Here is a 57,671-nt window from a genome sequence, read left to right as displayed (position 1 = left end):
CCTCCTGGTCAACGGTGCCTCGGGCATCGCGGTCGGCATGGCCACGAACATGGCGCCGCACAACCTGCGCGAGGTCATCGCCGCAGCCCGCCACCTGATCAGGTTCCCGAACGCGGATCTCGACGCGCTGATGAAGCACGTCCCGGGCCCCGACCTGCCCACCGGCGGCCGGATCGTCGGCCTGTCCGGCATCCGGGACGCCTACGAGTCCGGCCGCGGCACGTTCAAGATCCGGGCGACGGTGTCGGTGGAGCCCGTGACGGCCCGCCGCAAGGGTCTCGTCGTCACGGAGCTGCCCTTCACGGTCGGCCCCGAGAAGGTCATCGCCAAGATCAAGGACCTGGTCGGCTCGAAGAAGATCCAGGGCATCGCCGACGTCAAGGACCTCACCGACCGCGCGCACGGCCTGCGCCTGGTCATCGAGATCAAGAACGGCTTCGTGCCGGAGGCGGTCCTGGAGCAGCTGTACAAGCTGACGCCGATGGAGGAGTCCTTCGGCATCAACAACGTGGCCCTGGTCGACGGCCAGCCGCTCACACTGGGCCTGAAGGAGCTCTTGGAGGTCTACCTCGACCATCGCTTCAACGTCGTACGGCGGCGCTCGGAGTTCCGCCGCAGCAAGAAGCGCGACCGGCTGCACCTGGTCGAGGGCCTGCTGACGGCCCTGCTGGACATCGACGAGGTCATCCGCCTGATCCGCTCCAGCGAGAACTCCGCGCAGGCCAAGCAGCGTCTGATGGAGCAGTTCTCGCTCAGCGAGGTGCAGACGCAGTACATCCTCGACACGCCGCTGCGCCGTCTGACCAAGTTCGACCGCATCGAGCTGGAGTCCGAGAAGGACCGGCTCAACGCGGAGATCGAGGAGCTGACGCGGATCCTCGACTCGGACACCGAGCTGCGCAAGCTGGTCTCCTCCGAACTGGCCACGGTCGCCAAGAAGTTCGGCACCGACCGGCGTACGGTCCTGCTGGAGTCGGGCGGTGCCCCGGTCGCGACCGTGCCGCTCCAGGTGGCCGACGACCCGTGCCGGGTGCTGCTGTCCTCCACGGGTCTGCTGGCCCGTACGGCCAACGGCGAGCCGTTCGCGGAGGATGCCGGTGCCAAGCGCGTGAAGCACGACGTGATCGTCTCGGCGGTGCCGGCCACCGCCCGCGGCGAGGTGGGCGCGGTCACCTCCGCGGGCCGGCTGCTGCGGCTGAACGTGATCGACCTGCCCCAGCTCCCGGAGACGCCGGCGGCGCCGAACCTCGCGGGGGGCGCGCCGCTCGCGGAGTTCGTCTCCCTGGAGGACGACGAGACGGTGGTCTGCCTGACCACGCTCGACGAGTCGTCGCCGGGCCTGGCGCTCGGCACGGCACAGGGCATCGTCAAGCGCGTGGTGCCGGACTATCCGGCCAACAAGGAAGAGCTCGAGGTGATCACCCTCAAGGAGGGCGACCGGATCGTCGGCGCGGTCGAGCTGCGCACGGGCGAGGAGGACCTGGTCTTCGTCACCGACGACGCGCAGCTGCTGCGCTTCCAGGCGTCCCAGGTCCGCCCGCAGGGCCGCCCGGCCGGCGGTGTGGCCGGCATCAAGCTCACCGAGGGCGCGAAGGTCATCTGCTTCACCGCGGTGGACCCGGCCGTGGACGCCGTCGTCTTCACCGTCGCGGGCTCGCGGGGCACGCTGGACGACTCCGTCCAGACGACGGCCAAACTGACCCCGTTCGACCAGTACCCGCGCAAGGGCCGCGCCACCGGCGGCGTCCGCTGCCAGCGGTTCCTGAAGGGCGAGGACTGTCTGTCCCTGGCCTGGGCGGGTCCCGTCCCGGCCCTGGCGGCCCAGAAGAACGGCACCCCGGCCGACCTCCCGGACATCGACCCGCGCCGCGACGGTTCGGGTGTGTCCCTGGCGAAGACGGTGGCGGTGGTGGCCGGGCCGGTCTAGGTCGGGTCCGCGAGGTCCTCCGCGGGATCGCGTACGTACCGCAGGACGCCCCACATGCCGTGCTCGTCGGCGTGTGGGGCCTCGCTCCTGCACGCCTCCAGCTCCTTGTCGAGGGCAGGGGCGTCGATTCCGGAGCCGATGAGGACCAGCTGGGTGAGGCGTTCACCGCCGCCGGGCCAGGGCTCCGGGTAGAAGCGCAGGAACCGCCCGACGGCATGGACGGCATAGCGGTTGCGGACGTCGTACGGCCCGAAGTCGACGTAGCCCTTGATCCGGTACAGCCCCTCGGGCCGGCTGTCGAGGAACGTCATCAGGCGGCGCGGGTGGAGGGGTTCCCGGGAGACGAACGACAGGCTGTCGTAGGCGGCGTGCAGGTGGCCGGCGTGGTCGTCCGTGCCGTGCTGGTGCGGGTCGCCGTCGTGCGGGTCGTGGTCGTGGGGGGCGTCCTCGTGCGGGTTGTCTTCGCGCGGGTTGTCTTCGCGCGGGTCGGCTGTGTGCGGGTCGGCTGTGTGCAGGTCGTCGAAGGAGAGCTGCCCGATGCGCTCCTCGCTGGGCCGGCAGTCGAAGAGGAACTCGGGGTCGATCCGGCCGTAGGTGGCCGGGACGACGGCAGCGCCGTCGACGAGGGACCGGACCAGCCGGAGGACACGTTCGCCGTCCGCCGCCCGGTCGAGCTTGTTGACCACGACGAGGTCGGCCAGGGCGAGGTGCCGGTCGATCTCGGGGTGCCTGGCCCGGGTGTCGTCGAACTCGGCGGCGTCGACGACCTCGACGAGCCCGCCGTACACGACCCCGGGATGCTCGCTGGCGAGCAGCATCCGCACGAGTTCCTGCGGCTCGGCGAGACCGCTGGCCTCGATGACGATGACGTCGATGCCGAGGGAGGGCTCCGCGAGCCGCTCCAGGTACTGGTCCAGTTCGCTCGCGTCGACGGCACAGCACAGACAGCCGTTGCCGAGGGAGACCGTCGAGTCGCCGAGCGCTCCCGCCACGGCCATCGCGTCGATCTCGATCGCCCCGAAGTCGTTGACGATCGCGCCGATACGGCTGCCGCCGCTGCGGTGCAGGAGGTGGTTGAGCAGGGTGGTCTTTCCCGAGCCGAGGAATCCGGCCAGGACGACGACCGGGATCTGCTGCGGTTTCGGGCTCGACTGGCTCACCGTGCGACCTCTCTCGCGCCGACGCGTGCACCGGCTCGCGTTCCCGGCACACAGGGTAAATGGGGATGCCGCCACAGGATACGAGCCGTGGGATCCACGCCGAAGTGAACGATTGTTAGCAGCACTCGCGGGGCAGACGTTGGGCATGGCGCCGGTTTGTGCGACCCTCGCTTCCCTCCGTGCGCCTCCTCTCCGCCTCCCCGCCGATCAGAGCCGCTCGGCACTCTGGGAGACGGCAAGCGCCGCCCACCGCTCGCCGGTCCCCTCCAGTCGACCCGCACCCCGACGACCGGCGGACGGCCGCCTGAACCGGGGGTTGACATGACCACACAGAAATACGGTTTCCGAGGGCTGAGGGCCACCGCCTCGGCAGGGATGGGCCTGGCGGCGGGTGCCGCCGTCGCCCTGGCCCTGCAGTGGCCCGCGTTCCACGCACTGCGTGCCCGGATCGAGCACCTGGAGGAGAGCGCGCAGTCGCAGCGCCGGACCAACTTCGCGCACCAGCAGCGTCTGCACTGGGAGTTGCTGAGCAAGGCGATGGACGATCCGGAACTGGCCGAGGTGCTCGACGCCTACGACGGGACCGTCTCCCCCAGGAAGCAGCGCCAGTTCCTCTTCGCCAACGCCCTCTACACCAATGCCCTGTGCTACTACCGCATGGGCAACGTGACCAGAGAGGAGTTCTTCGGCTTCGCCCGGAGCATGCTGCAGAACCCTCTCTTCAGGGAGTACTGGTACGCCACCCGCCCGCACCGGGCGACCCTCGTCGACAGCTCCGACGAGGCCGGACTGGGGCGCATGGTCGACGACCTTCTGGCGCAGCTGGAGGAGGCGGACATCGACGAGTGGTGGGTGGTCGGGGATCCGCCGGGCGAGTAGCTCCACACCTCGGCCGTAAGCGCCGCACCCCGCGGATCACTCTCCGGAACGCATCACACGGCTGGGCGGTAACGAACCCGTAAACCGGCGCGTTTCCCCAGATGCCAACAAGGTTGACTACTGCGCATCCCGCGAACCGGGTCGACCACCGCCGAACCGCCGCTCCACGCCGCCCGGTTGTCGAGGCCGCGGCCCCACAGGGCCGCATCGCACCGCAGGCGAGTGCGCACCACGCCTCGAGATCAAGGAACGCCAGAACAGTGAGCCACATCATCCGTCGGATTGGCACCCCTCCCAGCGCCCGGGGCAGTGCGACTGGTGCCAATTGCCCCGATATCTTCGAGCTGTCCGACGGCAGGTTCGCTGTGATCGGCACGGACCTCACCGAAGAACTCGACGGGAAGCTCCCCGCCGACGCGTCCAGGGCGGACTACGAGCGCATCGTCGTGGTCTCCCGCAGGACACTCATCGACGCCAAGAACGACATTCCTGACGCCTGACCCCGTCGGCCACTCATCGGCCGGACAGCGGTGGCCCGGCACCTTCCGGTGCCGGGCCACCGTAACGCCGGCTCGCCGCCGCCGGCACACTCCCGCGACGCGTTCGCTCAGGCGGGCACAGGCGCCGGCGCCTCCGGCCCCACGTACCGTGCCACCGGCCTGATGATCTTCGGGTCCTCCGCCTGCTCCAGGATGTTGGCACTCCAGCCCACCGCCCGAGCGGCGGCGAAGGTCGGGGTGAACATCTCGCGGGGCAGGCCGCAGAGTTCCATGACCACGCCCGCGTAGTACTCGACGTTGGTGTGGAGCTCCCGGCCGGGCTTCAGCTCCGCCAGGATCTCCTCGATGCGCCGTTCGACCTCGACGGCGAAGTCCACTCGCGGACCGCCGAACCCCTGGGCGACCTCTCGCAGCATCCGGGATCGCGGGTCCTCCGTGCGGTAGATCGCGTGCCCGAACCCCATGATGCGCTCACCGGCGAGCACCCGCTGACGCACCCAGGGGCCGATGCGGTCCGGGGTGCCGATCGCGTCCAGGGTGTCCAGCGCCCGGCTGGGCGCACCCCCGTGCAACGGGCCCGACAGCGCCGCCACGGCCCCGGCGAGGCATGCCGCCACATCCGCGCCCGTCGACGCGATGACCCGGGCTGTGAAGGTTGATGCATTGAATCCGTGATCAATGGTTGAGATCAGGTATTGCTCGATGGCTCGTGCGTGCTGCTCGGCCGGCACCGAATCGGTCAACATGTACAGGTAGTTCGCCGCATAGGTCAGATCCTCGCGCGGCTCCACCGGTTCGAGCCCCCGCCCAAGCCGGTGCAGGGCGGTGAGCAGCGTGGGTACGGCCGCGGCCGCCTCGATCGTGTCCTGCCGGCGCCGGTCGGCGTCGATGTCGTACACGGGGCGGAACCCCTTGGCCGCGCCCAGGAGGGACAGCGCGGTACGCATCCCGGCGAGCGGCCCGGAGTGCCCGCCGGCCGCAGCGATGGCCGGCAGCGCCGCTCGCACCTCGTCGGGCAGCCTCCGCAGTGCGGCGGTCTCGGCGGCGAAGGCCGCGCTCTGCTCGGCATCCGGCAGTTCACCGCGCACCAGCAGATGCCAGACGTCCTCGAAGCCGCGGGTCCGCGCGAGGTCGACGGCCGAGTACTGCCGATAGTGGTAGAAGCCCTCCAGACCGCGGACGTCACCGATCCGGGTGTCGGTGACGACGACGCCGGCGAGCCCCCGGGGCGCTTCGACAAGAGTGACTGCTGACCTGTTGACGGACATGACTTCCTCCCTGGACTTGATTCGACTGTCCATGATTGACTGAAGTCGTGTCAATATTGATTGAATCAATACATCAGTCAATGGTCCGCTAGACGGATACGGTGACCCCCATGCGCGATCAAGAACCCGCTCCCCCGGACACGGAACGGCGGCTGAGCACCAAGGAAGCGGCCGAGCTGCTCGGCGTGAAGCCGGAGACCGTGTACGCGTACGTGAGTCGGGGCCAGCTCAGCAGTCGGCGGGTGAGCGGCCGCCGGGGCAGCACCTTCGACGCCGGGGAGGTGCAGGCCCTCGCCCGGCGCAACAGGCGGGAGGGCGCGGGCACTTCCGGCTCCGGCGGCGAGCTGTCCGTCCGCACCCGCATCACGCTCATCGAGAGCGACCGCTACTTCTTCCGCGGTGTCGACGCGGTCGACCTGGCCGCCGGCCACACCTACGAGGAGGTCGCCGAGTGGCTGTGGACGGGCCGGATGCTCCCGGGCAGCACGTTCACCGCGCCCGCCGCTTCCGTCGCCGTCGCCCGCCGTGCCGTCGACGCACTGCCCGAACACGCGGCTCCGACCGACCTGTTGAGGGTCGCGACGATCGCCGCCGCCACCGCCGACCCGCTGCGGTTCGACCTGTCCGAGGACGCCGTGCTCGGCACCGCGCGCACTCTCATCCCCACCCTCGTGGCCGCTCTGCCTCCGGCGGGCCACCAGCGCCGAGACGAGGGCCCCCTGGCCCACCGCCTGTGGTCCCGGCTGTCGGTGCACAAGGACCCCGACGAGGCGTCCCTGCGCGCCCTGGACACCGCCCTCGCCCTCCTCGTCGACCACGACCTGGCCGCCTCCACCCTCGCGGTGCGCGTCGCCGCGTCGGCCCGTGCCCATGCCTACGCGGCGGTCTCCGCCGGGTTGGGCGTGATCGAGGGCCCGCTGCACGGCGCGGCCAGCGGGCTCGCCCACCGGCTGCTGCAGGACGTGCTCGACCAGGGCGACGCGGCACCCGTGATCACGGACGAACTGCGCGCCGGCCGCCGCATCCCGGGCCTGGGACACCGGCTCTACCCCGGCGAGGACCCACGCGCGCGTGCCCTGTTCGCGCTCCTGGAGCAGATCCCGCGCGCTGAGCCCGCTCTCCTCGCGGCCCGCGACATCGTCGAGACCACCGCCCGCCACGCCCCTCTGCACGCCAACGTGGACCTGGCCCTGGCCGTGCTCACCGCTTCCTGCGGCATGGCACCGACCGCGGGCGAGACGATCTTCGCCGTGGCCCGGACGGCGGGCTGGATCGCCCACGCGCTCGAGGAGTACGGCGAACGCCCGCTGCGGATGCGCCCGAGCGGTCTCTACGCGGGTCCGAAGCCTCCGCAGCCCCTGCCGGAGTAGCGCAGGACGGGGCCGAAGGTCACCGCGGCCGAAGTCAGGTTAGGCTCACCTCTGTGAGTACGTGCTCAAGCGTCTCCCGGGACTTCGACGAACCCGTTTCGGGAACCGCGGCCACCGCGACGACCTGGCTGTTGCTGGAACAGCCCGGTCCGTGGGGTGCCAAGGCGCTCACTTCGAGCCACCTGGACCCCGCCCTGGGGCGTGCCCTGGAGGCGGCCGCGAAGGACACGGGCGTACGCATCGCGCTCATCCGCCGCCCCGGGCGCCACGCGGACCGCCGCATGCCCGCAGCACGCCGGGTGTACGCGGCGCACGTCGTCCCGGGAAACGTGTGGCTGCACAGCGCCTCGACCTCGGACCCCGGGCAGCTGCTCGCTCTCGACTTCGCCGCACTGGGCCGGGGCGACCACCGCGCCTTCGACGCGCTGCTCGGCGGCCGGCCTCACGACGGCGACCCGCTCGCCCTTGTCTGCACCAACGGCAAGCGCGACCGCTGCTGCGCGCTCCTGGGCCGGCCCCTCGCGGCCGAGCTGGCGACGTCCGGGGTCGAGGGCGTCTGGGAGGTCACCCATCTGGGTGGTCACCGCTTCTCCCCCACGGTGCTCGTGCTGCCGTACGGATACGCGTACGGCCGGGCCGAGGCTCACTCCCTCAAAGAGGTCCTGCAGGGCGCCCGGGAGGGGCGGATCGTCGTGGAGGGGTGCCGGGGCAGCTCGGCCTGGGAACGGCCGGGCCAGGCCGCCGAGCTCGCCGTGCGCACCAGGACCGGCGAATACGACGCCCAGGCGCTGAGTGTCGTCCGCACGTCCGGCGCGGCCCCGCGCTGGGAGGTGACCGTCGTCCACACCGACGGACGCCGCTGGCAGGTCGACGTGGCCCAGGGCGCGGCCCTGCCGCCCCGCCCGGAGAGCTGCGGGGCGTCCGTCCTCGGCTCACCCGCGCGGACGGACGTGGTGGCGGTGCGCGAGGTGAGGCCGTCGACGGCGCCGACCTGGCCGGCTGACCGTCCGGCTCGCGTTCGGTCTGTGGCGGCCCGTCCAGCACGGACACGTCGCGTCAACCATTGATGCCGCCCGTCAAGCATGGATGCCGCCTTTCATGCACTGACACTGCCTCCGCACACATTGATCTGGAGATCCACGCCACACCCGTCTAGGGCAGGTGGCCGGCCGCACGTACGGTCTTGGGTATGAGCCCCACTCCCCCCGCACGCCGCCTGCGCCTCGGCCTGCCCCGGCGGGTGTTCTCGCAGGTCCTGCTGATGCAGGTGGCGATCGCCGCAGGAGTCGCGGTGCTCGCGACCGGATTGTTCCTCGCGCCCCTCAGCAACCAGCTGGACGACCAGGCGATGCGCCGCGCGCTCGCGATCGCGCAGACGACCGCGCAGCAGCCCGGGCTCGCGGCAGAGGTGAGGGACACGCCTCCATCGCCGAACGGTCCGGTGCAGAAAGAGGCGGAGCGGATCCGGAAGGCCACCCAGGCCGAGTACATCGTGGTGATGGACTGGCGGGGCGTGCGCTGGTCGCACACGGACCCGAAGCAGATCGGCGGCATCGTCTCGACCGACCCCGGCCAGGCCTTGGCCGGCAAGGAGATCATGGAGATCGACAGCGGCACCCTGGGCCGCTCCGCCCGGGGCAAGGTGCCGCTGCGCGACAGCGACGGCACCGTCGTCGGCGCCGTCTCGGTCGGCATCGCCTACGACAGCGTCCGTGCCCGCCTGATCCACGCGATCCCGGGGCTGCTCGCGTACGCCGGCGGTGCCCTGGCCGTGGGCGCGCTGGCCGCGTGGCTCATCTCCCGGCGGGTCCATCGGCAGACGAGGGACCTGGCCTTCTCGGACATCGCGGCGCTTCTGTCGGAACGCGAGGCGATGCTGCACGGCATCCGGGAGGGCGTCGTCGCCCTGGACCGCACCGGCCGCATCCGCCTCGTGAACGACGAAGCACAGCGCCTGCTGGGCCTGAGGGAAACGGTGGTAGGCCGTACGCCCGACGAGGCGCTCGGCGCGGGCCGTACGGCCGATGTTCTCGCCGGACGCGTCACCGGCACGGATCTGCTCACCGTGCGCGGCCAGCGGGTACTGGTCGCCAACCGTATGCCCACAGACGACGGCGGTGCCGTGGCCACCCTGCGCGACCGCACCGAGCTGGAGCAGCTGGGCCGCGAACTGGACTCCACCCACGGTCTGATCGACGCCCTGCGCGCCCAGGACCACGAGCACGCCAACCGGATGCACACGCTTCTGGGACTGCTCGAACTGGAGATGTACGACGACGCCGTCGAGTTCGTCGGCGAGGTGGTCGGCGATCACCGGGCCACCGCGGAACAGGTCACCGAGCGGATCGAGGACCCGCTGCTCGCCGCCCTCCTGGTCGGCAAGGCGACCGTCGCGGCCGAGCGGGGCGTCGTCCTGTGGGTGTCGGACCGGACCCGGCTGCCCGACCGGCTGGTCGACCCGCAGGGGCTCGTCACCGTCGTGGGGAACCTGGTGGACAACGCCCTCGACGCCGTCGCCGGCAAGCCGCACGCGCGCGTGGAGGTCGAACTGCGCGCCAAGGGGCGTACGGCGATCCTCAGGGTGCGCGACACCGGGCCGGGGATCCCGCCGCAGCACAGGGAGTTGATCTTCACGACGGGATGGTCTACGAAGAAGCCGCCGGCTCACCGCGAGCGGGGTATCGGACTTTCCCTGGTGCGCAGGCTGGCGGAGCGGCAGGGTGGCAGCGCGACCGTCGGCGAGGCGCACGGCGGGGGCGCGGAGTTCACCGTCGTCCTGCCCGAGGCGCTGGCCGAGCCGGATCCCCAACCGGCCGCACTGACCGTGCCGTCAGCTCCGCAGACCGTCGAGGAGGAGTCGAGATGATCGAGGTCCTGGTCGTGGACGACGACATGAGGGTCGCGCGGGTCAACGCCGCCTACGTCGAGAAGGTGCCGGGCTTCCATGTCGCCGGAGAGGCCCACAGCGCCACGGAGGCGCTGCACCGACTGGAGACGCTGCCCCGGCTGGACCTCGTGCTCCTGGACCACTACCTCCCGGACGCGACGGGGCTCGCGGTCGTCCAGGAGATGCGGCGGCGCGGTGACCAGACCGACGTGATCATGGTGACGGCGGCCCGGGACGTCTCCACCGTGCAGGCGGCGATGCGGCACGGCGCGCTGCAGTACCTGGTCAAACCGTTCGCCTTCGCCGGCCTGCGCGCCAAGCTGGAGGCCTACGCGGAGCTGCGCCGCACCCTGGACGGTGGCGGAGAGGCGGAACAGGCCGAGGTGGACCGCATCTTCGGGGCCCTGTCGGCGCCGTCCGAGCCCGACCTGCCCAAAGGGCACTCCCCCACCACCGCGGAGCTGGTCCGCCAGTCCCTGATGCACGCGGACGGGCCCCTGTCCGCCCAGGAGATCGCCGAGCGCACCGGGGTGAGCCGCCAGACCGCCCAGCGCTATCTGAAGCTCCTGGAGCGCACGGGACGGGCAAGACTGACCCTCAAGTACGGCGACGCGGGCCGCCCGGAACACCGTTACGTGTGGGCGACCCGCGGCTAGGACGTCCGCCTGCCGTGCTTCCGCGCGAACTCGGTGATGACTGCCACGGCAACGAAGGCAGCAGCCCTACGCCGCTCCCGCCCCGGTCAGCGACCGCACCTCGGTCTCCGCGTGCTTGGCCTCGTCAGGGACCTCCGTCGAGGTGAGCGTGCCCAGCCAACCCGCGAGGAAGCCCAGAGGGATCGAGACCAGACCCGGGTTCTGCAGGGGGAAGTACTGGAAGTCGATGCCCGGGAACAGCGAGTCCGGGCTGCCCGAGACGACCGGTGACAGCACCACGAGCACCACGGCCGGGGCCAGGCCGCCGTAGACGGCCCACACGGCGCCCCGAGTGGTGAAGCCGCGCCAGAACAGGGAGTAGAGCAGCACCGGCAGGTTCGCCGACGCGGCGACGGCGAAGGCCAGGCCCACCAGGAACGCCACGTTGAGGTCCCGCGCCAGCAGACCGAGGGCGATCGCCACCACGCCGACGCCGACGGCCGCGACACGGGCCACCGCCACCTCGCTGCGCGGCCTCCTGCCCCGGCGCCGCACAGACGCGTACAGGTCGTGGGCCACGGACGCCGAGGACGCGAGCGTGATGCCGGCGACCACGGCGAGGATCGTGGCGAAGGCGACCGCGGCGACGATCGCGAAGAGGACCGTCCCGCCGGTGGATCCCGCCCCACCGCCCAGATCGAGCGCCAGCAGCGGAACCGCCGTGTTCCCCGCCGCGTTCGACCCGCGCACCGCCTCCGGGCCCAGGACGGCGGCCGCACCGAATCCGAGCACGATCGTCATGAGGTAGAAGCCACCGATGAGCCCGACGGCCCAGACGACCGAGCGGCGGGCGGCGCGCGCGGTGGGCACGGTGTAGAAGCGCGACAGGATGTGCGGCAGCCCCGCCGTGCCCAGCACCAGAGCCAGCCCCAGACTGATGAAGTCGAAGCGGGCGGTCCAGTCCCCGCCGTACTTCAGCCCCGGCGCCAGAAACGCCTCCCCGTGCCCGCTGCGCTCGGCCGCCGTGAGCAGCAGCCGGTTCAGGTCGCCGTGAAAGCGCATCAGGACGAGCACCGTCAGCGCGATGGTGCCGCCGAGAAGCAGAACGGCCTTGACGATCTGGATCCACGTGGTCGCGCGCATCCCTCCCAACGACACATAGACCACCATGAGTGCGCCCACGCCGATGACGGTCCAGGCCCGCGCGGCGTCGCTCGTGCCCCCGAGCAGCAGCGCCACCAGGCTGCCCGCGCCGACCATCTGTGCCACCAGGTACAGAACAGACACCGTGACCGAGGAGGTTCCCGCCGCGATCCGTACCGGCCGTTCCCTCATCCGGGCCGCCACGACGTCGGCGAGCGTGAACCGGCCGCAGTTGCGAACCAGTTCGGCGACCAGGAACAGCACCACCAGCCACGCCACGAGGAACCCGACGACGTACAGCAGCCCGTCGTAGCCGAACAGCGCGATGAGCCCGGTGACGCCCAGGAAGGAGGCGGCCGACATGTAGTCACCCGCGATGGCAAAACCATTCTCCATGGGTGAGAAGAGCCGCCCGCCCGCGTAGAACTCCTCCGCCGAGCCACGCCGGTTGCGGCCGACCCATGTGGTGATCCCCAGCGTGACCGCGACGAACGCGCTGAAGAGCAGCAGCGCCAGCGTCTGGTGTTCCCCCGTCACGACGTACCACCGCTCACGCCACGCGTCAGTTCCTGTGTGTCCCACCGCAGTTCGAGCGCGGCTCGGTCCCTGCGCAGCCGTGCGTGCCGTGCGTACGCCCAGGTGAGCAGGAACGTGGACAGGAACTGCCCGAGACCTGCCACCATCGCGACGTTCACCGCTCCCGCCACGGGCCGCGCCATCAGCTCCGGCGCGGTCGTGGCAGCCACGACGTAGCCCACGTACCAGGCGAAGAAGGCGGCGAACGCCGGCACCACGAACCTCCGGTATCGCCTCCTCACCTCCTGAAAGGCCGCGCTGCGCTGCACTTCCAGGTACACGTCGGCCGCCGCGGCCCCCGTCCCGTCCTCCGTCCGTGCCGACGGGACCATCGGTGGGCCCTGAGCCCCGTCGGCGGCCGACTCGCCCCAGCCGGATGCGAGGGCGTCGTACCAAGGATCGTCGTACCTGAGCTGTCCGGCCTCCTCGGCCGGGACCGGGTCATGACCGTCGAGAGGCCCGACCCGGTTCTCCTGGCCGGCCCCGCCGCCACGGGGACGGCCCTTGCTTGGCTGCATGCCCAAGGATGGACAGAACGGGAAGATCCCCGACTCTTCTTCCCCTCGCTCTTCACCCCATCAGGTGACTAGCGGAACCGCCCAGCAGCTCGGCACGCTCCCGCATGCCCAGCAGACCGTACCCGGCACCCGTCCCGGTCAGTTCGCCCGGCGAGCCGCCAGAGTCCCGCACGTCCAGGGTCACTTCGTCCGGACGGTAGTCGAGCCTGATGCGGACCTTGGCGCCTGGTGCATGCTTGCGGACGTTCGTCAGAGCCTCCTGAGCCGCTCTGCGCACGGCCTGGGAAGCCTCGGCGGGCAGCGCCCTCCGTTCACCCGTGATGGTGATCTCGGCGCCCCCTACCGTGCCCACCAGCCCGCTCAGGAAATCCTCCAGCGGCGTCAGCTCCCCGCGCAGGGCGGAGAGCGCCTGCCGGGTCTCGGCGAGGCCGCCCCGCGCCATCTCCCGCGCTGCCACCACGCGTCCGTGGATCTGCTCCCGTTCCCCTCCCCGCTCGATCAGCAGCCGGGCCGCCTCCAGGTGCACGAGCTGGGCCGAGAGGCTGTGGGCCAGCACGTCGTGGATCTCACGCGCTGCGCGGGCCCGCTCTGCCAGCGCCGCCGTCTCCGCCTCCGCCGCACGCGCGGCCCGCTCCTGGGCGAGCAGCCGCTGGGCGCTGCCACGGGCCTCGGCATCGAGGCGCAGGGTGTATCCGGCAAGGCCGAGGCCGACTCCGTTGACGAGGGCCGTCAGCAGGTCGGCGTCGAGGACGGACCCGTACGAACCGAAGGCCACACCCGCTGCGATGAAGGCGGCTGTCGGGGGCAGCCGCTCCAGTGCCGCGACAGCACACCCGCACCACATCACCAGGGCCGCCACCGAGAACCCCGACACATGGGCCGCGACGACGATGCCCTGAAGCAGCGCGAACGACGCCAGCGACGGCCACAGCCGGTGCTGGAGCGTGGTGCGGAAGAACTCTCTGGCGAGAAGCGCGGCGAGAAGCACGCCCGCGACACCGGCCGTCGTCTTCCAGCCGAGCCCATGGCTGTCGACGAAGGCGCCCCACAACAGCATGCCAAGGACCAGGCCCCGCACCGACCAGGCCAGCACGCACCGGGAGATCGAGCGTCCCTCTCGGCTGAGCGCTTCCCGGGACGGCCAGCGTGTCCAGGCGTTCTCCTTCACACGCGCTCCCTCCCCACGGGCCGGGTCGTGCCGTCACCGCACGCCCCGCTCAACGGCACGGCAGGGCGCAGGGACTGTCCGCGCCAGGCCAGCATTCCGGACCGGACGAGGAGGGTGCCGGCGAGCCCCAGCAGCAGGGCGGAGCTGTCCTGGTGAACGCCTGCCACTGTGCCGAGCGCGAAGAGGCCGACGCGCAGACCGATGCCGACGGCCCAGACGGCGCCGCTCGCCGTGCTGCTCCTGCTCCAGACGGTGCCGTCCGGTTCCGCCCAGACGCGGGTGGTCCAGGCCCAGCCGACTCCGGTGGCCAGGCCGACGAGCAGCTCGGCGCCGAGCAGGAGCGCCGAGGCCGTGTGGTGGTGGGCGTCGAGCATGCCGGGCTCGCGCAGCGCGACGAGCACCAGGATCACGGGCAGCAGCCACCAGCGGCGCTCACCGCCGATCCTTCACGCACGGAACTGCCGGGCTATCACCACGACGGCAACGGCCACGATCACCAACGCGTCGACGAGCCCGGACATCACAGCCTCCGTGAGCGAGAAAGGAGATACCGGCAGCGACTGCCGCCGACGCCTTCGACGCTACGGAATTCGCCAGGCCACGGGATCGGAGCCTGGGTGGATCACGGGTGGATTCCCGGCCGTTCGTCTCTCCACCCGGGGGTGGAGAGACCTCTCGGCACGGCCGGGACGGCAGCCCGGCGCCGTGCATGCCGGACCGCCGCAGCACCGAGCGGGTCGCCGAACCCACCCGGCCGCAGTCGGCAACAGCCCGGCGCAGCGGCTACGCGTCGATCCGCGACCGGTCCAGCGTCGCAGCGGAGTTGGAGATGAACTCCTTGCGCGGCGCCACGTCGTTGCCCATCAGCAGGTCGAAGACCTGCTCGGCGGCCTCCAGGTCGGAGAGGTTGATCCGGCGCAGGGTGCGGTGGCGCGGGTCCATCGTCGTCTCGGCCAGCTGGTCGGCGTCCATCTCGCCGAGGCCCTTGTAGCGCTGGATGGAGTCCTTGTAGCGGATGCCCTTGCTCTGGAACTCCATGAGTGTGTCGCGCAGTTCGCGGTCCGAGTAGGTGTAGACGTACTTGTCCTGCCCCTTCTTCGGCTGGACGATCTCGATGCGGTGCAGCGGCGGCACCGCCGCGAAGACCCGGCCGGCCTCGACCATGGGCCGCATGTAGCGGTGGAACAGCGTCAGCAGCAGGGTGCGGATGTGTGAACCGTCGACATCGGCGTCGGTCATCATGATGATCTTGCCGTAGCGGGCGGTGTCGATGTCGAAGGTCCGGCCCGAGCCGGCTCCTATGACCTGGATGATCGCGCCGCACTCGGCGTTCTTCAGCATGTCCGTCACAGACGACTTCTGAACGTTGAGGATCTTGCCGCGGATCGGCAGCAGCGCCTGGAATTCGGAGTTCCGGGCGAGCTTCGCCGTGCCGAGCGCGGAGTCGCCCTCGACGATGAACAACTCGCTGCGGTCGACGTCGTCGCTGCGGCAGTCGGCCAGCTTGGCGGGCAGCGAGGAGGACTCCAGGGCCGTCTTGCGGCGCTGCGCGTCCTTGTGCTGCCGAGCGGCGATGCGCGTACGCGCCGCGGCGACGGCCTTCTCCAGCACGACACGGGCCTGCTGGGCGGCGTCCCGCTTCGTGGACGTCAGGAACGCCTTGAGTTCCTTCGTGACCACGTTGTTCACGATGCGGCGAGCCGCCGAGGTCCCGAGTACCTCCTTGGTCTGGCCTTCGAACTGGGGCTCGGCGAGGCGCACGGTGACGACCGCGGTCAGGCCCTCCAGGGCGTCGTCCTTGACGATGTCGTCCTCGGCGACGCGCAGGAGCTTCTTGGTGCGCAGCACCTCGTTCATCGTCTTGGCGACGGCCTGCTCGAAGCCGGCGACGTGGGTGCCGCCCTTGGGCGTGGCGATGATGTTGACGAACGACCGAAGCGTCGTGTCGTAGCCCGTCCCCCAGCGCAGTGCGACGTCGACGCCGAGCTCGCGGGTGACTTCGGTGGGCGTCATCTGGCCGTGGTCGTCCAGGACGGGGACGGTCTCCTTGAAGATGCCCTGCCCGGAGAAACGGAGGACGTCGCAGACCGGCTTGTCGTTCGCCAGGTACTCGCAGAACTCGCTGATTCCGCCGTCGAAGCGGAAGGACTCCTCACCCTTGCTGCCGCCCTCGCCGAGCCCGTACTCGTCGCGCACGACGATGGTCAGGCCGGGCACCAGGAATGCGGTCTGGCGGGCGCGCTGGTGCAGCGTCTCCAGGTTGAGCTTGGCGTCCTTGAGGAAGATCTGGCGGTCGGCCCAGTATCGCACGCGCGTGCCGGTGCGGGTCTTCGGGATCTTCTTGGTTTTGCGCAGGCCGCTCTTGGCCTCGAACTTGGCCTCCGCGCCGTTCCCGGCGAAGGCGCCGGGGACACCGCGCCGGAAGCTGATCGCGTGGGTGTGGCCGCTGCGGTCCACCTCGACGTCCAGTCGGGCGGACAGGGCGTTCACCACGGAGGCGCCCACGCCGTGCAGGCCGCCGGAGGCGGCATAGGAGCCGCCCCCGAACTTGCCGCCGGCGTGCAGCTTGGTCATGACGACCTCGACACCGGAGAGGCCGGTCTTGGGCTCGACGTCGATCGGGATGCCCCGGCCGTTGTCCCGGACCTCGACCGAGCCGTCGTCCTGGAGGATCACCTCGATGTGGTCGCAGTACCCGCCCAGGGCCTCGTCGACCGAGTTGTCGATGATCTCCCAGACGCAGTGCACCAAGCCACGGCTGTCGGTCGACCCGATGTACATACCCGGGCGTTTGCGCACGGCCTCGAGCCCCTCGAGGACGAGCAGGTGCCGCGCGGTGTAGTTGGACCCGTCCCGGTCTGCTCCTGCCAGCAGAGCTGTGGACGGCACGGACGTCTCGGCGGTCACGCGGTTCGCTCCTCGCTGAATTTCAGATGGGGCCCTCATGGGTAAGGGCGCGGCTTCAGTCACCGGTGAGAGGGTACCGAGGCCTGGTAGAGCCGTTGTAACGCCACCCTCGTCGGAAACTCACACTAGTCCAGACTCGCATACGTGTTCGATCCCTCGATTGAGTGAAGTACACATCACGTTCCCTTCCAGGCATGAACCATTTAGGCTCCGGGCACGTCCTCATGAACAACCGGCAACCCAGCCGGGAGGACCGACCACCGATACAACGCGAAGCCCCGTAAGACACATAGACACGCAATACGGCACATTCGCCGCCAACCGGCAGCAGACAGCCGCCTCGCAAAGATTCTTTCGAGGAAAAGCCACGAGCGGGAACGTTTTGGGGCTGGTTGGATGTTGACCCTGGTACGACAGCTCGTCGAGCTAGAGAAGAGGCGACGTGACTACTGTTCTGACCCCTGCGAGCCAGTTGACGGCCGCTGATCGCTGCGACCGCTGCGGCGCCCAGGCGTACCTGCGCGTCGTCCTGCTCAGCGGCGGAGAGCTGCTCTTCTGCGCCCACCACGGGCGCAAGTTCGAGCCGGAACTCAAGAAGATCGCCGCTGAGATACAGGACGAGACGGAGCGGCTCACGTCCGCTCCCGAGAACGCCTCCGAAGAAGAGCGCTGACACCTCGCGTCCGACGACGAGCCAGCCCGGCACAGGCCGGAGGACGGGCGGCTGCCTCTCCCACAGAGGCAGCCGCCCGTCCTCGTGCCACAACCCCGTCCAGGCTCCGCCAGACCGCCTCAGAGGCCTTCTGGCGCCCGTGTCCAGCCGAGCGTCCGCATGATGCCGGACACCCGCACGTACACCCCGGGGTTACCGGCCCGGCCACAGCCGATCCCCCAGGACACGAGCCCGATCAACCGCCCCTGGGCCACCAGCGGCCCCCCGCTGTCGCCCTGGCAGGCGTCCCGGCCCCCCTCGGCCTCCCCCGCGCACAGCATGCTCGTGGCGTCGTAGGTGCCGTCCGTACCGCCCGGATACACCTTCTCGCACAGCGCATCGGGGAGCACACGCACGTGCGCCGCCCGCAGACTGTCCGGGTACTCACCGGCACCCGAGGTGTCGCCCCATCCGTAGACCGTCGCGGTCCCACCCGCCGCGTACGCGGGGTCACCCTCGGCCGCCATGGTGATGACCGAGTCGCCGTGGAGCGGTTCGGCCAGAGTGAGCACGGCGAAATCCCCGGCATTGCTCACACCGTCATAGGCCGGGTTCACCCACGTGCGGCGCACGGCCACCTCCTGGCCGCCGCGGCCCGAGAGCAGGTCCGTGCGTCCGGCTATGACCTTGAGGTCCCGTACGCGCTCCGGCGGCCCGCCCAGGACGTCCTCGTCCAGACAGTGGGCCGCGGTGAGCACGGTGGTGCGGCCGACCGCCACACCGCCACAGAACTGACCCGCGCGCGTACCCCCGAACCGGTCACGACTGGACAGGGCCACCGTCCACGGGCTCTGGGAGGCCTCGACGGGAAAGCCGCCTATGACCACGCCGTCGGCGGCCGCAGGGGCGCTGGAGCCCATTGACAGGGCGGCTACCGCGGCGGCCAGGACCAGCGGCAGGACGAGAGCTCGAGCCAGTCGACGACACATACACACTCCTCACTCGGTGGTGTCCGTGGGACACCCAGAGTGATTCACGCGGTGAAACCCCGCACTCTCGACGAGGCGGCATCGCGAAGGCCCGGTCCCCTCGGGGAACCGGGCCTTCCGTGTCGTACGACCTCGCTCAGTCGAGGTAGTCGCGCAGCACCTGCGAACGGGACGGGTGGCGCAGCTTCGACATGGTCTTGGACTCGATCTGGCGGATCCGCTCACGCGTGACGCCGTAGACCTTGCCGATCTCGTCGAGGGTCTTCGGCTGACCGTCGGTGAGGCCGAAGCGCATCGAGACGACGCCCGCCTCGCGCTCGGACAGGGTGTCCAGGACGGAGTGCAGCTGCTCCTGCAGGAGCGTGAAGCTGACCGCGTCGGCCGGGACGACTGCCTCGGAGTCCTCGATGAGGTCGCCGAACTCGCTGTCGCCGTCCTCGCCCAGCGGCGTGTGCAGCGAGATGGGCTCGCGGCCGTACTTCTGTACCTCGATGACCTTCTCGGGGGTCATGTCGAGTTCCTTGGCCAGCTCCTCCGGGGTGGGCTCGCGGCCCAGGTCCTGGAGCATCTGGCGCTGCACGCGCGCGAGCTTGTTGATGACCTCGACCATGTGCACCGGGATACGAATGGTGCGGGCCTGGTCGGCCATGGCGCGGGTGATCGCCTGACGGATCCACCAGGTGGCGTACGTGGAGAACTTGTAGCCCTTGGTGTAGTCGAACTTCTCGACCGCGCGGATCAGACCGAGGTTGCCCTCCTGGATGAGGTCCAGGAACAGCATGCCGCGGCCGGTGTAGCGCTTGGCCAGGGAGACCACCAGACGGAGGTTGGCCTCCAGGAGGTGGTTCTTGGCGCGGCGGCCGTCCTCGGCGATGATCTCCAGCTCGCGCTTGAGCTTGGGGGCGAGCTTGTCGGCGTTGGCCAGCTTGTCCTCGGCGAACAGACCGGCCTCGATGCGCTTGGCGAGCTCGACCTCCTGCTCGGCGTTGAGCAGGGGGACCTTGCCGATCTGCTTGAGGTAGTCCTTGACCGGGTCGGCGGTGGCACCGGCGGCGGCGACCTGCTGCGCGGGCGCGTCGTCCTCGTCCTCGTCGGAGAGCACGAAGCCCGCGTTCTCGGGAGTGCCCTCGGGCTCCTCACCGGCCTTGCCGGGGGCTGCCTCCTCGAGCACCTCTTCCTCGACGACCTCGGCGTCGTCCTTCTTGGCGCTGGTCTTCTTGGCCGCCGTCTTCTTGGCGACGGTCTTCTTCGCGGCCGCCTTCTTGGCGGTCGTCTTCTTGGCAGCCGCCTTCTTGGCGGGCGCCTCCTCCTCGATGGCGGGCTCGGCGGCGGGCGCCGCCGGCGTGGCGGTGGCGGTGGCCTTCCGGGTGGTCACCGCCTTTGCCGCGACCGTCTTGGTGGCGGTGCGCTTGGCGGGACTCTTCGCTGCGACGCTCTTTCGGGTGCGCTTGGGCTCTGCGGCACTGACCATCAGCGTCACACCCTCTTCCTCGAGGATCTGGTTGAGGCTGCGCAATACGTTCTTCCACTGAGTGGCCGGAATCTGGTCAGCTTCGAAGGCCCGACGCACGTCATCGCCGGCGATCTGCCCCTCAGCCTTTCCCCGCTCGATGAGCGCCATGACAGAGACGGACTCGGCGATCTCCGGCGGGAGCGTACGGGATGTGCTGGCCGACACGAACAACCTCTCGGAACGTTGGAAAACGGCTTCCGGCCCCGTCCACAGTGGACAGGAGCCGACCGCCGGCTTGGGGATGGGCCGACGGCGCGGGCGGGGGCCGGGAAGATGCACAGCGCCGTGAACGGCGTCCGTATTCCCTCCGCGGCTGTCACCTCTTAGGTCATCGCGTTCTTCCCGCGAGCGTTACGCCCAATCCGCGTGGCCCGAGTCACACCCCGTAAGCGAACGAAAACGGTCAGACGCGGACAGAAGAGGTCACATGTAGTGCCAACTCGGCCACCCTGCCGAGCCCCGGCCCCTTCGCGCCGTCGGACCCCGCAGGATCTCAAGGATCCCACGGGGTCCGACGGGAGGCGGATCACCGATCAGGCACTGCCACAGGAGGGGGGTGGCACACCCGGCCGCGCCGCCCGCGGAACCCGGTCAGTGCTCGCGCGGGGCGGGCACGACCCGTTCCACCTCAGGGTGGACCGTGAGGAGCTGCCGCATGGCCACCTCGGCCGCCGCTCCGTCACCGGTGGCGAGGGCGTCACAGATGCGGCCATGGTGCGCCAGGGACGTCTCGTTCGGCCGGTCACAGCCCGTGACCGGGCCGCCCGAGACCTGTAGGGCCGCGGACACGATCCCGGAGAGGTGCTCCAGCATGCGGTTGCCCGCGACCTGGATGAGCAGCGAGTGGAACTCGGAGTCGGCGCGGGAGAACGTGAGCGCATCACCCTGGGCCATCGCGTGCCCCATGATCTCGACCATGTCCACAAGGCGCTGCTGGACGTCCTCACGGCCGTGCCCGGCTGCGAGGCGAGCGGCGAGCGGCTCCATCGTCCACCGCAGCTCGCTCAGCTCACGGCGCTGGTTGTCGCGCTGTGGCCCGAAGGCCCGCCACTCGATGATGTCCGGGTCGAGGAGGTTCCAGTCGCTGACGGGGCGCACGCGTGTGCCGACGTTCGGTCGGGCGCTCACCAGACCCTTGGCCTCCAGGACGCGGAGGGACTCACGGACGACGGTGCGGGAGACCTCGAAGCGCTGGCCGATCTCCTCGGGCACCAGCGGGCGGTCGGCGCCCAGGTCGCCGGAGACGATCATCTGACCCAGTTGCTGAACGAGTTGGCCGTGCAGCCCGCGGCCGCGGCTGCCCGCGGCGCGTCGGCCGACACGGCCCAGCTCGGGGTCCCCGCCGTCCCAGGCAGGGACCCCGACGCGGTCGACGGCGGGCGCCTCGGCGTACGGGTAGCGGTCGAGTTCGCCCGGGCTCGCGAGGCCGGAGTCAGCGGAGCGGGCGGCGGTCATCATGGTGTGCGCAAGGGTACTCACGCATCCTTTGTCGGCGTCGTCTCCAACTCCCTTGAGGTCTTTGGTGAAAAGCACACGAAAGGGTGATCGCTCACCCCGTCGCAATTGACGCCTTATCGGAAAGAAATGGGCGTTTCGCGGGGAGTTGTGCGCATGGCCGGACTAAGGGTTACGGACAGTCGTCACCGGAATCTGCTGCGCAGGGTGGCGAGCAGATACGCGCAGAGCAGCGCGGTGAGCGACAACGTCAGTGCTCCGCCCACAGGTTGCGAGATCACCGTGAGCGCGGCCTCCAGGTAGCGCTCTCCCCCGAAGGGCCATCGCGGCAGGAGGGTCTCTCGCAGTCGCACGGGAAGTCCGGCCGCGGTTCGCACGGACGGTCCGTTCACGAGCTTGTGCACGACGGGTACGACGAGGAGGGGGACGGCGGCCACCGCGGCGAGTCCGGCCGTGGTGGACCGGAAGACACCCGCGGCGAGTACGCCGGCCCAGGCGCAGCCGACCACGAGCCCGATCCAACTCGCACTCATGGGGAGCCAGGCGGCGGGAACCTGGGCGAGCTCCCGTCCGTAGACGAGATAGAGCACTTCGGCGTCGCAGCCGACGGTGAGGACGGCCAGTACGAGCGCGGTGGCCGAGGCGACGACCAGCTTGGCGGCCAGCAGCCCCAGCCGGCGGGGCACGGTGCCGCGGTCCGCCGCCAGGGCGGGGTGGCGGAACTCGTCGCCGAAGGCCAGCGCACCGAGCAGTCCCGCACCGAGCGCCGCGGGCGGCAGGGGCAGCTCCTGCGGCCATGCGGCCAGCAGGCGCGGCTGCGGAGTGTGCCCGATGCGCGCGAGCACGACGGCGGTCACGGCGGACACGGCAAGCACGACGGCCCCCGTCAGGAATCCGGTGCCGATCCCCGTGGCACGGCGGATCTCGTAGCGAAGGGGGCGGAGGGGGCTGGGGGCGGGGCGGACGGAGATGGGGGGCGGCAGAGGAGGCAGTGCGTCGAGCGTGCGAGCTGAGCGGGTGCCGGGGCCGGGTGGGGTGGGCGCGGTCGCCGTCGCCGTCGCCGTCGCCGTCGAAGGACTGTCGCTCGAGTGGCTGGTCGAGGAGGCGTCCAGGAGTCCGTGCGGTTCGGCGGCGGGCTGCGGGTGCCCGAAGGACAGCGACGGCCTGTCTGCGACCGGGGCCGGCGCGTCCGCGAGGGATCGCGGCTCAAGCGTGGGTCGCGGCTCGGTGGAGATGACCGCAGGGTCTGCGGAGGAAGGCGACGGCTCTGCGGCCTCCTCTGGTGCGGCCTGCTCCGGTGCGGCCTGCTCCGGTGCGCCTGAGGGAGATTTCGGCTCAAGCGTGGGCCGCGGCTCGGCCGGGAGGGGCGTGAGGTCTGTTGCGAACGGCCTCGACGGGTCGCGGGACGATGCCGGTTCTCCGGGCCGGGGCGCAAGAGTCGTCCGGTGCGTGTCAGTGACGCGCCGCCCTTGCTCGGCGAGGCTTCCGTCACGCGGCCCGCTTGCTTGAGAGAGGCCCGCACCGGGGCCCATGTCTCCGACCTCGTCGGCGAGTTGGTGAACGACGATGCCGTGGCGGAACGCGATCTCGCCGATGTCCGCGCAGGTACCGCCGTACACCGAAAGGCGGTTGCCGCCCTCTCGGACGACTTCGACAGAGCGCTGTGAGGTGCGGGCCTGTTTGGCCAGCAGCGCCGCCAGACGGGCCGCGTGCGGGCTGCGTACGGCGACACGGGGGCGGAGGCGGGTGCGCGAGAACTCCGCAGCCTCCTGGTCGGCCACGAGCCTGCCCTGCTCCAGGGTGACGACCCGGTCGGCGGTGCGCGCGGCCCCCTTGGGGTCGGCCGTGGTGAACAGGACGGTGCCCCCGTGGGCGGCGTGGGCGCGCAGCATGCCGTGCAGCCAGGCGCTCTCGCGGGTGGAGAGCCCGTCGGCCGGGTCGTCGAGGACGAGGGTGTGCGGGTCGGCCAGGAGCACGCAGGCCAGGCCGAGGCGGCGGTCCATGCCGCGGGAGAGGGTGCCGAGGCGTTCGTCGCGCAGGCTCACAAGCCCGACCGCCTCGAGGACTTCGTCGGCACGCCGGATCGGGACCCCCGCGGCGGCACACAGCATGCGCAGATGCCCGCGGACCGTGCGGGCGGGATGCCCGGGCACGTCGCCCAGCAGCACGCCGACCTCACGCGAGGGATGGGCGATGCGATGCAGGGGGCGGCCCCGGAAGTGGGTGATGCCGCGACCCTGTTGGAGTTCGAGCATGAGTCTGAGAACCGTCGTCTTGCCGGCGCCTGGTGCTCCGAGCAGCGCGGTGATGCGGCCCGCCCGCGCATCGAATGAGACGTCGTCGGCTGCGGGCGGAAGCTCCTTGCGGGGGTTGCTGGTCAGTCCGAAGGCCTGGATCACTCACAGCAAGATAGCGCGCTATGTCCGGTTTTTCGGGTATCGCACGGCCTACCTCGGACAGGCCCCTCACCCGTGACCGGACTGCGGGTGGATCGAGTTCCGGGCCCGGCACAGCCCGCGCCGGCCCGCCGCTCACACCTCGGGGCGCAGCATCGGGGGGTTGAGGAGCGTCGCGCCGCCGGCGCGGAAGAGCTGGGCCGGGCGTCCGCCCTGGCGGGTGGTCGTCCCACCGGTGGGGACGAGGAAGCCGGGTGTACCCGTGACCTTGCGGTGGAAGTTGCGCGGGTCGAGCGCCACGCCCCACACCGCCTCGTAGACACGGCGCAGTTCCCCGACGGTGAACTCGGGCGGGCAGAAGGCGGTGGCCAGCGACGAGTACTCGATCTTGGAGCGGGCTCGCTCCACTCCGTCCGCGAGGATCTGCGCGTGGTCGAAGGCGAGCGGCGCGCCGGGCTCGGCATCACGCCCGTAGCCGCCCTGCCGCAGCAGTTCCTCGACCGGAGCCCAGCGCGCGTTGCTGGCATCTCCGCCCGCTCGGGGCGCGGGCAGGTCGGGAGCGAGGGCGAGGTGGGCGACGCTGACGACTCTCATCCTGGGGTCCCGCTTGGGGTCTCCGTAGGTGGCGAGCTGCTCCAGATGTGCGCCGTTGTCCTGGGCCGGAACGGCAGGATCGTGGACGCGCAGTCCGGTCTCCTCGGCCAGCTCGCGTGCCGCGGCCTGCGCCAGGTCTTCGTCGGCCCGTACGAAACCGCCGGGCAGCGCCCAACGCCCCTGGAACGGCGGCTCACCCCTGCGTACCGCCAGCGCGCACAGAGCATGGCGGCGCACGGTCAGCACGACCAGGTCCACGGTGACGGCGAAGGGCGGAAACGCTGACGGGTCGTAGGGCATGCGGCGATCATAGTCGTCTGCCTGACGATAAACACTCCTTTCACCGGCCTCTTCACCTACTGATCCACTTCGGTCCGGTAGGGACTCCACCGCCTCTCCTCTTGTCCAGAATTGGCACGTCGTTGCACGTCACACCCCCAGTTGCAGTCCGTCGGCCGCCTCCTCGACCATGGCCAGGCCCAGTCGGCTGACCCGCACGGAGAACGGGGCGCCCGCCACGCGCAGCCCCGTGAAGCCGATCTCCCCGAGGGGCGCGCTGCGTACGGGGCGCAGGGTGACCGACCCGGCCGGGGCGTCGGGGCGGATACCGGCGAGGGTGGTCAGCAGCAGGACTCCGGCGGCCGCCGCTGTGGCCGCGGGGCGGCAAGCTGCCGGGTGCGGGAGCGGAGCGCCCCCTTCCGTACGCTGCTCCCCCGCGTACATCTCGGGCAGCCGGTGGCCGAAGGTCTCGGCGGCCGCGAGTACGCCCCGCAGCAGCGAGGTCGCTTCCTTCTCGTAGCCGGCGGCAGCCAGTCCCGCGACGGCGATCGCCGTCTCCTGAATCCGTACGGCTCCTGCGCGGTGGCCGAACGGATTGAACCCCGGTTCTTTGGCACCCAGCCCGCGCAGGCCCCACCCCGAGTCCATGACCGGGCTGCCGAGCAGCCGGGCGAGGTGCTCCGTCCGGACCTTGTCGAGGAGGCCGGGCGCCGACTCGCCTCCGCCCAGCAGGCCCGTGTCCAGGAGGTGCACGGCAGCCGCGCCCAGGTGGGGAACCAGGCTGCCGTCCGGCGCACGGGCGGCCGCGGGCCGGCCGCCCCCGCGGTCCTCGATCCAGAAGTCCTTTCGGAACGCGGTCCGTAGGGCCTGCGCCCACTGCCGGAGTGCCGCTCCCCCGGTCCGGCCGCAGGCGTCGAGCAGGTCGGCGCCGAGCAGGGCGGCACGGTGGGCGTGTGCCTGTGTCTCGCAGCGGACGGGCCCGCCCTGGTTCGGGTCGCGCAGGTACGTGCCGTCGCCCACGGTGGTCCGCAGCCATGACAGGCAGCGTTCGGCGGCGGGCAGCAGCTCTTCCGTCGCCTGGTCGGGGAGGCCCCAGAGGCGGGCCTCGGCGAGCAGGGCGGGGAAGAGCAGCGTGGCCTCTGTTCCGGTGCACTGCGGCGGAAGGTGCGGCCCGGCGTCTCTTCTGGGGCCGGGGATCATTCCGGACTGCGTTCCGGGGGCGAGGAGTTGGGTCCGGGCGAGGATCCGCAGCGTTCCCGCGGCGAGGCCGGTGCCGAGCGGCAGCGCCATCCGGGCGGCGACGAGCGCGTCGGCGGGAGCCATGCCACAGCGCCAGGGCGCCCCGGCCGCGAGGTGAGTGTCGGCGGGGTTCGCGGAGTCACGCAGGAGGAGGGCCTGGAGGTCCTCGATGCTCGTCCGCAGGAGGGCGGGGACTCTCTGGTCGTCGCCTTCCGCACGCGCGGCGGCCAGAGGGCTCGTCGCCGCGCGTCCCACGGCTCGGAGGGGTCCCGCGCCGTCCGGCCGCACACGCAGTTCGACGGTTCTGCTGCCGCCGGGCGGCAGGTCGAGCTCCCACCGCAACAGCCCGGCCGAGGCAAGGGCGTCCGAGGGAGGCGGTTCGGCCGTGACGGACGCGTTGCCGGTGGCGCAGGACCAGCGCAGGCCGGAGCCGTGGACACTGGCGGTGAGTTCGGGCCCCGCGCTGCCGGAGGCGATCGCCCCGAGATCGGCCAGGTCCGTGCCCAAGACGATCTCGACCGGCAGCCGCAGCGGGCGGGGAGCCGCGCTGTGCAGGGTGATCCGCTCCGTGCCGTCCGCGAAGCGGTTCCGTTCCACGATCACGTCCGGGTCCGGGCCCGCCTGCGGTGACGTGCGGAGTGTGCCCACGAACCGGGCACGGTCGGCCGAGGCCATCCGGGCCTGTACCGCGAGGGGTTCTCGTCCGGCGACCCGGATCTCGCACCGGGAGAGCACGCGCCGGCCGGCACGGTAGAACCCCTCAAGACCCCGGCCGGTCAGCTGCCCTTCCTCGGTCGAGATGGCTAGGCCGGGAAGGGCGACACAGATCATCGCCGTGTGGACGGGGGGCAAGTCGGCGGACCAGCGCAGTCCGGGGATCGTGGCCCCCCGGGGCGGGGGCGGAGACGAGCGCTCCCCGGACGAGGGATTCCGCCCCTGAGCGAAGGGCGGGGAGGCTGGGCCATACCCCGACCCCGCACCAGGGCGACGATTCTGGTTTGCCCACCGGGGAGACGAACGGCCGCGCCCCGGCGACGACGGGGGGCGCGAGTCGGGGCCGGTGGGCGCAGAGGGGTATGACGAGCTGCCGGGGAACCTCGGCCCGTAACCGTCCACACGTGCCGCTGGTCGCGGAGGGACGACCTGGTCCCCCGCCCAGGGCGCCGCCACCCCGGGCGAGTCGAGATCCGACCCGAGGGGCGGTGGGGGACCGCCCTGGGGGCGGTGGTCGTCGGCGGCGGCGGGCGGAGTCGGCTGTTGCATGGGAAGGTTTCCTCTGCGCTCGGTGCGCCTCGATCGGGTTCGGCGCCGGTACCGGAGGGCTCCGGCGGGGCAGGGGCAGTGCGGCGTCACAGCCCGTCCAGCCGTTCCGCCACTCAGGTGAACGGCGGGAGCGTCCTCCGAGTCACGCCTGTGGCCCGGCCCCACGCACGCAGGTGCCGCCCGCCGGAGGCTCACTCCTCCCCGTCCGTGCCCTGGCCGGGCCGTACGCCTTCCTGGCCCGTGTCCCGGCAGGGCAGGGCTGCCTTCTCCGACGTACGCGCACGCGTGCCGCCCGTTCGCACGCTGCCGGGCCGCGCGGTACCCGCCGTCGCCGCACGGCCTGCGCGAGGACCGGTTTGGGTGGCACCGGCAGGGTGCGTGGTGCCCGCCGGTGTGCGCCGACGGGAGGTCCGGGCGCCCGTGTCACGGCCTTCCGCGCCGGTACGGGCGGAGGCGGTGCCGGCGGGACGGGAACGGCGGCGACGACGTGACGGCACCACTGCCCGTGAAGGCCTGTCGTGCGACTCGGCCTCAGGCGGCACCGCAGCCGGTGAAGGCTTGCCGTACGACTCACCCCCGGGCGGCACCACTGCCCGTGAAGGCTTGCCGACGGGACGGAGGTCGGGCGGCGCCGCTACTGGTGAGGGCCTGTCGTGTCGCTCGATCTCGCGTGCCGCGGTCGTTTCGCATCCGTCGGCCGCGTCACCGTCCGCCCGTGCTTCCAAGAGGTCGGCCCCCACGCGCCCGCGGCCTTTGCGCTCCGCTCGCAGGCAGCTGCGGATCGACTCCGGGTCGAGACCTTCATTGCAGGCCTGGTGCAGGAGTCGGGCGAAGAGGTAGTCGGGATCGGCGCCCAGGGCCATGGCGAGGGCTTCGCGGGCCTCCAGTTCGTCGCCGGTGGACCATGCGACCCAGCCGGCGAGGGTGAGCGGCGCGGCGGCATGTTCGCCGTACGGCCCGACGCAGCGGCGAGCCAGTGTCCGCCAAAGGCGAAGGGCGCGCTCGGCTTCGTCTCCCTCCATCCACTCCGCCGCGCGGTCGCGGGTCGCTCGGTCCTGGAGGCCGAGGATCAGCCGGGCGGCCTCGTCGTGCCCGAGCAGTTCGTCGTCGCGGAGATCCGCCAGGAGCATGCCGGAGACGGCCTGCGCCTCGGCGAAGCGGTCCAGGATCCTCCCGGCCAGTTCCAGCGTCTCGTCGGCCACGGCGACACGGCCCGCGTCGTCCAGGATTTTCGGCACCAGCGCCATGCTGGCGGTGTCCAGGGCGGCCTCCTGCTCGAGGGCCGCGGCGTTCTCCCAGGGCAGCAGCCGGGCCCGGAGCTCCCGCAGTGTGCCGCGGACCTGGATACCGGCGTAGGTGGCCGCCGCGGCCAGCACAGAGGTGCCCGGCAGGCCCATGCGGGCTCCCTCGGGGGAGCAGCATGTCGCGTTGTCACAGCAGTACGACCAGTAGCGGCCCTCCGAGATGCACAGCGCCTCGACCACCACCACGCCGAGGGAACCGCACTCGACGCGCAGCCTCTGGGCCAGCGGCCGCAGCCGCTCCATCACCTGGCGGCCGCTCTGGCCCTTGTCCGGTTCCTGGCACAGGAAGGCGACCATCGACTCGGGCCGCGCGCCTCGGCGCTCGCTGCCCGTCACGAGGCCATGGGACAGTTGCCGGGCTGCGGAGGGCCAGTCGTCCGCGTTCGCGGGGATACCGAGCCGGGCCCGGCCTCCGAACCGCCCGCGGCCGTCCCTGTCGTGCAGGGCGACCAGGACGATGCTGTCCTCGGGGCGGTATCCGAGCAGGTACGGCAGGGCGTCGGCCAGTTCGGCCGGAGTACGCAGGGTTACCTGATGCTCGCCGCCGTGACTGTCGTACGCGGGGCTGGGGCCGTGCAGCCGGGACGCCTCGCTCGACTTCTTCTCCTGTTCACCGTTCTGGTGCCCGCTCTGCGCCTCGGGCCCGGTGATGTCACCGTGCTCTGGGGATCCGCTCGTTTCGCTGTGGTTCGTCATGCGAAGACGATCTCGCGGAACGCAAACCTCCGCTTGACCCTGTGGATAAGTCCGATCAGGGACACGTCAGCCGAGGCCGGCGCGTCCACAGCTCTCGGTGCACCGCTCCGGATGTCGGTGCCGTCCTGTTGTATGGAACGCATGGAGCACACGAGCAACACGGAACTCCGGGCGGCGGCCGACGCCGTCCTCACCCGTCTCGTCGGGGACGTCTCGGGAGAGGCCCGGCTGCGAGAGGACCAGTGGCGGGCGATCGAGGCGCTGGTCGCCGACAGACGCCGTGCCCTGGTCGTCCAGCGCACGGGCTGGGGCAAGTCCGCGGTGTATTTCGTGGCGACGTCGCTGCTGCGGGCGCGGGGCAGCGGTCCGACCGTGATCGTGTCCCCGCTGCTCGCGCTCATGCGCAACCAGGTCGAGGCGGCGGCTCGGGCCGGCATCCGCGCCCGGACCATCAACTCCTCCAACACGGAGGAGTGGGATGCCGTTCAGGACGAGATCGCCGCGGGTGAGGTGGACGTCCTGCTGGTGAGTCCCGAACGGCTCAACAACCCGGACTTCCGGGACCAGGTGCTCCCCCGGCTCTCGGCCGCCACCGGGCTCCTGGTGGTGGACGAAGCCCACTGCATCTCCGACTGGGGCCACGACTTCCGGCCGGACTACCGCAGGCTGCGCACCATGCTCGCCGATCTCCCACCAGGAGTGCCGGTGCTCGCGACCACCGCCACGGCCAACGCGCGCGTGACGGCCGACGTCGCGGAACAACTCGGCACCGGCGGCACCTCGGACGCCCTCGTGCTCCGGGGCCCGCTGGACCGGGACAGCCTGAGCCTGAGCGTGCTGCGGCTGTCGGACGCCGCGCACCGTATGGCCTGGCTCGCCGAGCACCTCGACGAACTGCCGGGGTCCGGAATCATCTACACCCTCACCGTGGCCGCCGCCGAGGAGGTCACCGCCTTCCTCCGGCAGCGGGGGCACACGGTCGCCTCGTACACGGGCAAGACGGAGAACGCCGATCGTCAGCAGGCCGAGGAGGATCTGCTCGGGAACAAGGTGAAGGCGCTGATCGCCACCTCAGCGCTCGGAATGGGCTTCGACAAGCCCGACCTGGGGTTCGTCGTGCACCTGGGCTCGCCCTCCTCCCCCATCGCCTACTACCAGCAGGTGGGCCGCGCAGGACGAGGTGTGAAGCATGCCGAGGTGCTCCTGCTCCCGGGCAAGGAGGACGAGGCGATCTGGAAGTACTTCGCGTCGCTCGCCTTCCCCTCGGAAGACCTGGTGCGCCGCACGCTCGACATCCTCGCGCACGCGGAGAAGCCCCTGTCGCTGCCCGCCCTGGAGCCCCTGGTGGAGCTGCGCCGCTCCCGCTTGGAGACCATGCTCAAGGTTCTCGACGTGGACGGGGCGGTCAAGCGCGTCAAGGGCGGCTGGATCGCGACCGGGCAGCCGTGGACGTACGACGCCGAGCGGTACGCGTGGGTGGCACGTCAGCGCGAGGCCGAGCAGCAGGCCATGCGCGCGTACGCGACGACGACCGATTGCCGTATGGAGTTCCTGCAGCGCCAGTTGGACGACGAGGCCGCCAAGACGTGCGGTCGCTGCGACAACTGCGCCGGTCCGCGCTTCGCCGCCGACACGTCCGAGGAGGCGCTCGACGCCGCGCGTGTGGACCTGGGCCGGGCAGGTGTCGAAGTGGAGCCCCGACGGATGTGGCCCACCGGGCTGCCGGCGATCGGAGTGGACCTCAAGGGACGCATCCCGGCCGGCGAACAGGCCGCTTCGGGACGCGCACTGGGGCGGCTGTCGGACATCGGGTGGGGCAACCGGCTGCGGCCCCTGCTCGCACCCCAGGCCCCCGACGGGCCCGTGCCCGACGACGTGGCGAAGGCAGTGGTCGACGTACTGGCCGACTGGGCCAGGGGTCCCGGCGGCTGGGCCCCGGGCGCACCGGAGGGCCGGCCCCGCCCGGCGGGCGTCGTCACCGTCGCCTCGCGCTCGCGACCGCAGCTGATCAACTCCCTCGGGGCGCGCATCGCTGAGATCGGCCGGCTGCCGCTGCTGGGCTCGGTCGAGTACACCGGGGACGCGCACTCGGGCTCCCGGAGCAACAGCGCCCAGCGGCTGAAGGCACTCGACGGGGCTCTGGTCGTGCCACCCGCCCTCGCGTCCGCCCTCGCCGAGGCCCAGGGCCCGGTCCTCCTCGTGGACGACTACACGGAGACCGGCTGGACCCTCGCGGTCGCGGCTCGCATGCTCCGACGCTCCGGCGCGCAGGGGGTGTTGCCGCTGGTGCTGGCCGTGCAGGGCTGACGGCGTGCCCGGGCTGGGGTGCTGCCCCGGCGCACACCCCTGGACGCCGCACACCCCCATGACGTACGAACGTGTCGTGCTCGAACGCCCCATGGGTGGTCCGGAGACACACGGTGGGGATATTAGCCGCGCATCATCTGATAACGGTCGGCTGCCTCAATTGCTCGTTGCCGCATTCAAGTTCGACAGGAAGAATTGAGGTCCGCTCCCGCACGGCTCGCCGGCCGCTCCGGTAGGGCTTCGCTGCGGTGCGCGCTCCCAGGAATCCGACCCCGCCCGCAGTGTGGGCGCGTAGCCGAAGGGAGGACCGTGACCTTCGGATTCGCTCCGGCCTCGGCAGCGGCGTCGACGTCCGCCGCTTCCGCCAACCGCTTGCTCGAACCCGCGGAATGGGCCGCCGCCGGGATCCCACTCCTGCGCAACCCCCGCGAGATCGTCAGCGGACTGCACGCCCGTCACCACCCGCAGCCCGCGACCGCTGTCGTCGCCGTGCTCGACCCGGACGAGCGGCTGCGGGCGAGCGCCTCGTTCGTGCGCCGTCCGGCCCCGGCCGACGGCTGGATGTTCCGCAACGCGCTGCTCGCACAGTTGCGCCGGGTCATCCCGCACGATCTGCGCCGCCGCACGCCGGTTCGTACGGCGGTGCTGCTCTACTGCCGTGAGGGCGACGCGCGTTGGACGGAGGAGGACGGCGCGTGGATGTGGGGCCTGCGCGACGCGTGCACCCTGCACGGGTTGCGCTGCGGGGCGTACATCACGCTGACTCGTGACGGCTGGCAGGTCCTGGGCGAGGGCCGTGGCGGACGCCGCCCTCACTCGGCCTCGGCACCGGAGCCGTTCGCCACGTCGGAGGCACCGCCACCCATACCGCGCACCGGCGGCGCCTCCGAGGTACTGCGCCGCGCAGCGGCGGCACGCTGAGCCCCGGCCAGACCCGATCCGGCACGGATCCGGGACCGCGCCCCCTCGCGCGGCACGCCCCGATTCCTACGAGGGCATCCGGGCAAGCACCCGAACCCTGACCTGGCCGAGCCGCAAGCACGGGGGGTCTGCCACAGCAGCACTCCTCAGCTCGACCAAGGCCTCACGCGGGAACGGTCTCCGGCCCTCCGGGCATGGCGAACCACCCACCGTGCAGGCGCCGCCGCGGCGGCGCCTGCAGTCCTCCCCCAGCGCGCTCTCGGGCGCTACGGCACCGGCTCAGACGCCCGCGCCCAGCACCGAGTTGATCCGCTGCGGGTCGCCGCAGACGATCAGCAGGGCGCCGGCCCGGGAGTGGGCCAGGGACAGGGCGCTCACGGCTGCGGCCTCGGGGCCGCCGTTGACGGCGACCACGACCACCGGACGCGACGCGGCGCGGGCCGCGATGGTGGCATCCGTGTAGAAGACGTCGTCGCCGGCGTCGTGCTGGGCCCAGTAGGAGGCTTCACCGAAGGACAGCTCGTGGGCGGCCCACGGGTGCTGCTCGCCTGTGGTGATCACCAGCACGTCGCCGGGGGCGCGACCCGAGTCCAGCAGCAGGTCCAAAGCCTCCTCGGCGGCGTCGAGCGCCCCCTCCACGGAAGCCGGGATGAGCTGGAGCTGCGGGGTGACCGCAGTGGCGGCACCGGCGGCGGGACCCGACGGGGCGGGCTCGGCGGCCACGTCGCGGGGCGCACGTTGCACCGGCGGCGCCGGCCGGAGAGGGCCGGGGCGGCCGGGACGCGACGGAGCCGCGGGACGGGGGCCGGGTACGGGACGGGGGGTCGGCGCGGTGCGGCCGCTGGCCGGAGTGGCGCGGGGACCCTGGGCACTCTCGTGAATCTGAGGCTCCTCGGGAATGAGAGGCATGACTTGATATTTATCAAACGTTGGTACGACCCGCGTCGGCGGGTGGCGTGCGAACGAAACCGTCAGAAATCGAAGCCGAGCTGACCCTCGATTTCCGGAACACTTCCGTCCGCCCAGCTGCGGACCTTCTTGAGGTGCCGCCACTGGGGCAGCGCATCAAGATACGCCCATGACAACCGGTGGTAGGGGGTGGGGCCCCGCTCCGCCAGTGCGGCCTTGTGCACGGGTGATGGATACCCGGCGTTGTCCGCAAAACCGAAGTCTGCATGGTCGATACCCAGTTCGGCCATCATTTTGTCGCGCTGGACCTTGGCGATCACCGAGGCCGCGGCGACCGCCACGCAGGACTGGTCGCCCTTGATCACCGTACGGACCCGCCAGGGCGCACCGAGGTAGTCGTGCTTGCCGTCGAGGATGACCGCGTCGGGACGGACCGGCAGCGTGTCCAGCGCCCGCCCCGCCGCGAGCCGCAGCGCGGCTGTCATTCCCAGGGTGTCTATCTCCTCCGGGGAGGCATGCCCCAGCGCGTATGACGACACCCAGGTCCGCAGTTCCTCGGCGAGGACGGTACGTCGTTTGATGGTGAGCAGCTTCGAGTCCGTCAGCCCATCGGGCGGACGGCGCAATCCGGTGACCGCCGCGCAGACGGTGACGGGACCGGCCCACGCGCCGCGCCCCACCTCGTCGACACCTGCAACGATCTTCGCTCCGGTCGTGGCGCGAAGGGAGCGCTCGACGGTGTGAGTAGGCGGTTCGTACGGCATGGCGCCCCTAGATTACGCCGCCCGGAACCGCCCGCGACACCCCGGTCCGCCGCGTCCGCGTCACGGCGGGTGAGACCCCCGGTCAGGCATCGTTCGGCCGCAGCAGCGGGACCATCAACTGGTCGGTCATCTCGTCGACTTCGCGATCCCGCCGTTCACAGCCGCACATCTTGAGCGGTACATCATCATCGCCGGTACGACGTCGAAGACATCACCGTTCGCGGTCACCGGGCGAAGCGCGAAACCCGGACACCTCCTTCGTCGGGGTGGCGTCGAACTGCTGCAGCGGTCTGGGCGCCGACGGCGACACCCTCCCCGCCGGCTCGCACAGTTGATGTCAGAACAACGGGCGGGCGATCACGGAGAGTTCCCGATGTGCACAGAGAGTTTCTGAAGGCGGCAGGAGCCCTGATGTCAGGCCGACGTGGGCACCCAGTCCGGAAGCGGCTCCGTCCGCTCGACCCACACTGCGGGCGGCGCCCCCGCCTTCCCCGAGGCGATCACGCCGCCGACAATGGCGCACGTGGTGTCGACGTCCCCGCCCACCTGGGCAGTCGTCCAGAACGCCTGCTCGTAGTCGCCGAGACTTCTGGCGGCCGACCAGAGGGCGAAGGGCACGGTGTCGTGGGCTGTCGTACGCCGTCCGCACCCCAGTACCGCCGCGACCGTGCCCGGGTCGCCGTAGTCGAGCATGTCCCGGGCCCGGCGGAGTCCCGCACCCACGGCGCTCTTCGGCACCAGGTCGATGACACCGTCGAGGAGGGTCTCGGCGCCGGGCGGCCCGTCCGGGGCGGCGGCGAAGGCGGCTGCCGCGGCGACGGCCATGGCCCCGACGACGGCCTCGCGGTGCTGATGGGTGGTGTAGGCCGAGATCTCCGCCTGGTGGGTCGCCTGCTCCGGATCGTCGGCGTACCAGGCGCCCAGCGGGGCGATCCGCATCGCCGCGCCGTTGCCCCAGGAGCCCTGTCCCTTGAAGAGCGCGGCAGCGAGTTTCCGCCAGTCGCCACCCTCCCGGACCAGGCGCAGCAGTCGGTTGACCGCAGGACCGTAGCCCCGGTCGAAGTCGTGGTGCTCGGCGAAGGAGCGGGCCAGCGCGTCCTGGTCGATGCGGTGGTGGGCGGCCAGGACGGCGACGACCGAGCCGGCCATCTCCGTGTCGTCCGTCCACTGCCACGGCCCGGACGGCACCTCGCGGCGCTTCAGCAGCGGGTAGTTCACCGGCACGAAGTACTGGGAACCCAGGGCGTCCCCGACGGACAGTCCGCGCAGGCAGGCCAGGGCGCGGTCCAGGCGCACGTCGGGGGAGGAATCAGCGGTCATCGCCCTGCCACTCTATCCGGTGATCCCGTACGGCTCGGGATCTCGCCAGCGGTCGAACGGCCGGTTGAGTGTGTACTTGCCGTCGTCCCCCAGAACGAGCATCCGCACCTCACCGTTCCCCGGGTTCGACAGCGACTCGAACTCCGCGACCGTCCAGTGGAACCACCGCATGCAGAACAGCCGCATCGCCAGGCCATGGGTGACGATGAGGACGTTCGGCGGGTGGTCGGGGTCCTCGAAGCTGCGGAACAGGCTCTCCAGGAACCCGCCGACCCGGTCGTAGACGTCGGCGCCGGACTCGCCCTGGGCGAATCGGTAGAAGAAGTGGCCGTAGGCGTCCCGGTAGGCCTTCTGGAGGCGGACCTCGTCCCGGTCCTGCCAGTTGCCCCAGTCCTGCTCACGCAGCCGGGGTTCCTCGCGCACCCGTATGAGTCCGGGGTCGAGGTGGAACGCGCGCAGGGTCTCGTGCGTACGACGATACGGGGAGACGTACACGCTGACCTGCTCGTCACCGAAGATCTCGCGCAACTGTTCGCCCGTCGCCTCCGCCTGCCGTCGGCCTCGCTCGGTCAGCGCCAGGGCATGGTCGGGTTCACGCTCGTAAACGGAGTCATCGACATTGCCCGTTGACTCGCCGTGCCGGACAAGGACGATGCGCCGTGGTCGTGCCATGCCAAGACCCTAGATCGAGTGAGGCCGGTGGAGCACTCCCCCCGCCCCCATACAGCGTAGGTCACACGATTCCCGCACCACAGGTCACACCGGTCGCACGCATGTCCGACCGGAACAGCTCCGTCGTCCGGGCTCACCCAGTCAGCACCGCGCCCGGAGCAACCCGCCCACCCGGAATCAGACCGTCCAACTTGATTCCATGTCCACGACGTCCCCGGTGAGCGCCGCCACGTCCGCCTCCGTCTGCGCCCTCAGGGCGAGCCGCTCCACGCGTTCGGTGCGGTACTTGCCGTGCTCGGCGGCTGATCGCCACATCGACAGCACCAGGAACTCGTTCCCGGGTGCCTCACCGAACAGCCCGCGCACCATGCCGGGCGAGCCGGCCATCGCCGGGTTCCAGACCTTTTCCTGCATCAGCACGAAGTGCTCGGCTCGCTCCTCGTGGATACGGCAGAGCGCCACCCGGAGCAGGTCGGCGTCCGTGAAGCGCGGTTCGAAACCGGTCTTCACGTCGAAGCGGTGGTCGAAGAGCCTGACCTGGGCGTTCTTGAACGTGCCGGCCTGGGCCGACGCGAGCCGGTCGTGAGACCGTGCCATGAAGGAGTCGTAGAAGGCGCGGCTCTCCCAGAACGCGAAGATGTGCGCCACGTCCTGCCGCCCCCGGCTCCAGCCACCCCCCTGCCCGCGAAAACCCGGCTCCCCCAGAAGCCCCGCCCACTTCCGCTGCCCCCGCTCGAAACCGCGGCGGTCCACCACGGTGCAGCGAATCCACTTGACCAGCACCGCGCCATGGTAAGGCCACGGAGCGTGGCGTCGGTCACTCTCGGCTGGACCGCTCCGCCACGCGCGTGCCCGCGCGCGTGGCAGGATGGACAAACACTCATGGACGCCCGTCAGTTGGGGCCAACGGACGGGCCGACGGGGAAGGGGACGCTGGTGGACGGGCTCAACAAGGGGCTTCGCAAGGTCGAGATCGCGGTGCGGTGGGATCCCAGCCCGGCGGGGCAGCCGTCCACCGATCTGGACCTGGTCGCGGCGACCTATCCGGCGGACGATCCGCACGGCGATCCCGCGTACGTGGTGCACTTCGACAGCCGCTCCCCCGACGGCACCATCACTCTCAACCGGGACAGCAAGGACGGCCAGGGCTTCGGCTACGACGAAGTCATGACGCTGGAACTCGACCGCCTCGACGTCCGGTACGCGCGCGTGGTGGTCGGTGTCGTCATCCAGCAGCGCCCGGCGGAGCGCACCTTCGTCAGTGTGAGCAACCCCGGACTGCGTATCCGCGAGGGGTACACCGTCTTGGCGGAGGACGACTTCGGCGGTGTCCTGGGGGCGACGGCGGCGACGGTCGCGGAGTTCGCCCGGGAGGGCTCCGGCCCGTGGGGCTTCCACCCCGGACTCCGTGGTTTCGAGGGCGATCCCGTGGACTTCACCAGGACGATGGGGGCGGCACAGCGGCCCTGACCTCGCCACCGCGACGAGGCGGGTACGACGAGAGGGGCACCGCCCGCAGGCGGTGCCCCTCCGTCATCGGCTCATGCGTTCGGCTCAGCTGCAGCCGCTGGTCGAGCCGCAGCCCTCGCAGATGTAGCAGGAACCGGCGCGCTGCATCTTCGTCCCGCAGGAGAAGCACAGCGGGGCGTCGGCCTGGATGCCAAGCTGCATCTCCACCAGTTCGGCGCTGGTGTGGGCCTGCTGCGGGGCGGGCTTGACCGCTTCCTCGGCCTTCGGAGCGGAAACGGCCTTCAGCTCCTGGGCGCGCGGCGCCGACTGGGCCAGGCCCTCGACGTCGACCTCGTCGTCGGACGGCTCGTAAGAGCCGGTCTCCAGGTGACGCTGACGCTCCTCGGCCGAGTGGATGCCGAGCGCGGAGCGGGTCTCGAAGGGCAGGAAGTCCAGCGCCAGGCGGCGGAAGATGTAGTCGACGATCGACTGCGCCATCCGCACGTCCGGGTCGTCCGTCATACCGGCCGGCTCGAAGCGCATGTTGGTGAACTTCGAGACGTACGTCTCCAGCGGCACGCCGTACTGGAGGCCGACGGAGACCGCGATGGAGAAGGCGTCCATCATGCCCGCGAGGGTCGAGCCCTGCTTGGACATCTTCAGGAAGACCTCGCCCAGACCGTCGTCCGGGTAGGAGTTGGCGGTCATGTAGCCCTCGGCGCCGCCGACGGTGAAGGACGTGGTGATGCCGGGACGTCCCTTCGGGAGGCGCTTGCGGACCGGGCGGTACTCGACGACCTTCTCGACCGCGGTACGGATCGTCTCCTCGGTCTTCTCCGTGATCTCGACCTTCTCCTTCTCCTTGGTCTTGGCGGAGAGGGGCTGGCCGACCTTGCAGTTGTCACGGTAGATCGCGAGCGCCTTGACGCCGAGCTTCCAGGCCTCGAAGTAGATCTCCTCGACCTCCTCGACGGTCGCCGTCTCCGGCATGTTGACCGTCTTGGAGATGGCGCCGGAGATCCACGGCTGGATCGCGGCCATCATACGGACGTGGCCCATCGGGGAGATGGCCCGCTCGCCCATGGCGCAGTCGAACACCTCGTAGTGCTCGGGCTTGAGCCCGGGGGCGTCGATCACGTTGCCGTTCTCGGCGATGTGGGCGACGATCGCCTCGATCTGCTCTTCCAGGTAGCCCATGCGGCGCAGGGCCTGCGGGACGGTGCCGTTGACGATCTGCATCGAGCCGCCGCCGACGAGCTTCTTGAACTTGACCAGCGCGAGGTCGGGCTCGACACCGGTGGTGTCGCAGGACATCGCCAGGCCGATGGTGCCGGTCGGGGCGAGCACGGACGCCTGGGAATTACGGAAACCGTTCTTCTCGCCGAGGCGCAGCACGTCCTGCCACGACTCGCTGGCGGCGGCCCACACCGGGGTGTCCAGGTCGTCCATGCGGACGGCCTTGTCGTTGGCGTCCGAGTGCTGCTTCATGACGCGCTTGTGGGCGTCGGCGTTGCGGGCGTAACCGTCGTACGGGCCGACGACCGAGGCGAGTTCGGCGGAGCGGCGGTAGGCCGTGCCGGTCATCAGGGAGGTGATGGCACCGGCGAGGGAGCGACCGCCGTCGGAGTCGTAGGCGTGGCCGGTGGCCATCAGCAGGGCACCGAGGTTGGCGTAGCCGATGCCGAGCTGGCGGAACGCGCGCGTGTTCTCGCCGATCTTCTGGGTCGGGAAGTCCGCGAAGCAGATCGAGATGTCCATCGCGGTGATGACCAACTCGACGACCTTCTGGAAACGCTCGGCCTCGAAGGACTGGTTGCCCTTGCCGTCGTCCTTCAGGAACTTCATCAGGTTCAGCGAGGCCAGGTTGCAGGACGTGTTGTCCAGGTGCATGTACTCGCTGCACGGGTTCGACGCGGTGATCCGGCCGGACTCGGGGCAGGTGTGCCAGGCGTTGATGGTGTCGTCGTACTGGATGCCGGGGTCGGCGCAGGCCCAGGCGGCTTCGGCGATCTTGCGGAAGAGCGCCTTGGCGTCGACCTCCTCGATGACCTCGCCGGTCATCCGGCCGCGCAGCCCGAACTGGCCGCCCTGGTCGACCGCCGTCATGAACTCGTCGTTGACACGGACCGAGTTGTTGGCGTTCTGGTACTGGACGGACGTGATGTCGTCGCCGCCCAGGTCCATGTCGTAGCCGGCGTCGCGCAGGACGCGGATCTTCTCTTCTTCCTTGACCTTGGTCTCGATGAAGTCCTCGATGTCCGGGTGGTCCACATCGAGGACGACCATCTTGGCGGCGCGTCGGGTGGCGCCACCGGACTTGATCGTTCCTGCGGAGGCGTCGGCACCGCGCATGAAGGAGACCGGGCCGGAGGCATTGCCGCCGGAGGACAGCAGTTCCTTGGAGGAACGGATCCGGGAGAGGTTCAGGCCGGCGCCGGAGCCGCCCTTGAAGATCATTCCCTCTTCCTTGTACCAGTCGAGGATCGACTCCATGGAGTCGTCGACGGACAGGATGAAGCAGGCGGAGACCTGCTGGGGCTGCTTGGTGCCGACGTTGAACCAGACAGGGCTGTTGAAGCTGAAGATCTGGTGCAGGAGGGCGTACGCCAGCTCGTGCTCGAAGATCTCGGCGTCGGCGGGCGAGGCGAAGTACTTGTGGTCCTCCCCGGCCTTCCGGTACGTCTTCACGATGCGGTCGATCAGCTGCTTCAGGCTGGTCTCGCGCTGCGGGGTGCCCACAGCACCGCGGAAGTACTTGCTGGTGACGATGTTGACCGCGTTCACCGACCAGAAGTCGGGGAACTCGACGCCACGCTGCTCGAAGTTGACCGAGCCGTCGCGCCAGTTGGTCATGACGACGTCACGGCGTTCCCATGCCACCTCGTCGTAGGGGTGGACCCCAGGGGTGGTGTGGATGCGCTCGATACGCAGGCTCTTGCTCGCCTTGGGGCTCTTGGCGCGGGAACTCCGTGCCGGACCGCTCGCCGTCTCTGTCATGCCGCCTCCCTGTACGGGCGAAAACGCCCTGAAGTGCCCCGTTGTTCCCGTGGCACGGTGTTCTGTCTGGTGTTGCGGGCACCCACTCACATCGCCCGCAACAGGTCTTCTCATCGCCGCCACCCGGCCGGGCCCGGAGCTGCCTTCCGGTCCGGCCCGCCGGTCAGTCGGCGGCGCCGGCGGGCTCGGGGATCTGTTCCGTCCCTTGGGGCCCGCGGTCGTCTTCCTGGCTCCCCGAAGCCGCGTCCTCGTGACCTCCGTCGTCCGCGTCGGGGTGTCCCGTCTGCGCCCTGAGTTCCTCGATGGCCGCCTCGAAGTCGTCGAGCGAGTCGAACGCCCTATAGACGGAGGCGAATCGCAGATAGGCGACGAGATCGAGCTCCTGCAACGGACCGAGTATGGCCAGCCCCACGTCGTGGGTGGTCAGCTCGGCGCTTCCGGTGGCCCGCACCGCCTCCTCGACCCGCTGGCCGAGCTGGGCGAGCGCGTCCTCGGTGACGGGCCGTCCCTGGCACGCCTTGCGCACACCATTGATGATCTTCGTACGACTGAAGGGCTCGGTGACTCCGGACCGCTTCACCACCATGAGCGAGCACGTCTCCACGGTCGTGAAACGACGGGAGCAGTCAGGGCACTGGCGGCGCCTGCGGATCGATGTGCCGTCGTCGGTCGTACGACTGTCGACGACACGGCTGTCGGGGTGCCTGCAGAAGGGGCAGTGCATGAACTCCCAACCCTCCTCACAGCAGACTCAATAGCCTCGCCGGGCCTCTTGCGCCCCACGAAGCAGCCCCAAGCATAGGCGATGACCATGGGCCTCGAGACCCGGGGGACCACAACTTCTGGGTCGCTGCCGCAATCCAACCACTAGATGTGGGGATTGACTCATACATCCACGCCGCTCCCGCGTGTCGCGCGTGTAGGCGCAGGTGGCGTGCGGCAGACCCTGCCGCACCGGCCCCGCGCCCCTCAGGAGACCCCGGCGCAAGGGCTTCGTCCGGGAGGCGGCGCCATCCGTTCCGGCACAGCCGTATCGCCGCGGCACATGCGGAGATACCGTGGGCGCCGCGAGGAGGGGGCGTGGGACTCCCGCACAGATGCGGGCTGGTCCCGGGGCAGGGGAATGCCGGATGGCAGACTGGGGACACCAGTCCACGAGGCGATCACCCCGGCGGTGAAGAGTACAGCAATGGGCCCTTTTGCCCGCCAGGTGGCGCGGCCGCCAATACACCCGGACACATGATCGCGTCCGGTGATTCGCGATTTTTCACTCGAACGTGTGTTTGGCGCAACCTTTCGAAAGCAACTACCGTTGTCCAGCAGGGAGACCATCGAGAGGGGCCGACGTGACCACCACCGCAGACAGTGCCGCCATTGCTGCCCAGGACCGCTCCCAGGGCCGACTGGAGCCGGTGCATGCGATGAACGAAGCCACGAACCCTGAGGGGCACAAGCGCTCCCTGCCGGGCCGACCTCCCGGCATCCGGGCGGACAGCTCCGGACTCACCGATCGCCAGCGCCGCGTGATCGAGGTCATCAGGGACTCCGTGCAGCGACGCGGCTACCCGCCGTCGATGCGGGAGATCGGTCAGGCCGTCGGCCTTTCCAGCACCTCCTCCGTCGCACACCAGCTCATGGCCCTGGAGCGCAAGGGTTTCCTGCGCCGTGACCCGCACCGCCCGCGGGCGTACGAGGTGCGCGGTTCCGACCAGGCCGCCTCGGTGCAGCCCACGGACACGGCGGGTAAGCCGGCCGCGTCGTACGTGCCGCTGGTCGGCCGGATTGCCGCCGGTGGCCCGATCCTCGCGGAGGAGTCCGTCGAGGACGTCTTCCCTCTCCCCCGCCAGCTCGTCGGCGACGGTGAGCTGTTCGTCCTGAAGGTCGTCGGTGACTCGATGATCGAGGCGGCGATCTGCGACGGCGACTGGGTCACGGTGCGGCGTCAGCCGGTCGCCGAGAACGGCGACATCGTGGCCGCGATGCTCGACGGCGAAGCCACCGTCAAGCGCTTCAAGCGCGAGGACGGCCATGTCTGGCTCCTGCCGCACAACGCGGCCTACGAGCCGATCCCCGGCGACGACGCGACCATCCTCGGCAAGGTGGTGGCCGTGCTGCGGCGCGTCTGACAGCGCGCCCCTGTCGGGCGGGCCCATCAGGCCCGCCCTCTGACCGGGCCCCGGGACCCCTGCGCCGGTTCCGGGGCCCTGCGCTGTCCGGGGGCGGTTGCCGTCCCTGGGCGGGCCCCAAAGGCCCATGCGGGTGGGGTTGGCCGGTGGCTCAGCTGCCGCAGGCCGACCCCCGCAGCTCAGTCGTCTTCCGACTGCTTGGCAGTCGCGTCGATCGCCGCCAGCGACTTCCGCACCTGGTTACGGTCCGTCGTGAACCAGAAGTCGGGTAGCGACGCCTTCAGATAGCCCCCGTACCGGGCCGTCGCCAGACGCTGGTCGAGCACGGCGACCACCCCGCGGTCGCCCGACGCCCGTACGAGACGGCCGGCGCCCTGGGCCATCAGGAGCGCCGCGTGGGTGGCGGCGACCGCCATGAAGCCGTTGCCGCCCGCGTCCTCGACGGCCTTCTGCCGGGCGCTCATCAGGGGGTCGTCCGGGCGCGGGAACGGGATCTTGTCCATGACGACCAGCTGGCAGCTGGGTCCCGGGACATCCACGCCCTGCCAGAGCGAGAGAGTGCCGAAGAGGCAGGTCTTCGGATCGGCCGCGAAGTTCTTGATGAGCTCGCCGAGCGTCTCCTCGCCCTGTAGGAGGATCGGGAACTCGGGGATACGGGAACGCAGCTCCTCGGCGGCCAGCTGGGCGCCCCGCATCGAGGAGAAGAGGCCGAGGGTGCGGCCGCCCGCGGCCTGGATCAGCTCCGTGAGTTCGTCGAGCATGTCCGCGCGATCGCCGTCCCGCGCGGGACGCGCCAGGTGCTTGGCGACGTAGAGAATGCCCTGCTTGCGGTAGTCGAACGGCGAGCCGACGTCGATGCCCTTCCACTTCGGGACGTCGTCGCCCTCGGTGCCCTCGGGGGCGAGGCCCAGGGAAGCGCCTACGCCGTTGAAGTCGCCGCCCAGCTTCAGCGTCGCGGACGTCAGGACCACGGAGCGGTCCGCGAAGAGCTTCTCCCGCAACAGTCCGGAGACGGACATGGGGGCGACGCGCAGGGAGGCGCCGAATCGGTCGTGGCGCTCGTACCAGACCACGTCCCACTCGGAGCCGTTCGTGATGCGCTCGGCCACGTCATGGACGTTCTCCACGGAGGCGAGGGCCTGTTTGCGGATGGCGTCCTCGTCCTGGACGGACTTGTCGCGGGTCGCGCCGATCGCGGAGATGACCGTGCGGCACGCGTCGCGAAGGGCCATGAGGGCGTACCCGAGGTCCTCGGGAATCTCCTCCAGACGGGCCGGCAGCGCCAGCTCCATCAGCCGTTCGAAACCCTCGGCGGCGGTCTGGAGCTGGTCGGCGGCCTTCTCGTTGACGAGTTTCGCGGCACGGCGCACCGCGCGGTTGACCTGGCCGGGGGTGAGCTCGCCGGTGGCGACTCCGGTGACCCGGGAGACCAGCTCGTGCGCCTCGTCGACGATCAGCACCTCGTGCTGCGGGAGCACCGGGGCACCCTCGATGGCGTCGATCGCGAGCAGCGCGTGGTTGGTGACGACGACCTCGGCGAGCTTGGCCCGCTCACGAGCCATCTCGGCGAAGCACTCCGCGCCGTACGCGCATTTCGAGGCGCCCAGGCACTCCCTCGACGACACCGACACCTGCGCCCAGGCCCGGTCCGAGATGCCGGGCGTGAGGTTGTCACGGTCGCCGGTCTCGGTCTCGTCGGCCCAGTCACGCACCCGCAGCAGGTCCTGACCCAGCTTGCTGGTGGGTGCGGCGGCCTCGAACTGGTCGAAGAGGCCCTCTTCCTCGTCCTGTGGAACCCCTTCGTGCATTCGGTGCAGGCACAGGTAGTTCGACCGGCCCTTGAGCATCGCGAACTCAGGGCGGCGGCGCAGCAGGGGGTGCAGCGACTCGACCGTTCTCGGCAGGTCGCGCTCCACCAGCTGGCGCTGCAGGGCCAAGGTGGCGGTCGCGACGACCACCCGCTCCCCGTGCGCCAGCGCGGGCACGAGGTAACCCAGCGACTTGCCGGTGCCTGTGCCGGCCTGGACCAGCAGGTGGGAGCCGTCGTCGATCGCTTCCTCGACGGCTTCGGCCATGGCCACCTGACCGGGGCGCTCCGTACCGCCGACGGCAGTGACGGCGGCATGCAGGAGTTCGGGGAGTGAGGGCTTCGTCATAGCGCGACCACCCTACGACCCCGCACTGACAAACGGGTGACCAAGGCGGGGGCGGGGGCTGGGATCAAGACCGTGGGCTCCTCGGGGGGCGGGGTGGGGACTGGCCGACCGGCTGGGTGAGTGAGGTCGTGGGAACGGCTCAGAAGATTCGCGCGCAGGGTGGGAACTGCGGCGGCACGGGCCGCGTTCAATAGGTGATGGCGCGGTGACACAGCGCTACAGCAGGTGCCGGAGTGACCGGTCTCGGACCATGAGGGCAGCCCGCTTGGCGGGCAGGTCGACCTCGGCCGAGAACCGGAAGCCGGCGGTCAGGAAAGCGGCGATGGAGGGGGTGTTGCGAATGTCGGGTTCCGCGATGACGCGTGCGCAGGAGGGCCGCTGTGCGAGAGCGAGATCGGCCACGGCCCGGAGCAGCAGACCGCCGAGGCCACGCCCCCGGTCGGCGACCCCGCCGACCAGGAGATGGATCCCCGTGTCATGAGGCCGGGCGGGGTAGTAACGGGCCAGCGGGTCGAGATCCGCCCGGTAGATCTCCCAGTAGCTCATCGGTGTTCCGTCCAGTACGCCGATGCACGGCACGCTGCGTCCGTCGCCGGCGAGCTGGACCCGCAGGTGGCCCTCCGTCACGTCCTGGGGTCCTGACAGCTCCCAGAACGCCGCGGCGGCGGGGTCGTTCATCCAGCGGCTGATGAGCGGAAGGTCGCGTTCGAGGCGCGCGGGGACGAGGTGGAACCCACCTGCCGGCGTGTCGGCCGGGCCCCATTCGGCGACGCGGTCGAGGAGGTCGTCATGGCGGAGGACGACGGAGGGTCGGGGCGGCCCGCCTGTCGCGGCGATGGAGGTGGAGGGCAGCGCCGTGTCCTGGTCCCGCCTCCGGGCTCCGTCACCGTCACCGTCACCGTCACCGTCACCGTCGAGCGTGTCAACCGCGACGAGCGCGATGAGCTCGTCCGGGAGCCGCAAGTCCATTGTGTCCTCGTTGTGCCCGGCCGCTCCGAGGCGCTCGCCGGGCAGCGCGCCGGGATCCGCGTCGGCGGTTGCGAGGCGGGAGCCGACGCGACCGAAGGTGTCGGCACCGGCGAAGTCCCCCGCCAAGTCGCCGTCGCAGGCGCCGGACTCGGACTCGGCATCGGCGCAGGCAGCGGAGTCGGCACCCGGTCTGGCGTCGGAGTCGGTACGAGACCCGGTGCCGGAGGCCACGTCGGCCATGACAGGGACGGCGATACCGGTCTTGGCGATCGGGTCGGAGGGAGGCACCGAACGCTCCTCTCGAAGAGGGGGTGGGGCATGTCCCCAGGGATGAAGGAGGTCAGTTGTGTCAGGGCCGATCAGGGCGGTCAGGAGTGCAGGGGGTTGGCGATGGTGACGTAGACGGACTGGGTGTCGACCGGGCCTACGAGTTCGTCGAGGCCGTGCAGCCGGGTCAGCAGGTTGGCCTTGCAGCGCAGGACGGGTGAGTCGAGCAGCCGGTCGGGCAGCGAGGTGCGCAGCCGGGCCGGACCGGAGGCGACGTTTCCGAGGAAGCGGCGGAAGGCGGCGAGCAGCAGCCGCTCGTCGGCCAGCCCCTGGGAGCCGAACGCGCCGATGAGGCCGAGCACGTTGTTGACGGCCAGGTAGTACACAAGCCGCTCGTCGGTGACCTCGTCGCAGACGAACGTGTCGCTGCGCTCTCCGATGCCGGGCAACCGGGCGTCGAGGTCCGCGCGCCGGGACTCGCGGAAGTAGTAGCCCTGGTTGTCGCGGTAGCGGCCGCCTGTGGGCCAGCCGTCGGCGTCCAGCAGAAGCAGAGTGTTCTGCTGGTGCGCTTCCAGGGCGACGCCGGCCTCACCGTCCAGCCAGAGGACAGGACGCACCACGTGCGCGAGGTAGCGCAGGAACCACTCGGTGGCGACGGCTCCCCGAGGGCGGCCGGTGCGGCGGGCGAGCCGCGTGACGACCTCGGCCAGCCGGGAGCGCAGAGCCGGGCCGCGCTTCTCCGGGCCCTCTGAAGCGTCCTCGGGCGGGGTCGGGGGGCACGGGCGCTGCGAAACGAGACCGGCGACGCAGGAGACGTCGTCCGAGGGGCTGAACGGGTTGTGGCGGATCACCACGTCCAGTCCGGGAGTCGGGGTGCCGTCGGCCGTGTCGACGGCGAGCCAGGCCGGGTCCCGGACGATGTCGAAGCCCGGGTGCACGGCCTGCCACTGCTGTGCGAGGCCGCTGCGGAGCAAGCGGTGGACCTCGACACCTCGGTGGAGTTCCTTGCGGAGGTTCTCGCGGCGGGAGTTGGTGATGCGCAGGCCCAGCGAGAGCTTGAGCATCGCGGGGGCATGGGTTCGGTAGACGGTTCGTAGGGAGGAGGTGGGGTGCCAGTGAGGGCCGAGGGTGCCGAGGTCGCGGAGCTGTCCGGTGTCCAGCAGGGCGGCGGTCTCCGGACGGTGCCGGACCTCGTGTGCCTGCCAGGGGTGCAGGGGAAGTAGGGCGTACCCGTCCGGCAACGCCGGCACGGTCCCGGCGAGGCGGGCGGTGAGCCGGGGCGCGGTGACAGGGCGGCCGCGTTCGGTCCAGGAGGAGTCGGTGGCGAGGACGGAGGGAGCGACAGCCATCCAGTGCAGGGGGAAGGAGCCGCGCGACTCGGGCGAGTACAGCGGTGCTTCGGTCTCGGAGAGACCCTCGCGGCTCTTCGGGGCCGGGTGCAGGGGGTGTCCGAGGACGAGTGCCTGTTCCGCGGAGAGGAAGAGGTCAGGGCCGTCGGCCGGGCGTTCCCGGCGGTCGGTGAGAAAGACGGTGACACGTCGGAGGGAGTCGGCAACACCTGCGACGAGCCCGACGCCGTCGGTGAGAGCAACGGTGTCGGAGCCGGGGGTACATGAGGGGAGGGAGTCGTGAGCGTGTTTGCCGGCAGAGCCGTCTACGGGCGTCTCCCTGGTGAGCAGGGCGGCGATTGTGACGGCGTCGGCCGGTGGGGCGTGGTCGGGAGCACCGGACAGACGAGGAGGGCCGAAGCGGTGCCAGCCTGTCGGGGACCAGTAGCGGACCGGGGCGAGCAGGGCCGTGCCGCTGGCGGGAAGGGGGATGCGCAGGAGGCCGTCGGCCGGGGCGGACTGGTCGGTCTCGCGCGCCCAGCAGCGGAGCAGGTTCTCCACGGCGGCGGCCCGGGCGACGGTGCCCGGGTCGGGATGTTCCAGGAGGTCAGGGCCATGGCCTTCGCTCAGCCCCAGGGCGAGTTTCGCCGTCGGCCGCTGATGCGGGACTCTCGGGTGCGGCGATGTCCGCGGCGTCCGGGCGCCGGCGGAGCCTTGTCCCGGCGTCGGTGCGTGGTCGTCGGGGTGGGGGGTGGCGTTCACGGCAGGTACCTCGTGAGGTGGTTCCGGATCATACGGATGGGGGCTGCGAGCCGAGGGAGCTTCACTCGGCGCGGTTTGGGGCGCGAGGGCGCGGTGTGCGGGCGGGCGGGGCCCATGGCGCCAGGCATCTGGCGGGCAGGCGTCTGGCGGACAGGCGACCCGGGCGCAGGCACCGCGTGGGCTCCCACGCCGTGGAAGCTCACCGCGTTCACGGTGCGGCTGCCGTGCCACCCCCACGGCACCGGGCCGCTGCCCGGACCGCGTCGGCCAGGCGGTCCAGTACGGCGGCCGCTTGTTCATCGGTGAGGGTCAGGGGCGGCAGCAGTTGCACGACGCTCGCGTGACGGCCGCCGAGTCCGACGATGAGGCCACGCCGCAGGCATTCCTGCTGGACCGCGACAGCCAGTTCCGGGGCGGCGGGGAGGGGTTGGCGGCCGCTGCCCTGCGTCACCGATGCCGCCACGCCGCTCTCCGCAGCTCCGGGAGCACCCGAAAAGCCGGAGTGCCCCTCCCCCTCCGGATCCACCAGCTCGACTCCGATCATCAGCCCCCTCCCCCGCACGTCCCCCACGCACGCGAGCTCGGAGGCGAGCTGCTGGAGTTGGCCCAGGATGCGCGCCCCCACGGTGGCCGCTCGCTCGGCGAGGGCGTTCTCGCGGACGTGGGCGAGGGTCGCCGTGCCGGCGGCCATGGCGAGTTGGTTGCCGGGGAAGGTGTCGGCGGGGGCGCCGGGTCCCCAGGCGTCGAGGTCGTCGCGGTGGACCACGACGGCCAGCGGCAGGCTGCCGCCGATGGCCTGGGAGAGAACCATCACGTCGGGGGTCACCCCGCTGTGCTCCACCGCCCAGAAGGCGCCGGTCCGGCCCACGCCGGTCTGCATCTCGTCGGCGATCAGCGGGATGGACCGGTCGGCGGTGAGCTGTCTCATGCGCCGCAGCCACGTGTCCGGTGCCGGGATCGCCCCGCCCTCGGCCTGGACGGGCTCGATGATCATCCCGGCGGGCAGCGGCGCGGCCCCGGGGTCGTCGAGGAGCGACTCGGTCCAGCGGGCGCCGAGGTCGGCCCCGCGCTCACCCCCGACACCGAAGGGGCAGCGGTAGTCCTGCGGGTAGGGCAGGCGCACGACCCGCCCGTCATGGGTGTCCGCGGAGGTGCCGTCGAGGACCCTGGCATTGCTTCCGTGAGCGGCGCCGGTGAACGCCAGGAGACCGCTCCGACCGGTCGCCGCGCGTACCAGCGCGTAGGCGGTCTCGACGGCTTCGCTGCCGGCCGGTCCGCAGAACCGCACGCGTGCCCGCTCGGCGAGGCCCGGCGGCAGAGTGCGCAACAGCTCGGTGAGGAAGGCGTCTTTCACGGGTGTCGCCAGGTCGAGGGCGTTCAGGGGCGCCCCGGAGTCGAGGACCTTGCGGATGGCCTCCAGGACGACCGGGTGGTTGTGGCCGAGGGCGAGCGTGCCGGCGCCGGAGAGGCAGTCCAGGTAGCGGCGGCCGTCCGCGCCCTCGATGGTCAGTCCACGGGCCCGCACCGGAACGATCGGCAGGGCACGGGCGTAGGTCCGGGCGGCGGATTCGCGCGCGGCCTGGCGGCGCAGGATCCCCTCGTGCGCGGAACGCGGAGTGAGGGCGGTGTCGTCGACGGCTCCGCGGGGGAGGGATTTCACCTGCGTACGCCCCACGGCGGCCTCCTCTGACGCACAACCCCCATGGGTGGATTCCGCCACGACTTCCCTGACCTCCCACTGATCACGGGCACAGAGGACCGCGCACAGACAGCAGGCCCCCCACCACTACCAACCGCGGACCACTCACCGGGTTACGGGTTGTCTCAAGATCCTTTCCGTAACGGAACTGTTGCGGATCCGTCGGATCGCCCCCACAGCCACCGCATAGTGTGTGGTGCCGTTCCCGGACGCCGTGAGGTCGTCCCGAACGTCCCGCGTGACAGCGGGAATCGGGGCCGAAGCGCCGGTTCGTCCACGTTCATTCCATACCAGGGGGAGTCAGATCATGCGATCCACACGGCCGTCGTCCCATGCCAGTCGAGGGGGGAGGGCGCGCCGCAGGAACTCCCCCGTCGTGGCCGCCGTGGCCCTCGCCTCGGCCCTAGCGCTGACCGCCACCGCCTGCGAGTCGGGCGATGCCGCGGCGGACGGTGAGGCCTCCGCGTCGGCCACCGCCTCCGACGACGGCAAGCTCAGGATCCCGGACGACATCAGGGACCGGCTCCGCGAGCACGGGATCGACATCGACAAGTGGAAGAACGGCGCCTGGAAGAACTGGGACCGGGACGACTGGCTGCGCGAGGCCAACGAGTACATCAACCCGATCATCGAGGGGCTCTGGGACCCGGACCGCATGCGGGAGGCCGAGGAGCCCGACCAGGGCGTCGACGACAGCGACCTCTCCGGTGACCAGGGCGTGACCGACCCGACGCCCGAGCCGGTCGAGGCGCAGGCGGTGCCGCCGTCGTACCACGCCAACGTCCCCACCGCCGGGAAGGTGTTCTTCGACTCCCCCAAGGGGTCGGCCGTGTGCTCGGCGACCGTGGTGAAGGACCCGGCCCACCCGGGCAAGTCCAACCTGGTGTGGACGGCCGGCCACTGCGTGCACGCGGGCAAGAAGGGCGGCTGGTACCGCAACATCGCGTTCGTGCCCTCGTACAACGACGACGGCAAGCCGGTGGAGGCGCTGGAGAACGCCACCCGTGAGGACGTCGCTCCCTACGGTGTCTGGTGGGGCGACTGGGCGCAGACCTCGGACCAGTGGATCGAGCAGGGCGGTTCGACGGGCGGCGACGGCGCGCCGTACGACTTCGCGGTCATCCATGTGACGCCGGAGAAGGGCAGCGGCGGCAAGTCGCTGGAGGAGATCATCGGTTCGGCGCTGCCGGTCGACTTCAAGGCGCCCGCGGTGCCGCAGGTGAAGAGCGTCACGGCGATCGGGTACCCGGCCGCGCCGCCCTACGACGGGCAGAAGCTGTACCGGTGCCAGGACCGGCCCGGGCGGCTGTCGGTCACCGCGTCGGATCCGACGATGTACCGCATCGGCTGCACCATGACCGGTGGTTCGTCCGGCGGCGGCTGGGTCGCGACCGGCTCGGACGGCAAGCCGGCGCTGGTGTCCAACACCTCGATCGGCCCGGTGACGTCCGGCTGGCTGGCCGGACCGCGCCTGGGCGGCGTGGCCGAGGGCGTGTACGACTCGGTGAGCAAGAAGTTCGCCGGACGGTGACGGCCGGCTGAACCACGCCGTCGGTGGGGTGACGCACCCCGCGAAAACCTTCACCGCCCCACCCCGGTACGCCCTCAACTCCCCGGGCATAGTGAGGTGTCGCGCGGGGCACCGGCGCCCCGCGCGCCCATGACCTGCACACGCAGCATGAGCCGGCACCAGCACCAGCACCAGCACCAGCACCAGCACCAGCACCACATTCGTACGCACAACGGGGGTCCTCGCACCATGCGTTCCACACGTACGCCCGCACGCAGGCGCCGGCGGCGCACCCTCCTCGCCGCCGCCGGGCTCGTCGCCGCCCTGGCGCTCACCGCGACCGCCTGTGGCGGTTCGGCGGATTCGGCGAGCGACAAGCCCGACGCCACCTCCTCCCAGGCCGCTGCGGACGGCGGCGGCAAGGTCAAGATCCCGGCCGATCTCGCGGGCAAGCTCAAGGAGCACGGGATCGACGTCGACCGCTGGAAGGACGGCGGCTGGAAGGACTGGGACAAGGACAAGTGGCTCAGTGACGCCAAGGACTTCATCAACCCGGTGATCGAGGGCCTCTGGAAGCCGGAGCGGATGCGGTCCGCCGAGGAGGCCGACAAGACGGTCACGACGAAGGACGCGTCGGCCGGCCAGGGCGTCAGCGACCCGGATCCCGCCCCCGTCCGGGCGCAGGCCGAGAAGACGCCGTACCACCGCAACGCGGCGCCGGTCGGCAAGGTCTTCTTCGACTCTCCCGACGGCCCGGCCGTCTGCTCCGGCACGGTCGTCAAGGACGTCAACCACCCGGGCAAGTCCAACCTGGTGTGGACGGCGGGCCACTGCGTGCACGCCGGCGGCAACGGCGGCTGGTACCGCAACATCGTCTTCGTCCCGGCCTACAACGACCTCGGCAAGTCCGAGGCGGAGCTGAGCAACGCGAGCCCGAGCGAGATCGCCCCGTACGGCAACTGGTGGGCGAACTGGGCCTCGACCTCGAACCAGTGGATCCAGGGCGGTTCCGAGACCGGCGGTGACGGAGCCGCGTACGACTACGCCGTGCTGCACGTGAAGCCGGAGCAGGGCGCCAAGTCTCTGGAGGAGACGGTCGGAGCCGCGCTGGACGTGGACTTCTCCGCCCCGTCCACGGCCGAGGCCGCCAAGATGGGCGCCTGGGGCTACCCGGCGGCGCCGCCCTACAGCGGCGAGAAGATGTTCAAGTGCGTCGACGTGCCGGGCCGGTTCTCGCTCAGCGCGTCTCTGCCGACGATGTACCGCATCGGCTGCGACATGACCGGCGGTTCGTCCGGTGGCGGCTGGTTCCGGGTCCTGAACGGCAAGTCGGTGCTCGTCTCCAACACCTCGATCGGCCCGGCCGACAACACCTGGCTGGCCGGCCCGCAGCTGGGCCGCGACGCCGAGGCGCTCTACCAGAACATGAGCAAGACGTACGGCGGTCAGTGACCCGTACATGCTGAAGGCCCGCCCCCTGGCGACAGGGGGCGGGCCTTCTCGCGTTCACACGAGACGCGCGCTCGGTCAGGCCGGGCTCAGAGCGCCGGCGCCGGAACGAACGGCGTGAGCTCCGCCGCCAGTTCCTCGTGCACCCGCACCTTGAGCAGGGTGCCCTCCGGGGTGTGCTCCTCGGAGATCACCTCGCCCTCGTCGTGGGCACGGGCGACCAGCTTGCCGCGCGTGTACGGCACGAGCGCCTCGATCTCGACCGACGGGCGCGGCAGCTCGTTGTCGATGAGCGCGAGCAGCTCCTCGATGCCCTGGCCGGTGCGGGCCGAGACGGCGATGGAGCGCTTCTCGACGCGCAGCAGCCGCTGCAGGGTGAGCGGGTCGGCCGCGTCGGCCTTGTTGATCACGACGATCTCGGGCACACCGGTGGCGCCGACGTCCCTGATCACCTCGCGTACGGCGGCCAGCTGCTCCTCCGGGACCGGGTGAGAGCCGTCCACCACGTGCAGGATCAGGTCGGACTCGCCGACCTCCTCCATCGTGGAGCGGAACGCCTCGACCAGGTGATGGGGCAGGTGGCGCACAAAGCCGACCGTGTCGGCCAGCGTGTACAGCCGTCCGCTCGGGGTCTCGGCCCGGCGCACGGTCGGGTCGAGGGTCGCGAACAGGGCGTTCTCGACCAGCACGCCCGCGCCCGTGAGGCGGTTGAGCAGCGAGGACTTGCCGGCGTTGGTGTAGCCCGCGATGGCCACGGACGGCACCTTGTGGCGCTTGCGCTCCTGGCGCTTGATCTCGCGGCCGGTCTTCATGTCCGCGATCTCCCGGCGCATCTTCGCCATCTTCTCGCGGATCCGTCGCCGGTCCGTCTCGATCTTGGTCTCACCGGGGCCACGGGTGGCGAGGCCGCCGCCCTTGCCGCCGCCCATCTGCCGGGACAGCGACTGACCCCAGCCGCGCAGTCGCGGCAGCATGTACTGCATCTGCGCGAGAGCGACCTGCGCCTTGCCCTCTCGGGACTTGGCGTGCTGGGCGAAGATGTCCAGGATCAGGGCCGTGCGGTCGATGACCTTGACCTTGACGACGTCCTCGAGGTGGATGAGCTGGCCCGGGCTGAGCTCACCGTCGCAGATGACGGTGTCCGCGCCCGTGTCAAGGACGATGTCGCGCAGCTCCTCGGCCTTGCCGGAGCCGATGTAGGTGGCCGCGTCGGGCTTGTCACGGCGCTGGGTGACACCGTCGAGCACCAGCGCGCCGGCCGTCTCGGCGAGGGCGGCGAGCTCCGCGAGGGAGTTGTCCGCGTCCTGCACGGTTCCCGAGGTCCAGACGCCGACGAGGACGACCCGCTCCAGCCGGAGCTGTCGGTATTCGACCTCGGTGACGTCCTCGAGCTCGGTGGAGAGGCCCGCCACACGGCGCAGAGCCGCGCGCTCGGAGCGGTCGAACTGCTCGCCGTCCCGCTCTCCGTCGATCTCGTGGCTCCAGGCGACGTCCTCTTCCATCAGGGCATCGGCCCGAAAACCCTCGGGGTGGCTGTGCGCGAAGCGCTGGGAGTCCTGGGAAAAGGAAGAAGAGGAGGTCATTGGATCCTTACGTAGATGGGAAGCCGTTCATTGTCTGCAACGCATGGGCGGTCCGGGAGATTCCCGGCACTCCGTACCGCGCCGACCTGAAGATGTTCGCACGGCACGGGGCGTCTCGTCACCGTGTTTACCGGGCGGGCGCCTGCGCCGACCGGGTCTGCTTCGCCGGGGCCTGCGGCTTCGGCGCCGGGGCCGCAGGCTTCGTGGGCGCCTCCGGCTTCCAGTCCGGGTGCCCGGGCATCGGCGGGGTCTTCTCGCCGTACAGCCAGCCCTGGAAGAAGCCGTCCAGGTCGCGCCCGGAGATCTCGGCGGCGAGCCGGACGAAGTCCTCCGTCGTGGCCGTGTCGTCCTGGTGGCGGCCGACCCAGGCGCGTTCCAGGCGTTCGAAGGCCGGGCGGCCGATCTCCTGGCGCAGGGCGTACAGGACGAGCGCGGACCCGTCGTAGACGTTGGGGCGGAAGATGCCGGTCTTGCGGCCGGGGTCGGGTGCCTTGGGCGCGGCGGGCGGTCCGCCGGCGGCGCGCCAGCGGTCGGATGCGCCGTAGGCGGCCTTCATCCGGTCCCGGATCGGTTTGCCGGCCTCCTCCTCGGCATACAGCGCCTCGTACCAGGTGGCGTGCCCCTCGTTGAGCCACAGGTCGGACCAGGTGCGGGGGCCGACGCTGTTGCCGAACCACTGGTGGGCCAGCTCGTGGACCATGATCGACTCCACGTACCACGTGGGGTGGACGGGCTCGGTGAAGAGTTCCCGTTCGAAGAGGGAGAGTGTCTGGGTCTCCAGTTCGAAGCCGGTGGAGGCGTTGGCCACGAGCAGGCCGTACGTCTCGAAGGGGTAGCGGCCGACCTTGCTCTCCATCCAGGCGATCTGGCCGGGGGTCTTCTCCAGCCAGGGTTCGAGCGCCTTGCGGTGCTCGGTCGGGACGACGTCCCGTACGGGCAGCCCGTGCGGGCCGGTGCGGTGCAGCACCGTGGAGCGGCCGATGGAGACCTGGGTCAGCTCGGTGGCCATGGGGTGCCGGGTGCGGTAGGTCCGGGTCGTCGAACCGCCGGACTTCTCCACTCCGGCGGGCAGGCCGTTGGCGACGGCCGTGTGACCGTCGGGCGCGGTGACGCGGATGGTGAACATGGCCTTGTCGGAGGGGTGGTCGTTGCACGGAAACACCAGGTGCGCGGCGTCGGCCTGGTTGGCCATGGCGAGGCCGTCCGCGGTGCGCACCCAGCCGCCCTCACGGCCCTTGGGGGGAACGGGATCGCTGGTGTGCCGCACGGTGATGCGCATCCAGTTGCCGTCCGACACCGAGTCCTCGGGCGTGATCACCAGGTCCTCGCCGGCGGTGCGGTACTGCGCGGGGTCGCCGTCGATCTCGACCGACTCGACCGTGCCGTGGGCGAAGTCCAGGTTGACGCGGTCCAGGTCGGCGGTCGTCCAGGCGTCGATGGTGGTGACGGCCCGCAGCGGCTCGCTGTTGTTGCCCGGATAGGTGAAGGAGAGGTCGTACGACGCCACGTCGTAGCCGGGGTTGCCGAGGTGCGGGAAGAGGCGGTCGCCGACGCCGAGCGGGACGACGGGGGCGCCGGCGGCGACGAGGCAGACGGAGATCGCCGAGGTGAGCAGGGCGGCGGCGGTGCGGCGACGGCGGATGGGGGTGGTGGCCTGGCTGTGGGGGGTCAGGAGCATGCCCCACGGCTATCATCGCGCGCGTGTACGGCGGGGACGGCGCGCTTCCGTCCCACCCGAACCGGGGACCGGGGCCTGCGCCGGGTGCCGCCCCGGCTGCCCGGGAGGCAGCCCGGAGGCCGCCCGGTCGGCTCAGCCGCTTCCCGCCCTCCTGGCCGACCCGGGGCCGAACCGACGCAGCCGCGTCCTGCCCGGAGAGCCCCGGGTCCCGGACCCCGCGCCCCGGACCGGCTCAGCCTCCCTGCGGCTGCGGCTGCGCCCGGCTGACGTCGTACACCCCGGCCACATTGCGCATCGCGCGCATCAGGGCGGGCAGGTGGCCGGCGTCCGGGAGCTGCACGGTGTACGTGTGCCGCACCTGCTGCTGGGCCGGGGGCTCGACCGTCGCCGAGACGATCTCGGCGCCCTCGGAGGCCATGGCCTCGGTGAGGTCGGCCAGCAGATGGGGACGGACGAACGATTCGGCGACCAGCGTGACCCGGCACTCGGCGGCCTCTCCCCAGCGCACGCCGACCTCCGTACGCCCCCCGTCCTTCATACGCGCCACAGCGGAGCACTCCACGCGGTGCACGGTGACCGCACCCCCCCGTACGGCGAAGCCGGTGATCTCGTCGGGCGGTACGGGCGTGCAGCAGCGGGCGAGCCGGACGGTCGCTCCGGGCAGGTCGGCGAGGACGTGGCCGGTGGCGGGACGGTCAGCGCACTGCTCGGGGGCGGCGTCCGGGTCGACTACGTCGGCGGGCCGGAGAGCCGTCCGGTGCTCGACGATCCGCGCCTCGCTCTGCTGGGACTCCGCCTGCGCCGGATGGGCGGTCAGCCACCGCTGGATGGCGATCCGGGCCGCGGGTGTGTGGGCGTGCTCCAGCCACTCCCGGGAAGGCTCCGACGCCGGGTCCTGGCCCATGAGGAGCTGGACGGTGTCGCCGTCCTTCAGGACGGTGCTCAGCGTCGCCAGGCGGCCGTTCACCCGGGCGCCGATGCAGGCATGCGCGTCCTCGCCGTACTGCGCGTACGCGGCGTCCACGCAGGTCGCGCCCTCGGGCAGGCCGAGTGTGCCGCCGTCGGGCCGGAAGACGGTGATCTCGCGGTCCTGGGCGAGGTCCTCGCGCAGGGTCGACCAGAAGTGGTCGGGGTCGGGTGCCGCCTCCTGCCAGTCGAGGAGCCGGGAGAGCCAGCCGGGGCGCGTGGGGTCGATGCGTTCGCCGTCGCCCGGGTCGTCGGGGGCCGGTGCGTAGGGGTTGCCGAGGGCGACGACGCCGGCCTCGGCGACCTTGTGCATCTGGTGCGTGCGGATGAGGACCTCGACGACCTGGCCGTCCTCGCGCGCCACGGCCGTGTGCAGCGACTGGTAGAGGTTGAACTTCGGTACGGCGATGAAGTCCTTGAACTCCGAGACCACCGGCTTCATACAGGTGTGCAGTTCACCCAGGACGCCGTAGCAGTCGGCGTCCTCGCTCACCAGGACCAGGACGCGGCCGAAGTCGGAG

General features: G+C 71.0%; 41 protein-coding genes and 2 pseudogenes (2 of these 43 only partly in view). 14 read left to right on the top strand and 29 right to left on the bottom strand.

Annotated elements, in window-relative coordinates:
• On the top strand, positions 1-1,927 hold the 3' portion of the coding sequence (locus tag CEB94_RS30135; RefSeq protein WP_175435171.1) for a DNA gyrase/topoisomerase IV subunit A. 530 nt of this gene lie to the left of the window's left edge; 1,927 of the gene's 2,457 nt are visible here — the last part of the coding sequence; the start codon falls outside the window, past its left edge; its stop codon occupies positions 1,925-1,927.
• Here the strand turns inward: CEB94_RS30135 and CEB94_RS30130 are convergent.
• Entirely contained in the window at positions 1,924-3,087 is a 1,164-nt protein-coding gene (locus tag CEB94_RS30130) for a CobW family GTP-binding protein (RefSeq protein WP_175435170.1), read from the bottom strand. The genes CEB94_RS30135 and CEB94_RS30130 overlap by 4 nt on opposite strands.
• Positions 3,088-3,408: 321 nt before the next feature.
• On the opposite strand from CEB94_RS30130, the gene CEB94_RS30125 reads away from it, so the two are divergent.
• Together CEB94_RS30125 and CEB94_RS30120 are read left to right on the top strand one after the other, a co-directional pair.
• Positions 3,409-3,966: a DUF6082 family protein gene (locus tag CEB94_RS30125; RefSeq protein ID WP_175435169.1), complete on the top strand. Its 558-nt coding sequence runs from the start codon at positions 3,409-3,411 to the stop codon at positions 3,964-3,966.
• 260 nt (positions 3,967-4,226) lie between these two features.
• Positions 4,227-4,466: a hypothetical protein gene (locus CEB94_RS30120; RefSeq protein ID WP_175435168.1), complete on the top strand. Its 240-nt coding sequence runs from the start codon at positions 4,227-4,229 to the stop codon at positions 4,464-4,466.
• 107 nt (positions 4,467-4,573) lie between these two features.
• Here the strand turns inward: CEB94_RS30120 and CEB94_RS30115 are convergent, their stop codons facing one another.
• Positions 4,574-5,734, bottom strand: a complete 1,161-nt coding sequence (locus CEB94_RS30115; protein WP_175435167.1) for a citrate synthase — start codon at positions 5,732-5,734, stop codon at positions 4,574-4,576.
• 110 nt (positions 5,735-5,844) lie between these two features.
• On the opposite strand from CEB94_RS30115, the gene CEB94_RS30110 reads away from it, so the two are divergent.
• The 4 genes from CEB94_RS30110 to CEB94_RS30095 all read left to right on the top strand — a co-directional run bounded on the left by CEB94_RS30110 (position 5,845) and on the right by CEB94_RS30095 (position 10,647).
• A complete protein-coding gene (locus CEB94_RS30110) occupies positions 5,845-7,104 on the top strand; it encodes a citrate synthase (RefSeq protein WP_175435166.1) in 1,260 nt (419 codons plus the stop codon).
• 53 nt (positions 7,105-7,157) lie between these two features.
• Positions 7,158-8,171, top strand: a complete 1,014-nt coding sequence (locus tag CEB94_RS30105; RefSeq protein WP_246111949.1) for a ferredoxin family protein — start codon at positions 7,158-7,160, stop codon at positions 8,169-8,171.
• A gap of 122 nt (positions 8,172-8,293) precedes the next feature.
• On the top strand, positions 8,294-9,970 hold the full coding sequence (locus CEB94_RS30100; RefSeq protein WP_175435165.1) for a sensor histidine kinase: 1,677 nt from the start codon (positions 8,294-8,296) through the stop codon (positions 9,968-9,970).
• A complete protein-coding gene (locus CEB94_RS30095; protein WP_175435164.1) occupies positions 9,967-10,647 on the top strand; it encodes a response regulator in 681 nt (226 codons plus the stop codon). The genes CEB94_RS30100 and CEB94_RS30095 overlap by 4 nt, the downstream gene beginning before the upstream one ends.
• A gap of 66 nt (positions 10,648-10,713) precedes the next feature.
• Here the strand turns inward: CEB94_RS30095 and CEB94_RS30090 are convergent, their stop codons facing one another.
• The 5 genes and pseudogenes from CEB94_RS30090 to CEB94_RS30070 all read right to left on the bottom strand — a co-directional run bounded on the left by CEB94_RS30090 (position 10,714) and on the right by CEB94_RS30070 (position 16,938).
• Positions 10,714-12,306 carry a solute symporter family protein gene (locus tag CEB94_RS30090; protein ID WP_175435163.1) on the bottom strand — a complete coding sequence of 531 codons (1,593 nt, stop codon included), beginning with the start codon at positions 12,304-12,306 and terminating at the stop codon, positions 10,714-10,716.
• Positions 12,303-12,863 (bottom strand): DUF485 domain-containing protein, encoded by a 561-nt coding sequence (locus CEB94_RS30085; protein WP_175435162.1) that lies wholly within the window; start codon positions 12,861-12,863, stop codon positions 12,303-12,305. The genes CEB94_RS30090 and CEB94_RS30085 overlap by 4 nt, the downstream gene beginning before the upstream one ends.
• Positions 12,864-12,915: 52 nt before the next feature.
• Complete coding sequence (locus CEB94_RS30080; RefSeq protein ID WP_175435161.1) at positions 12,916-14,031, bottom strand: sensor histidine kinase; 1,116 nt, start codon at positions 14,029-14,031, stop codon at positions 12,916-12,918.
• Positions 14,028-14,552 (bottom strand): annotated as a pseudogene (locus tag CEB94_RS30075) (DUF1453 domain-containing protein). The gene CEB94_RS30080 and the pseudogene CEB94_RS30075 overlap by 4 nt, the downstream one beginning before the upstream one ends.
• A gap of 262 nt (positions 14,553-14,814) precedes the next feature.
• A complete protein-coding gene (locus CEB94_RS30070; protein ID WP_175435160.1) occupies positions 14,815-16,938 on the bottom strand; it encodes a DNA gyrase/topoisomerase IV subunit B in 2,124 nt (707 codons plus the stop codon).
• A gap of 442 nt (positions 16,939-17,380) precedes the next feature.
• Between CEB94_RS30070 and CEB94_RS30065 the strand changes: the two genes are divergently transcribed.
• On the top strand, positions 17,381-17,611 hold the full coding sequence (locus tag CEB94_RS30065; RefSeq protein WP_175435159.1) for a DUF7455 domain-containing protein: 231 nt from the start codon (positions 17,381-17,383) through the stop codon (positions 17,609-17,611).
• A 119-nt stretch (positions 17,612-17,730) separates the two neighbouring features.
• Here CEB94_RS30065 and CEB94_RS30060 read toward each other — a convergent pair whose 3' ends face one another.
• From CEB94_RS30060 to CEB94_RS30030, 7 genes are all read right to left on the bottom strand, one after another.
• Positions 17,731-18,579, bottom strand: a complete 849-nt coding sequence (locus CEB94_RS30060; protein ID WP_175435158.1) for a S1 family serine peptidase — start codon at positions 18,577-18,579, stop codon at positions 17,731-17,733.
• 136 nt (positions 18,580-18,715) lie between these two features.
• Complete coding sequence (locus CEB94_RS30055) at positions 18,716-20,257, bottom strand: RNA polymerase sigma factor (RefSeq protein ID WP_175435157.1); 1,542 nt, start codon at positions 20,255-20,257, stop codon at positions 18,716-18,718.
• A gap of 426 nt (positions 20,258-20,683) precedes the next feature.
• Positions 20,684-21,571 carry a FadR/GntR family transcriptional regulator gene (locus CEB94_RS30050; RefSeq protein WP_175435156.1) on the bottom strand — a complete coding sequence of 296 codons (888 nt, stop codon included), beginning with the start codon at positions 21,569-21,571 and terminating at the stop codon, positions 20,684-20,686.
• Positions 21,572-21,732: 161 nt separating this feature from the next.
• Positions 21,733-23,946, bottom strand: coding sequence for an ABC transporter ATP-binding protein (locus CEB94_RS30045; RefSeq protein WP_175435155.1), 2,214 nt, complete (start codon positions 23,944-23,946; stop codon positions 21,733-21,735).
• A 132-nt stretch (positions 23,947-24,078) separates the two neighbouring features.
• Complete coding sequence (locus CEB94_RS30040) at positions 24,079-24,837, bottom strand: NUDIX hydrolase (protein ID WP_175435154.1); 759 nt, start codon at positions 24,835-24,837, stop codon at positions 24,079-24,081.
• A 129-nt stretch (positions 24,838-24,966) separates the two neighbouring features.
• On the bottom strand, positions 24,967-26,886 hold the full coding sequence (locus tag CEB94_RS30035) for a glycogen debranching N-terminal domain-containing protein (RefSeq protein WP_175435153.1): 1,920 nt from the start codon (positions 26,884-26,886) through the stop codon (positions 24,967-24,969).
• Positions 26,887-27,509: 623 nt separating this feature from the next.
• Positions 27,510-29,318, bottom strand: a complete 1,809-nt coding sequence (locus CEB94_RS30030) for a DUF4192 domain-containing protein (RefSeq protein WP_175435152.1) — start codon at positions 29,316-29,318, stop codon at positions 27,510-27,512.
• A gap of 141 nt (positions 29,319-29,459) precedes the next feature.
• Here CEB94_RS30030 and CEB94_RS30025 point away from each other — a divergent pair, with 141 nt between their 5' ends.
• Both CEB94_RS30025 and CEB94_RS30020 read left to right on the top strand, forming a co-directional pair.
• Positions 29,460-31,625: a RecQ family ATP-dependent DNA helicase gene (locus tag CEB94_RS30025; RefSeq protein ID WP_175435151.1), complete on the top strand. Its 2,166-nt coding sequence runs from the start codon at positions 29,460-29,462 to the stop codon at positions 31,623-31,625.
• Positions 31,626-31,934: 309 nt separating this feature from the next.
• A complete protein-coding gene (locus CEB94_RS30020) occupies positions 31,935-32,546 on the top strand; it encodes a hypothetical protein (RefSeq protein ID WP_107459927.1) in 612 nt (203 codons plus the stop codon).
• Positions 32,547-32,825: 279 nt separating this feature from the next.
• Here CEB94_RS30020 and CEB94_RS30015 read toward each other — a convergent pair whose 3' ends face one another.
• From CEB94_RS30015 to CEB94_RS29995, 6 genes and pseudogenes are all read right to left on the bottom strand, one after another.
• Positions 32,826-33,455 carry a hypothetical protein gene (locus tag CEB94_RS30015; RefSeq protein WP_175435150.1) on the bottom strand — a complete coding sequence of 210 codons (630 nt, stop codon included), beginning with the start codon at positions 33,453-33,455 and terminating at the stop codon, positions 32,826-32,828.
• A gap of 62 nt (positions 33,456-33,517) precedes the next feature.
• Positions 33,518-34,219, bottom strand: coding sequence for a ribonuclease HII (locus CEB94_RS30010; protein ID WP_175435149.1), 702 nt, complete (start codon positions 34,217-34,219; stop codon positions 33,518-33,520).
• An 82-nt stretch (positions 34,220-34,301) separates the two neighbouring features.
• Positions 34,302-34,456, bottom strand: a pseudogene (locus CEB94_RS41135) (TetR family transcriptional regulator); the annotation flags it as partial.
• A gap of 177 nt (positions 34,457-34,633) precedes the next feature.
• Positions 34,634-35,539, bottom strand: coding sequence for an ADP-ribosylglycohydrolase family protein (locus CEB94_RS30005; RefSeq protein ID WP_175435148.1), 906 nt, complete (start codon positions 35,537-35,539; stop codon positions 34,634-34,636).
• Positions 35,540-35,551: 12 nt separating this feature from the next.
• Positions 35,552-36,211: a histidine phosphatase family protein gene (locus tag CEB94_RS30000; protein WP_175435147.1), complete on the bottom strand. Its 660-nt coding sequence runs from the start codon at positions 36,209-36,211 to the stop codon at positions 35,552-35,554.
• A 177-nt stretch (positions 36,212-36,388) separates the two neighbouring features.
• Positions 36,389-36,994 carry a YdbC family protein gene (locus CEB94_RS29995; protein ID WP_175435146.1) on the bottom strand — a complete coding sequence of 202 codons (606 nt, stop codon included), beginning with the start codon at positions 36,992-36,994 and terminating at the stop codon, positions 36,389-36,391.
• Between the two features lie 153 nt (positions 36,995-37,147).
• Between CEB94_RS29995 and CEB94_RS29990 the strand changes: the two genes are divergently transcribed.
• The gene (locus CEB94_RS29990) at positions 37,148-37,681 is read left to right on the top strand and encodes a TerD family protein (protein WP_175435145.1); all 534 of its coding nucleotides are present in this window, start codon (positions 37,148-37,150) and stop codon (positions 37,679-37,681) included.
• Between the two features lie 84 nt (positions 37,682-37,765).
• On the opposite strand, the gene CEB94_RS29985 is transcribed toward CEB94_RS29990, so the two are convergent.
• Both CEB94_RS29985 and nrdR read right to left on the bottom strand, forming a co-directional pair.
• Positions 37,766-40,657 (bottom strand): vitamin B12-dependent ribonucleotide reductase, encoded by a 2,892-nt coding sequence (locus tag CEB94_RS29985; protein ID WP_175435144.1) that lies wholly within the window; start codon positions 40,655-40,657, stop codon positions 37,766-37,768.
• Positions 40,658-40,820: 163 nt separating this feature from the next.
• A complete protein-coding gene (gene nrdR, locus CEB94_RS29980; protein WP_175435143.1) occupies positions 40,821-41,381 on the bottom strand; it encodes a transcriptional regulator NrdR in 561 nt (186 codons plus the stop codon).
• 622 nt (positions 41,382-42,003) lie between these two features.
• Here nrdR and lexA point away from each other — a divergent pair.
• The gene (lexA, locus tag CEB94_RS29975) at positions 42,004-42,783 is read left to right on the top strand and encodes a transcriptional repressor LexA (RefSeq protein ID WP_031108030.1); all 780 of its coding nucleotides are present in this window, start codon (positions 42,004-42,006) and stop codon (positions 42,781-42,783) included.
• Between the two features lie 179 nt (positions 42,784-42,962).
• On the opposite strand, the gene CEB94_RS29970 is transcribed toward lexA, so the two are convergent.
• From CEB94_RS29970 to CEB94_RS29955, 4 genes are all read right to left on the bottom strand, one after another.
• Entirely contained in the window at positions 42,963-44,939 is a 1,977-nt protein-coding gene (locus tag CEB94_RS29970; protein ID WP_175435142.1) for an ATP-dependent DNA helicase, read from the bottom strand.
• A 216-nt stretch (positions 44,940-45,155) separates the two neighbouring features.
• On the bottom strand, positions 45,156-45,908 hold the full coding sequence (locus tag CEB94_RS29965; RefSeq protein WP_175437215.1) for a GNAT family N-acetyltransferase: 753 nt from the start codon (positions 45,906-45,908) through the stop codon (positions 45,156-45,158).
• A gap of 368 nt (positions 45,909-46,276) precedes the next feature.
• Complete coding sequence (locus CEB94_RS29960) at positions 46,277-48,265, bottom strand: IucA/IucC family protein (protein WP_175435141.1); 1,989 nt, start codon at positions 48,263-48,265, stop codon at positions 46,277-46,279.
• Between the two features lie 208 nt (positions 48,266-48,473).
• Entirely contained in the window at positions 48,474-49,940 is a 1,467-nt protein-coding gene (locus CEB94_RS29955) for an aminotransferase class III-fold pyridoxal phosphate-dependent enzyme (protein ID WP_175435140.1), read from the bottom strand.
• 331 nt (positions 49,941-50,271) lie between these two features.
• Between CEB94_RS29955 and CEB94_RS29950 the strand changes: the two genes are divergently transcribed.
• Together CEB94_RS29950 and CEB94_RS29945 are read left to right on the top strand one after the other, a co-directional pair.
• Positions 50,272-51,495 (top strand): trypsin-like serine peptidase, encoded by a 1,224-nt coding sequence (locus tag CEB94_RS29950; RefSeq protein WP_175435139.1) that lies wholly within the window; start codon positions 50,272-50,274, stop codon positions 51,493-51,495.
• A gap of 228 nt (positions 51,496-51,723) precedes the next feature.
• A complete protein-coding gene (locus CEB94_RS29945) occupies positions 51,724-52,926 on the top strand; it encodes a trypsin-like serine peptidase (RefSeq protein ID WP_175435138.1) in 1,203 nt (400 codons plus the stop codon).
• Between the two features lie 86 nt (positions 52,927-53,012).
• On the opposite strand, the gene hflX is transcribed toward CEB94_RS29945, so the two are convergent.
• The 3 genes from hflX to CEB94_RS29930 all read right to left on the bottom strand — a co-directional run.
• A complete protein-coding gene (hflX, locus tag CEB94_RS29940; protein ID WP_175435137.1) occupies positions 53,013-54,506 on the bottom strand; it encodes a GTPase HflX in 1,494 nt (497 codons plus the stop codon).
• A 127-nt stretch (positions 54,507-54,633) separates the two neighbouring features.
• Entirely contained in the window at positions 54,634-56,184 is a 1,551-nt protein-coding gene (locus tag CEB94_RS29935; protein ID WP_175435136.1) for a M1 family metallopeptidase, read from the bottom strand.
• A gap of 232 nt (positions 56,185-56,416) precedes the next feature.
• Positions 56,417-57,671, bottom strand: the 3' portion of a protein-coding gene (locus CEB94_RS29930) for a RelA/SpoT family protein (RefSeq protein WP_175435135.1). Its footprint extends 920 nt past the window's final position; 1,255 of the gene's 2,175 nt are visible here — the last part of the coding sequence; its start codon lies beyond the right edge, outside the window — the gene reads right to left on this strand; the stop codon is at positions 56,417-56,419.

Source organism: Streptomyces hawaiiensis, assembly GCF_004803895.1.
Lineage (GTDB): Bacteria > Actinomycetota > Actinomycetes > Streptomycetales > Streptomycetaceae > Streptomyces > Streptomyces hawaiiensis.
The sequence above is the reverse complement of the archived record's forward strand: the minus strand, read 5'-3'. Positions and strand labels throughout refer to the sequence as shown.

Coding starts and splice junctions, on each gene's coding strand:
- CEB94_RS29935 (WP_175435136.1), bottom strand. CDS start 56,184: ATGCTCCTGACCCCCCACAGCCAGGCCACCACCCCCATCCGCCGTCGC.
- CEB94_RS30025 (WP_175435151.1), top strand. CDS start 29,460: ATGGAGCACACGAGCAACACGGAACTCCGGGCGGCGGCCGACGCCGTC.
- CEB94_RS30100 (WP_175435165.1), top strand. CDS start 8,294: ATGAGCCCCACTCCCCCCGCACGCCGCCTGCGCCTCGGCCTGCCCCGG.
- nrdR (WP_175435143.1), bottom strand. CDS start 41,381: ATGCACTGCCCCTTCTGCAGGCACCCCGACAGCCGTGTCGTCGACAGT.
- CEB94_RS30030 (WP_175435152.1), bottom strand. CDS start 29,318: ATGACGAACCACAGCGAAACGAGCGGATCCCCAGAGCACGGTGACATC.
- CEB94_RS30060 (WP_175435158.1), bottom strand. CDS start 18,579: ATGTGTCGTCGACTGGCTCGAGCTCTCGTCCTGCCGCTGGTCCTGGCC.
- CEB94_RS30015 (WP_175435150.1), bottom strand. CDS start 33,455: ATGCCTCTCATTCCCGAGGAGCCTCAGATTCACGAGAGTGCCCAGGGT.
- CEB94_RS30115 (WP_175435167.1), bottom strand. CDS start 5,734: ATGTCCGTCAACAGGTCAGCAGTCACTCTTGTCGAAGCGCCCCGGGGG.
- CEB94_RS30035 (WP_175435153.1), bottom strand. CDS start 26,886: ATGATCTGTGTCGCCCTTCCCGGCCTAGCCATCTCGACCGAGGAAGGG.
- CEB94_RS29945 (WP_175435138.1), top strand. CDS start 51,724: ATGCGTTCCACACGTACGCCCGCACGCAGGCGCCGGCGGCGCACCCTC.
- CEB94_RS29985 (WP_175435144.1), bottom strand. CDS start 40,657: ATGACAGAGACGGCGAGCGGTCCGGCACGGAGTTCCCGCGCCAAGAGC.
- CEB94_RS30125 (WP_175435169.1), top strand. CDS start 3,409: ATGACCACACAGAAATACGGTTTCCGAGGGCTGAGGGCCACCGCCTCG.
- CEB94_RS29950 (WP_175435139.1), top strand. CDS start 50,272: ATGCGATCCACACGGCCGTCGTCCCATGCCAGTCGAGGGGGGAGGGCG.
- hflX (WP_175435137.1), bottom strand. CDS start 54,506: ATGACCTCCTCTTCTTCCTTTTCCCAGGACTCCCAGCGCTTCGCGCAC.
- CEB94_RS29970 (WP_175435142.1), bottom strand. CDS start 44,939: ATGACGAAGCCCTCACTCCCCGAACTCCTGCATGCCGCCGTCACTGCC.
- CEB94_RS30000 (WP_175435147.1), bottom strand. CDS start 36,211: ATGGCACGACCACGGCGCATCGTCCTTGTCCGGCACGGCGAGTCAACG.
- CEB94_RS30110 (WP_175435166.1), top strand. CDS start 5,845: ATGCGCGATCAAGAACCCGCTCCCCCGGACACGGAACGGCGGCTGAGC.
- CEB94_RS30040 (WP_175435154.1), bottom strand. CDS start 24,837: ATGCCCTACGACCCGTCAGCGTTTCCGCCCTTCGCCGTCACCGTGGAC.
- CEB94_RS29965 (WP_175437215.1), bottom strand. CDS start 45,908: ATGGACTTGCGGCTCCCGGACGAGCTCATCGCGCTCGTCGCGGTTGAC.
- CEB94_RS30085 (WP_175435162.1), bottom strand. CDS start 12,863: ATGCAGCCAAGCAAGGGCCGTCCCCGTGGCGGCGGGGCCGGCCAGGAG.
- CEB94_RS30010 (WP_175435149.1), bottom strand. CDS start 34,219: ATGCCGTACGAACCGCCTACTCACACCGTCGAGCGCTCCCTTCGCGCC.
- CEB94_RS30095 (WP_175435164.1), top strand. CDS start 9,967: ATGATCGAGGTCCTGGTCGTGGACGACGACATGAGGGTCGCGCGGGTC.
- CEB94_RS30005 (WP_175435148.1), bottom strand. CDS start 35,539: ATGACCGCTGATTCCTCCCCCGACGTGCGCCTGGACCGCGCCCTGGCC.